This is a genomic window from Halorubrum marinum (assembly GCF_048381195.1).
Lineage (GTDB): Archaea > Halobacteriota > Halobacteria > Halobacteriales > Haloferacaceae > Halorubrum.
This window is the reverse complement of record NZ_JBLWMM010000001.1, coordinates 277,906-335,576: the sequence shown is the minus strand read 5'-3', so window position 1 is coordinate 335,576 and position 57,671 is coordinate 277,906. Positions and strand designations below refer to the sequence as shown.

Sequence of the window (57,671 nt, the reverse complement as noted above, 5' to 3'; positions counted from 1 at the left end):
CGGCCGAAAGTGCCGCGGCCGATACGGGATACGAGCCGCTCGTCCTCGCGGCCGGGGTCCGGGGCGAATCGCGCGAGGCGGCCGTCACCCACGCCGCGATCGCCGAGGAGTGCGTGGCGCGCGACGCGCCGGTCGAGCCGCCGGCCGTGCTGCTCTCGGGCGGCGAGACGACGGTGACGCTGGGCGAGGACCCGGGGAACGGCGGGCCGAACGCCGAGTTCGCGGCGAGCGCGGGGCTCGCGCTCGCGGAGGGGCCGCTCGACGCCGAGCAGCGGGGTCGAGTCGTCGTCGCGAGCGCCGACACCGACGGGATCGACGGCCCCACGGACGCCGCGGGCGCGGTCGTCGACGGCACGACGCTGGACCCGGAGGCCGCCCGTGACGCCCTCGATCGACACGACGCGTACCCGCTCCTCGACGACGCGGACGCGCTCCTGCGGACCGGTCCGACCGGGACGAACGTCAACGACCTACGGGTAATTGTCGTGGAGAGGCGGGACTGAGCGGAGGGAAGCACGCCGGTCGTTTATAAGGAACGGCGGTGCTGTGGCGTGCGCCGGTGAGCGGCCCTGCGGGCCGCGAACCGACCGCACGAGGGACGCGGCGACCGCAGGGAGCCGCGAGGCTGGGGAGGTATGAGGCTGTGCGGTGCTGTGCGGAGTGGGACTCAAAGGGGCAGTCGCGAGGACGGCGCAGGCGACGTAAGGACCGCAGGGAGCGAGTGAAACGAGCGACTGAGGACCGCAGCGAGCGTGCGCCGTCCTCGCGACTGGGGCTTTGGAGGTGTTCACCGACAGATACCAACTACCCGCGTATAGCCGAGCGACTGGGGCTTTGGAGGTGTTCACCGCAGAGCAGTCGATCGTTTATAAGCGGATTTCTGTAGGTTCAGTGGCGCTCACCGCAGATACGCCGGCGCTTGTTTATAGGTGTCCGACACCGGCCACACAGCGGCGATCTCGATCCGAGGCGGACGGACTTATGTCGCGGCCGCTCCGACTTCGATCTATGAGCGAGAACGGGGACGCGCTCGACGAGGACCTCCGGGTGCCGTCGTGCGAGCGCTGTCCGGCGCTGGTGGAGTCGCGGAGCCGGATCGTCGACGGCGTCGGGCCGACGGACGCCGATCTGGTGTTCGTCGGCGAGGGGCCGGGCGCCACCGAGGACGAGAAGGGCGAGCCCTTCGTGGGGCGCTCCGGCGACGTGCTCGACGACGCGCTCCGGGACGCCGGCCTCGCGCGGGCCGACGTTCGGATCACGAACTGCGTCCGCTGTCGGCCGCCCGACAACCGCGACCCGACGACCGAGGAGTTGGCGAACTGCCGCGGCCACCTCGACGCCGAGATCGATCGGCTCGATCCGACGCTGATCGTGACGCTCGGGAAGGTGCCGAGCGAACACCTGCTTTCCCGGTCCGTGGCGATCACGAGCGAGTCGGGCGACGTGGTCGACGCGCGGATCGGCGGGGCGGCGCGGCGCGTGCTGCTGTCCGTGCACCCGGCCGCGACGCTGTACGACCGGAGCCAGCGGGACGGCTTCTTCGAGACGATCGCCCGGGCGGGCGAGCTGTCGGGCGTCGGCGGAGTGGACGGCGCGGCGAACGGCGGCTCGGGACAGTCGCGGCTCGGCGAGTTCTGAGCCCGGAGCCGCCGCGGCGGCGCGGATCGCTGCGGGCCGAAATCGGCCGGGACACGCCCGCTCTCGGTACCTATATAGAAAACATAGAAAATGATTAGTTAGGTGAGTCGAATTTTTGCCTGTATGTCCGACAACAGGTGGTCGGCGAACCGGCGAAGATTCGTACAAGCAGCGGGCGCGGCTGGTATCGTCGGGCTCGCGGGCTGTTCCGACGACGGCGGCGAGACCGGAGACCAGTCGGGTGACGACGGCTCCTCCGACGACGGCTCCTCCGGCGACGGCGAGACGGCGGGCGAGGTCGACGACACCCCGGAAGTCAGCTGGGTGCTCAACCCGGCCGAGGCCGACGTCGACATCCTCGAACAGTACGCGCCGCTCTTCGAGTACATCGAGAGCGAGGTCGACGTCGAGCTCGACACGATCCGCGCGTCGAGCTACTCGGCGACCCTCCAAGAGATCCGCCGCGGAAGCGGCGACCTCGCGGACACCTCCCCGTCCGCCGCGGTCGCGGGACGCGACATCGCCGACGTGGTCGGGATCCGCGTCGCGTACGGCGCCGCGCAGTACTTCTCGCTCATCACCACGATGCCGGACAGCGAGATCGAGGACTTGTCCGACCTCGAAGGCGAGAACGTCGCGATGGGCGACACGCTCTCCGTCTCCGGCACGCTCGTCCCGATGACGATGCTGCAGGACGCCGGGCTCGACGTCGGCAGCGCGCCCGACGGCGACACCGTCGATTTCAACGCACAGTACTCCGATCACTCCACGGCACGCGACCAGCTGATCAACAACCCCGACGTCGCCGCCGCGACGACCGGCGCGTTCTCCACGGGCCCGCACGTTCCCCAAGAGCAGTTCGACGAGATGTCGCAGGACTTCGTCGACATCTCCGCGGAGTACGACGGGGCGGGCAGCGAGGAACCGGAACTCCAGCTGCTCGGCGTCTCCGACCCGATTCCGCGCGCACCGATCATGGCGCGGGCCGACTGGGAGGACCCGATCCGCGAGGAGATCGAAGAGGCGATCTTGAGCGTCGAGAGCGAGGACCTCCAGCACCCCGACGACTACGACGGCGAGGAACTCTGGTTCAGCGGCGTCATCCCGGGCACCCACGAGGACTTCGAGCCGATCCAGCAGGTGCTCGACGAGCTCGGCCTCGAGTTCGGCGACATCTCGTAACGCCGTTTCTCTCCCTCTCCTCCATCTCATGAGCGATATTCGAGTCGAGAACCTGACGAAACGATACGGTGAGACCGTCGCGTTGGACGACGTCTCCTTCGAGATCCCGAGCGGCGAGTTCGTCATCGTTCTCGGCGTCTCCGGATCGGGGAAGTCGACGCTTCTCCGCTGTCTCAACCACCTAACTGCACCGACCGAGGGCTCCGTGTACATCGACGACGTCGAGGTGACGGCCCCGCGCGACGACGTCGCGATGATCTTCCAGCAACACAACATCATCGGCCAGATGACCGCCTACTCGAACGCTCTCACGGGAACGCTCAACAGCTACAGTCTCGTGAAGAGCCTCCTCCAGCTACAGGACGACGCCGACAAGCGCCGCGCGCTCGAAGCGCTCGACACCGTCGGGCTGCTCGACAGCGCGCAGAGCCGCGCCCGCACGATGAGCGGTGGCCAACAGCAGCGCGTCGGGATCGCCCGTGCGCTCGTCCAAGAGCCGGAGGTGCTGCTCGCCGACGAGCCCGTGGCGAGCCTCGACCCCGGCAGTTCACAGGAAGTGATGCGGTTCCTGCTGGAAGCGGCGAACGAACGCGGCCTCACGGCGCTCGTCAGCCTGCATCAGGTGAACCTCGCGCGGAAGTTCGGTCACCGGTTCATCGGGCTTCGGGACGGGCGGAAGGTGTTCGACGGGTACCGCGACGAGCTGACTCTCGACGTGATCGACGAGATCTACGGGTCGATCGACACCGAGGGGATGTTCGCGGAGACCGACAGCGACAGGGGCGCCGGGGCGGCGGGTCCTGACGCCGGTGCCGACGCTGACGCGGATGCCGACACCGCGGATGCCGACACCGGCGTCGCCAACGCGGAGGGTGACGCCTGATGGCGTCGGATCGAATGGCCGCGATCAACGAGACGTACGAGAACATCAAACGGGCCCGACGCGTTCGGGCCATCGGCGGAACCGCCCTGGTTGCCGTCGTCTTCGGACTGTTCTTGCAGGCGCTGGCCGCGGCGAACATCTTCGAGGAGTCGTACCAGTGGGACTTCTTCGCGCAGTCGCTGCGCGATTTCTTCCCGATCACGACGTACTTCGGCTTCCTCCCGTTCATCGATTTCGGCCGGTACTACGCGTTCATCACCGAGCGGAACCTGCTGTTCCAACCGAGGGTCGGCGACGTGTTCTTCAGCGATCCGATCGCCTTCTTCGTCGACGAACTCGGGCTGTTCGCCATCTTCGGTGAGGCCGGTATCACGCTCGCAATGGGCTTTGCGGGTACCGTGATGGGGTTCCCGTTCGCACTGCTGTTCGGGATACTCGGGTCCGAGCGCGTGACCCCGTTCCCCTTCAACTTCATTTTCCGCGGCACGATGTCGGCGATCCGGGCCATCCCGGCGCTCGTGTGGGTCCTGATCTACGTTCCCCTCGCCGGGCTCGGTCCGGCCTCGGCGACGCTCGCTATCGCGACCGACACCGTCGGGAACCTCGGACGGCTGTTCGTCGACGAGCTCGAAGAGATCGAGGAGGGGCCGATCGAGGCGATGCGAACGACCGGCGCCAACCGACCGCAGACGATCACCTTCGGGATGCTCTCGCAGGTGACGACCTCCTTCATCGCGTGGACCCTGTACATCCTCGAGATCAACGTCCGGATCGCGGTCACCGTCGGCGTGTACGGCGCCGGCGGGCTCGGACAGGTGCTGGAAGTCCAGCAGGGGCTGTTCCAGTTCACGAACACGATGGCGACGCTGCTGTGTATCTTCCTGCTCATCATCTCGGTCGAGCTGTTCAGCCAGCGCGTCCGCGCCCGGCTCCGCGCCGACGAGGAGCCGATGGGGCTCGTCGAGCTGATCCGCGGGTTCCCGGAGCGGATGGCGCAGTCGATCTTCAAGTGAGTCGGTTCGGTCGACCGCGGCGTTTCCGCGGTCGGCCGTCGAATGTGACGATCGGCCATCGGCCTGCCACAAGGGAAACCGACTTTTCCGTCCCCCTCGGAGAAGACGTATGAGCACCTTCGAACCGCCCGCGGAGACGCTGGCGGACATCGTTCTCGTCGATTACGGCCTCGGGAACCTCCGATCAGCGACTCGCGGGCTCGAACGCGCGGGCGCGTCGGTCGAGATCACCGACGACCCCGAGGCGTTCGCCGCCGCCGACGGCGTCGTCCTTCCGGGCGTCGGCGCGTTCCGCGAGGGGATGGAGAACGCCGGTCCGCTCCGGGAGGCCTTGACCGACCACGCCGAGGCGGGCCGACCGCTGTTCGGAATCTGTCTCGGGATGCAGATGCTCCTCACCTCCAGCGAGGAGGCCGACCACGAGGGCGAGGGCGAGGTGACCGGGCTCGATCTGGTCCCCGGCACCAACGTCCGGTTCGACGTGGACCGGAAGGTCCCGCACATGGGCTGGAACGAGCTGGAGGTCACGCGCGACCACCCCATCGTCGAGGGCGTGGCGGGTGAGTACGCCTACTTCGTCCACTCGTACTACGCCGAGCCCGACGACCCCGACGCGGTCGTCGCCACCGCCGACTACGGCATCGACTTCCCGGCGGTCGTCGCCAACGACGCGGGCAACGTGTTCGGCACCCAGTTCCACCCCGAGAAGAGCGGGGAGACGGGGCTCCGGATCCTGCGGAACTTCGTCGAGTACTGCGCGGAGCGGTAGCTCCGGTCATGGTCGACGACAGCCGTCCGGTCCGTCTCGGCGTCGACGTCGGCGGCACGTTCACCGACGTGGCGCTCGTCGTCGGCGACGGTCTCACGACCGCGAAGGTTTCGACGACGACGCCGCAACACGATGGCGTCCTCGACGGGATCCGCGAGGCGTGCGACGCGGCCGACATCGACCCCGCCGCCGTCGACGTCTTCGCGCACGCGACGACGGCCTCCGTGAACGCCCTCCTCGAACGCGACGGCGCGCGGACCGCGCTCGTGACGACCGCCGGCTTCCGAGACGTCCTCGAGATCGGGCGACAGGACCGCCCCTCCTTGTACGATCTCGGAGCCGAAAAGCCGGCACCGCTCGTCCCGCGACGGCGGCGCTTTGAAATCGACGAGCGCGCGACCGTCGAGGGGATCGAGCGTCCGGTCGCGCCCGACGCGGTCCGCGAACTGGCGGACGAGATCGCGGCGACGGACGCCGAAAGCGTCGCCGTGTCGCTGCTGCACGCGTACGCGCACCCAGAGAACGAGACCGCGGTGGCCGACGCCCTCCGCGAGGAGATCGACGTGCCGGTCTCCGCCTCCAACGACGTGCTCGCCGAGTTCCGCGAGTTCGAGCGGACGGCGACGACCGTCGCCGACGCGTACCTGACGCCGGAGCTTGACGCGTACCTCGGTCGCGTGATCGAGGGCGCACGAGATATCGGGCTCCCGGAGCCGCGGGTGATGCGCTCGAACGGCGGCGTCGCCGACGCGGAGATCGTGCGAACGAGCGCGGTGACGACGGTGCTCTCGGGGCCGGCCGCGGGAGTCGTCGGGGCCGCGGCCGTCGCGAACGGGGCGACGCTCGGTGCGGCGAATCGGAGCAGAACCGACGACGACGAAGACAGCGAAGACAGCGGAGACACCGCCCCCGCCGCCGTCACCTTCGACATGGGCGGCACGTCGAGCGACGTGAGCCTCGTGCGCGACGGCAGCGTGGAGCGAACCGCGGAGACGACGGTTGCGGACGTGCCGCTCCGAACCCCAACCGTCGACGTCGAAACCGTCGGCGCGGGCGGCGGGTCGATCGCGTGGACCGACGCCGGCGGCGCGCTCCGCGTGGGTCCCGAGTCCGCCGGTGCCGACCCCGGACCGGCCTGCTACGGCGAGGGCGGCACCGAGGCCACGGTCACCGACGCGGACGTCCTTCTGGGCTACATCGGCCCCGACGCCGCGCTCGGCGGCGACCTCTCGCTCGACGTCGACGCCGCCCGCGACGCCCTCGATCGACTCGCGGGGGCGGCGGGGATGGTCGACAATGTCGGCGCGGCGGAGACGGCGGGCGATACCGACCTCGACCCTGCGACACGGGCCGCGAGCGGCGTGTTTCGCGTCGCCAACGCGACGATGGCGCGAGCGATCCGGTCGGTCACCGTGGAGCGGGGCCACGACCCGCGGGCGTTCGACCTCGTCGCCTTCGGCGGCGCGGGACCGATGCACGCCGCCGCGCTCGCCGACCGGCTGGGAATGGAGCGCGTCCTCGTTCCCGGACCGGCCGGCGTGCTCTCGGCGTACGGGCTGCTCGCGGCCGACGAGAGCCACGACGCGGCTCGCACGGTGCGACTCTCGCTGGCGGACGCGACCGCCGGAGACCTCGACGACGCCTTCGAGACGCTGACCGACCGCGTGCTCGGCGACGTCTCGGACGCCGAGGCCGCGCGCGTCGAGCGCGCGGCAGACTGTCGGTACGCCGGACAGCGGTTCGAGCTGACCGTCGACGCCGGCGGCGACGCGCGCGCGGACGACGAGCGCGGCGACGAGTCGGGAGCCGCCCCGGACGACCTCGCGGAGCGGTTCGCGGCGGCTCACGAGCGCACGTACGGCTACCGGCACGACGCGGCCGTCGAGGCCGTCACGCTCCGAGTCACGGCCACCGTCGACGTGGAGGCCCCCGTCGTCTCCGTGCCGGACGCGGGCGACGCGAAGCGCGGGGCCCGCGAGGTCGTCTTCCCGGAGACGGGTCGCGTCGAGGCGACCGTGTACGACCGAGACGCGCTCGGTCGGGGGGCGGCGCTCGACGGTCCGGCAGTGCTGGCGGGGACCGAGAGCACGACCGTCGTTCCGCCCGGGTGGGCGGGCCACGTGCGCCGTGACGGGACGCTCGTGTTGGAGCGCACCGCGGACGCGACGGCAGGTGAGACGGCGTGAGCGACCGGAGCGAGGAACCCGACCGCGACGATACAACGAACGCCCTCGACCCGGTGACCCTGGAGGTCCTCCGCAACCAGCTCGAAGGGGTCGCCGAGGAGATGGGGACGGTCCTGATCCGCGGGGCGTACTCGCCGAACATCACCGAGCGGCAGGACTGCTCGACCGCGCTGTTCGACGCGAACGGGCGGATGGTCGCGCAGGCGGAGCACATCCCCGTCCACCTCGGCGCGATGCCGGAGGCGGTCGCGGCGGTCCGCGATCGGGACCCGAACCCCGGCGACGCCTTCGTCCTCAACGACCCGTTTACGGGCGGCACTCACCTCCCCGACGTAACGCTCGTCTCGACGCTCGCGCTCGACGGCAATGTCGTCGGATACGCCGTCTCGCGGGCCCACCACGCTGATATCGGCGGGATGACGCCCGGGAGCATGCCAGCCGGCGCGAGGGAGATCTACCAGGAAGGACTCCGGATCCCGCCGGTCCGACTCGTCGCGGACGGCGAGCGCGTCGGCGACGTGTTCGACCTGCTGTTCGCGAACGTGCGGAATCCCGCCGAACGTCGCGCCGACGTGGCGGCGCAGATCGCCGCCAACGAGCGGGCCGGAGACCGGCTCCGCGAGTTGGCCGACGAACACGGACGCGACCGGCTCGAGGCCGCCTTCGACGCGGTGATCGACTACTCGCGCGAGCGGATGACCGCCGCGATCGCCGATCTCCCGAACGGGACGTACGAGGCCGCAGACGTCTTAGAGGGCGACGGCGTCACCGACGACGACATTCCGATCCGCGCCGCAGTCACCGTCGACGACGGGTCGCTCGCGGTCGATTTCGCGGGGACGGCCTCGCAGGTGGAAGGGAACTGTAACGCCCCGCTCGCGGTGGCGAAAAGCGCCGTGTACTTCGTCGTTCGCTGTGTTACCGACCCGGAGATCCCGCCGAACCACGGCTGTTACGAGCCCGTTACGGTGTCGGTTCCGGACGGCTCGCTGTTGAATCCGGACCCGCCGGCCGCGGTCGTCGGCGGGAACGTCGAGACCAGCCAGCGGGTCACTGACGTCGTGCTCGCGGCGCTCGGCGAGGCCGCGCCTGACCGGGTGACCGCGGGGAGTCAGGGAACGATGAACAACCTCACGATCGGGAGTCGCGGGGGCGGGCGCGAGGCCAGAGACGAGGGCGGAGGCGGGAAACGGGGGGCGTTCACCTACTACGAGACGATCGGTGGCGGATTCGGCGGCCGCCCGGACGCCGACGGGATGGACGGCGTGCAGGTCGGGATGACGAACACCCTCAACACGCCGGTCGAGGCGCTGGAGGCCGCGTACCCGCTCCGGATCGAGCGGTACGCGTTCCGCCCCGACAGCGGCGGCGCGGGGCGACACCGCGGCGGGCTCGGGCTGGAGCGAACGGTCAGAACAGAGGTCGACGCCACCGTCTCGCTGCTGACCGAGCGGCGGCGCTACCCGCCCGCGGGCCGGGAGGGCGGCGAACCCGGCGCGCTCGGCGAGAACCTGATAAACGGGGAGTCGATGCCGGCGAAGACGACGGTCGACGTGCCGGCCGGAACGACCGTGACCGTCCGGACCCCGGGCGGCGGCGGGTACGGCGATCCGAGCGGGCGAGCGGCGGCTGCGCGGGAGCGTGACTCGGCAGACGGGAAAGTGAGCGGAGACGAGGAGTGAGACCGCGTCGCCTCCCGAGCCGCTCTACAGCTCGGCGTACGGTCCGGGCTTGGCGGCGGTGAGTCGGTCGACCTGCTCGTCGGACAGGTCGATCGCCGCGGCCGCGAGGTTCTCTTCGAGCTGCTCGACGGTCCGCGCGCCGACGATGGGCGCGGTGACGCCGTCGCGGTGAGCCAGCCACGCGAGGGCGGTCTGGGCGGGCGAGGCGTCGACCTCCTCGGCGACCCGATCGAGCTCGTCGTGGACGTCGAAGTTCTCCGGCGTGAGATACGCCTCCTGGAAGCGACTGGACTCGGCGGCCTTCGACTCCTCGGGGAGATCCTCGTCGCGGTCGTACTTCCCGGTTAAAAAGCCCTGACCGAGCGGGCTCCACGGCGAGACGGCGAGGTTCTGCTGGCGCGCGAACTCCAGATAGTCGCCTTCGACCTCGCGGTCGACGAGGTTGTAGCGCGGCTGGAGCACGGTGAACGGCTCCCAGCCCTCGCTGCGGGCGATCGCGTTGGCGCGGGCGACCTTCCACGCGTTCGGGCGGAGCGTGGAGGCGCCGAGGTAGTGGACCGTGCCGGACTCGACGAGGCCGTTCAGCGTCTTCATCAGCTCGCGGGCGGGCGTCTCGTCGTCCCAGCGGTGGATGTAGAGGACGTCGATGTAGTCGGTGTCGAGCCGGTCGAGGAGGGCGTCGACGCGGTGGCGGACGTTCTTCCGGTTCGTCCCGCGGCTGTTCGGGTCGCCGTCGCGTATCTGCCAGTATACCTTCGAGGCGATCGTGTAGCGCTCGCGGTCGCGGTCGGCGAGCCAGTCGCCGATCCAGCGCTCGCAGTCGCCGCCGCCGTACACGTCGGCGGTGTCGATATACCGGCCGCCCGCGGTCTCGTAGGCGTCGAGCAGCTCGTGGGCGCGGCCCTCGTCGATCTCCACGTTCCCCGCTTCGGTCACGCGGCCGAACCGCCACGTGCCGAACTGGAGCTCGCTCGTTCGGAGTCCGGTTCGGCCGAGCGGGACCGTGTCGAGGTCGATCTCATCGAGTGTCGGCGTCATCGTCCGAGCGTTCTCGCCCTCGGCGCAAAAAGCCACAGCAACCGAATGCGACGCGTCAACTCGGGGCAGGCCCGCGGCGCGGCCGCCGCCGTTCGAAACGCACGTTTTTGAGCGCGTCCGCCGAACCCCTCGTCATGGAACGTCTTCGCGCCGTCGGCGGCGGGCTCGCGGTCGTCGCCGCGGTGTTCGGCGGGGTCGTCGTGTTGCGCGTGGTGAGTCGTTTTCTCCGGGCGGTCGTGTGGTTCGCCGAGACGGTCGCGACGCTCGCGTTCGCGCTGCTGCTCGGTTACCTCGCGTACCGGGTGCTGTGGGGAGAGAGCGACGATCCGCGGCGGCACTGAGCGGGCGTCGGTCCGGCTCGCCGGCGGGCGTCGACGCCCACCCGTCGCCGACGCCTCTTTTATCGGGGACTGTGTCGGTCGAAACATGCCCACCGTCAGCGACACGTACATCGAGAATCGCCAGCGCGTCCAGCCGACGCACACGAACAACTACGCGTCCGCACACGGAGGGAACGTCGTCAAGTGGATGGACGAGATCGGCGCGATGTCGGCGATGCGCGCCGCCGGTGAGACCTGCGTCACCGCCAAGATCGACGCGCTCGATTTCAAGCGACCGGTGCCGCAGGGCGATACCTGTGTCATCGAGTCGTACGTGTACGCGGTCGGTCGGACGAGCCTCCGCACGCGGATCCGCGCGTACCGCGAGTCGCCGCGAACGGGGGAGCGAGAGTTGACGACGGAGTCGTACTTCGTGTTCGTCGCCGTCGACGAGAACGGGTCGCCGACCCCGGTGCCGGAGCTGGGTATCGGTGGCGACCGGTGTCGGGAGCTTCGCGACGAGGCGCTCGACGCGGAGCCGGACGAGGAGCGGTGAGACCGAGGTCGCGCTCGGAGGCGTCTCAGTAGTCGCCCAACACGCCGAGCCGCCGCGCTCGGCGTGTCGCGTAATGGAACACCACGTAACCGCCGAGGAGATAACCGATCGCAACGGCGACGAGGAGTCCGAGTTCGCCGAGTCCGAACTCCCAGAGCCGGACGCCGTCGACCATCGCGCGCTGGAGCAGCGCGCTCCCGTGCGCCAGCGGCAGAAACCGAGTCCACGGCGCGTCTAGCACGGGCGCCGAGATCAGGACGACGAAGCCGAACTGCAGCAAGTTCAGCCAGTTGCCGATCCGCTTGTACAGCACCGTGATCCCGCCCGCCGCGAAGCCGAGACCGAGCACGGAGGTGATCGCCAGCCCCGCGACGGCGACGACGGTGATCGGGTCGAGGCTGAGTCGCGTCCCCGTCAGGAGGAGCATGACCGCGAGCACGACCGCCGAGGTGAGGAACGTCCGGATCACCTTCGCGACGCCCTTGAACAGCGCGACCGGCGCGAAGCCGAACGGCGTGGTGATGTGTCGCTCTAAGGTCCCCCACTGGACCTCGCTGCCGATGTCGTTGGACACCGACGAGTACGCGCCGACCGACAGCGTCCACAGGAAGTAGCCGACGATGATCCCCTCGAGCGAGTCCGTCAGCGCCTGTCCCGCCAACAGGCTTCCGCCGTAAAAGAGGACGCCGAAGAAGAACAGCGCGACGACGATCCCGCCGATCGCGTTCGCCGGATACCGGACGAATATCAGGTACTCGCGGTACAACACCGCCCGCGCGAGGTGGTAGTACGTGGCCGGTCGCGGCTCGTCGTCGGGCGTCGTCGTCGGGTCGCCGAGGCGAGTCACCGTGATCGGCCCCCATCGATACCGCGCTCGTCACCGGCCACGGTCTCGTCGCCAGATACCGTCTCGCCGTCGGCTACCGCCTCGCTTGCGACGGTCGGCTCGGTCGCTTCCATCCCGGTCACGTCGACGAACACCTCCTCCAGCGTCGGCCGAACCGTCTCGATCGACTCGATCGCGACGCCCGCTTCGCGGAGCGCGTCGAACAGGTCGTACAGCGCGTCGCCCGAAGCGACGACCTCGACCGAAGCGGGCGAGTCGTTTCCGGGCGCTTGCTGGGCCGTCTCCGCCGACGACCCCTGAGCCGTCTCCGACAGACCCCCGTCGCTCACGGCCGTCTCGCGCACCTCGAACCGATCGCGGAGGCTCGCGACGACCGCGTCGTCGATGTCGCGGCTGCCGATCCGAACCGCGTCGCGAGCGGCCCGCGACAGCAGCGCGTCGACCGAATCGTCGGCGACGATCCGACCGTTCGCCATCATCACGACGCGGTCACACACGTCTTCGATGACGGCCATGTCGTGGCTGCTGACGACGATCGTGAGCCCCTCCTCGCGGGCGAGCCGGCGAAGCTCCCGGCGGAGCGTCCGCGAGCTCTCGACGTCGAGTCCGAGGGTCGGCTCGTCGAGGAAGACGAGCTCCGCGCCCCCGGCGAGCACGCTCGCGAGCGACACCTTCTGTTTCATCCCGCGGGAGAGCTCCCGAACCGGGGTGTCCGCTTTCTCGGTCAGCCCGAGTCGGTCGAGGAGGCGGTCGTGGCGGCCCGCGACCGAGTCCGGGTCGACGCCGTGGATCGTCGCGAAGTATCGCAGGTTCTCGCGGACGGTGAGCCGCCAGTAGTCGTTGCGCGCGCCCTCCAACATCGCGTCGACGTCGGCGTACGCCGCGCGCCGGCCGTCGCCCACGTCGGTGCCGAACACCCGGACTGACCCCGAGTCTGGCAGGACGATCCCGAGCGCGCACTTGATGAGCGTCGTCTTACCGGCCCCGTTCGGGCCGAGCAGGCCGACGACCGAGCCGCGCTCGACGGTGAGGCTCACGTCGTCGACCGCGAGCACCGACCCCGCACCGCGCCCGAACCGCTTCGTGAGCCCGTCGATCGCGAGCGCCGGATCGGCCGGAGCCGCCGAGCCGTCGGCCGCGTCCGGGTCGGTCCGCTCGCGCTCGGTCGACGCCTGCCGTGTCATTAGCGTCGGTACGGGCCGAACGCGCATATATCCGCGTCCGGCGACCGCCGAGCCACGCATGGACCTCGACCGCTTCGCCGCGGACGCACCGGCCGACGACGCCCCGGGCGACGCGCCGGTCGAGAACGACGGGAACGGGGTCCGGGGGCGTGGTACTGCACGGTCGATGAGTTCCGTGAGGCGGCCACGCTCTCGGCACTTTCGGGGCGGACGGCGGTCGCGGCCGGGCGCGGAGGCGAACATCCGCCCGCCCATCCAGCCGCGCCGGACCGTCTCGAACCGACCGCCGGGCAGCGTCGGCAGGACCCGCCCGCCGGGGCCGAGCACCCGAGCGAACCCCGCGTACACCTCGGGGTGGCGCTCGCGCTCGACGTGAAACACGGCGTGATACGCGGTGACCGCGTCGGATCCGGTCGGATCTCGGCGGGCGGCGTACGTCTCGGACACGTCGTCCCACGCGCGACGCACCGCGTGTCGGCCATGATCGCTTTGAGCGCGCCAGCGGTTAGCATCTCTCGGCCGATCAGGAAGACAGAATATGTCGGTGATCGGGGGATTTATAATTATTGAACATGAGATAAGTCGCGTTGTATGAGGATGATAACACGTAACACGAGTCGTCCACGGAACTACGTGAGAACCATTACGCAGGTGACCGATCCATGACCGGAATCAACGTCGCACTCGCCGCGCTACCGCTGCTCCTCGCGGGGGTACTGCTCGTTGGATTCCTCTGGCCGGCGACGCGTGCGATGCCGCTGGCGTGGGTCGCTGCGATCGTGATCGGCTACACGGCGTGGAACATGCCGATCAACTGGCTTGCGGCGGCGTCCGGCGTCGGCGTGATGACTGCGATCGAGATCCTCTGGATCGTCTTCGGTGCGCTCGTGCTGTTGTACACCCTGATGGAGGCCGGGGCGTTCGACCGAATAAACCGGGGGTTCGCGACGGTCAGCGACGACCGACGCGTTCAGATCGTGTTGATCGCCTTCTTCATGGCGACGTTCATCGAGGGCGCCGCTGGCTTCGGGACGCCAGCCGCAGTCGTCGCACCGCTGCTCCTGGGGCTCGGCTTCCCGGCGCTCGCGGCGGTCGTCGCGGCGATCATCGGGCACATCATCGCCGTCACGTACGGCGCGGTGGGGACGCCGATCGTGGTCGGGATCCAGAGCCCGTTGGAGGACGTCGCGTTCACCCGCGAGGCGATCGAAGCTGGCGGAATGACTGTCCAGGCGTTCTCTCGCGAAGTGGCGGCGTGGGCGGCGACGTATCACGCCTTAGTCGGATTCGTGATGCCACTGTTCGCAGTCGGGATGGTCGTCTACTTCTTCGGTGATAAGGAGGATCGCTCGCTGGCGCCAGCCTGGGAGGTCGCGCCGCTCTGTCTGGCGTCTGGCATCGCCTTCGCCGTCCCGTACTGGATATCGGCGTGGTACCTCACGGCCGAGTTCCCGTCTCTCATCGGATCGATGGTCGGTGGGGCTATCATCCTGAGTATCCTGCGCGCGGGGTACCTCCTACCCGACGACGAGTGGGAGTTCCCGGAGCGGGAGCAGTGGGCCGACCACTGGGTCGGCTCGATCGAACCGGGGCAGTCGAACGGATCGAACGGTGACGCCGAGAGCCGTGGGGGCGTCTCGCCCGAGGCTAAGACGGCCGACCTCAGCAGCGGCGAGGACATGTCGCTGCTGAAGGCGTGGTCGCCGTACATCCTGCTCGTGTTCCTGCTGGTTGTGACCCGAGCAGTCGGACCGATCTCGGACTTCATCAACCGCGACATCTTCATCGTCAGTTGGGGAGATATCCTCGGGACCACGCTCAGCGGGAGCGTCGCGTGGATGAACGTGCCGGGGTTCTGGCTGCTCGTGAGCGCCGTGCTCGCGATCCCGATCTTCGGGATGTCCGGCAAGGAAGTAAGCGACGCGTGGAAAGAGGCCGGTCGGAAGATCGTCTCGCCGTTCATCGCGCTCGTCTTCGTCATTGCGATGGTGCAGGTGATGCTCCAGTCCGGGGCGCACCCGGGCGCACCCGAGGTCGGCAGCATGATCGTCTTACTCGCGCAGACGACCGCCAACGCGCTCGGCGTCGCCTATCCGGCCATCGCCGCGCTGATCGGCGCGCTGGGCGCCGCGATGGCCGGGTCGAACACCGTCTCGAACATCACCTTCGGCGCGTTCCAGTTCGAGGCGGCAACGCAGCTCGGGCTCCCGAGGACAATCATCGTCGGTGCGCAGGCGGTCGGCGGTGCCATCGGGAACCTCGTCGCGATCCACAACCTCGTCGCCGCGCTGGCAACGGTCGGCCTCCTCGGACAGGAAGGGCGGGTGATGCGACTGAACCTGATTCCGCTGTTGTACTACGCGACCGGCGTCGGGTTGCTGTGTCTGCTGTTCAGCTACGTGCTGTTCCCCAACGTGTTCTGAGCGCAAGGGGAGCACTGCGGTGCGATATTTTTATGCGCGATACCGGTACGACGGCCCGAGAGCGACGACCCCGACTCGAAAGGGCGGCGACACAGAGCGACGGTAATTAAAAAAAAGACGACGGCGGCGACGGCTCAGTCGTCTGCGGGCGACGCGTCGGCCGCGCCCGCAGCGGTCGCGTCCTCGACATCAACGGTGCCGGCGCCGGCCGCCGGTCCCGTCACCGCCTCGGCGACCTTCTCGATCGGGTGCGGCGGGTTCTCGGCACCGTCGCGGTCGCCGAGCTGGGAGCGACACGACGCGCCCGGCGCGGTCACGGTCTCGCCGGAGCTCTCGTCGACCTGATCGAAGAGGATCCGACCGATCGCCCGCGAGAGGTCGTAGTGTTCGGACTCGTAGCCGAACGAGCCGGCCATCCCGCAACACGAGGAGTCGAGCGGGTCCACGTCGTAGCCGGCGCGACGGAGCACGCCGACCGCGTGGTGGTCCTTGTTCGTCGCCTTCTGGTTACAGTGGCCGTGATACGTGAGCGACTCCGCGGGCGCGTCGAACGCCAGCCGCTCGTCGATCCGACCGGCGTCGAGGTACTCCAGCACGCCGAAGGCGGCCCCGGAGACGGCCTCCACGTCCGGGCCGTCGAGCAGGTCCAAGTACTCGTCTTGGAACATCACGGCGTCGGAGGGCTCGACGAAGACGATCGACCGCCCGTCGCGGACGCGGGGAGCGAGCGCCGCGACGTTCGTCTCGGCGCGCTCGCGGGCGTCGTCGAGGAACCCGGTGGAGAACGCCGCCCGTCCGGACGCCGCGAGGTCGTCGGGCACCTCGACGCGGACGCCGGCCGCCTCGAGCACCTCGACCGCGGCCTTTCCCGCGGCCGGATAGCTGTAGTTGGTGTACGTGTCCGGGAACAGCACGACCGTGTCGACCGCCTCGGCGGGGGCGATCTGAGAGCCGCCGCGGTCGCCGAACCACTCCTCGAAGCTCGTCGACCGGAACGTCGGTAGCTCGCGGTCCGGAGCGATCCCCGCGACCGCGTCCATCACCGTCCTCGCGCCGGGGATCTTCGTCGCCGCGTTCGACACCGGTGCGAGCGCGCTCCCGAGCGCGGAGAACCGGTCGATATCGCGGAAGACTCGTTCGCGGAGCCCCGCTCCCTCCTCCTCGTGGTGTTCGTGTTTCACCTCCGCTTTGAGCTTCGCGAGGTCGACGCCCGTCGGACAGTCGCTCTTACACCCCTTACAGCCGACACAGAGCCCGAGAACCTCCTCTTGGAACCGTTCGGAGTGGATCTCGTCGTCGTCCAACTCGCCGCTGATGGCGGCCCGGAGCATGTTCGCGCGGCCGCGAGTCGACTGAATCTCCTCGCCGGAGGCGCGGTAGGTCGGGCACATCACGCCGGAATCGGTCTCGCGACAGGTCCCGCAGCCGTTACACAGCTCGACGAGGTGCGAGAACCCGCCTTCGTCGTCGAAGTCGAGCGTCGTCTGCGGCTCGATCGACTGGTACGTCGGGCCGTACCGGAGGTTTTCGCGCATGTCCGTGTCGGCGGCGGTGTCGGGGTAGCCGCGCTCGGCGGCGGTGTCGCCGTCGACGTAGACGACCTTTCCGGGGTTCATCCGCCAGTCGGGATCGAACGTCGACTTCAGCTCCTGAAACGCGCCCCAGAGCGCCTCGCCGTACATCTTCGGGTTGAACTCGGTGCGCGCGAGCCCGTCGCCGTGCTCGCCGGAGAACGCGCCGTGGTGCTCCAACACGAGGTCGGTGACGTCCTCGGAGATGGAGTGCATCTTCTCGACGCCCTCCTCCTCTTTCAGCGAGAGGATCGGCCGGATGTGGAGGGTGCCGCTCCCGGCGTGCGCGAAGTACGCCGCGGAGGTGTCGTGGTTCTCCAGCACCTCCTCGAACTGCCCGACGTACTCCGCGAGCTCCTCCGGCGGCACCGTCGCGTCCTCGATGAACGGGTACGGCTTCGGGTCGCCCTGCATGCTCATGAGGAGGGGGATCGCCGCCTTCCGGAGCTTCCAGAGGTCCTCCTGATCAGTCTCGGTGTACGCTTCGAGGACGTCGAACGCGTCGCCCTCGTCGACGAAGTGGGCGTTCGTGTCGGCGATCGCCGCCTCGAAGTCGTCGACCAGCTCGGAGTCCCACTCTAACATGAGCGCCGCGGCGGCGCGGTCCGGGATCGGCTCGGCGTACTGCGCGAACTCCTGTGAGCCCGCCGCGAGCGAGAACACCTCGTCGTCCATCAGCTCGACCGCGCTCACCGGGAACTCCAACGCCTCCGGGACCGCCCGCATCGCGTCGACCAGCGAGTCGAACGTGTACAGCGCCAGCGCCGTCTCCTCGGGACGGCTGACGAGCGACACCTCGGCCTCGACGATCGTTCCGAGCGTCCCCTCCGCACCGACGAGCAGCTTCGAGAGGTTGATGACCGCCTCGCCGTCGTCGTTCTCGTAGATGGCTTTGTGGAGGTTGTACCCCGACACCGACCGTTTGAGGCTCGGGTACTTCTCGTCGATCTCGGCCTCGTGTTCCTCGACGAGCGCTCGCGTCGTCTCGTACAGCGCCGCCTCCCGGTCGTCCTTCGCGACGATCTCGTCGTACTCCGGCGAGTCGAGCACGACCTCGCGGGTGTGGATCAGCGAGCCGTCCGCGAGCACCACCTTCAGCTCCTCGGTGTACGCGTCGGTGATCCCGTACCGAACCGAGTGGGCCCCGGTGGAGTTGTTGCCGATCCCCCCGACGACGGTCGCGCGCGCCGAAGAGGCCGGGTCGGGTGCGAACTTCAGTCCGTCAGATTCCAAGCGGTCGTCGAGGTGGTCCTGCACGACGCCCGGCTGAACCACCGCGCGGCCGTCGTCCGGCCGGACCTCGACGATATCGTTCAGGTGCTTCGAGAAGTCGAGCACGACACAGCCCGGTCCGACCGTCTGTCCGGCCAGCGACGAGCCCGTTCCCCGGGGAATGACGGGCACGTCGTGGTCGGTCGCGACCCGCATCGTCGCCTGTACGTCGTCGACCGACGTCGGGAAGACGACGCCCGCGGGCCGCGCCTGATAGATGCTACCGTCCGTCGCGTACAGCACCTGCGCGTACTCGTCGAACTGCACCTCGCCCGTGACGCGCTCGCGGAGGTCCGACGCGAGCGCCCGATACGCAGGCTCGTCCGATCGGTCGTGGCCGAGCGCCGCCGCCGACACGTTCGCGTCCGGCAGCTCATCAGCCGACCATCCCGCGTTCGACCGACCCGCCTCCGGCGAGTCGCCGTCCGACGGATCCGTGCCCGACGTGTTACTCCCCTGCGTGGGCTCAGTTGCCATGGTATACAGGGGGACTGACACGTGAATAAAACCTTTGTTCATGATAATTTTGCAGGCAGACGCGACCCGGTCCGCAGCCGGGATTTATTACGCCACCGAGACACGTCGTCTCATGGAGATACTCCACACGTGTCTCAACGTGGCCGACGCCGACCGCACCGCCGACTGGTACGTCGAGCAGCTCGGGTTCGAGCGCTCCTGGGAGTTCACGACCGCCGACGGCGACACGCGGAACGTGTACGTCGCCGACGACGCCGGCGTCGAGTTCCAGCTGTCCGACACCGAGGGCGAAGAGCCGAGCGACGACGGCGACCGATACGACCACGTCGCCGTCGGCGTCGACGACATCGACGCGGCGTTCGAGTGGATCGACCACCACGGCGTCGTGAAAGAGCCGGGCGACCAACCGGAGGCCGGCGCGCGCACCGCCTTTATCAAGGACCCGGACGGGCACGTCGTCGAACTGATCGAGCCGTTGTAGCGAGAGGGAGCGTTTATACACGGACGGGTCCGCCAAAACCTTATTTTTGGACAGCTTTTCGTCGGAAAGAGCGGGTCGCTGAAGAGCGCCTATTACGTACTGAGATTTCTGCCAATTCAAGGATATGTTCTGATAGCCGTGCAAGATACAGTGCGCGTCTTCAGTACAACCACGTCGGTTGTTCCGGCGTGGTCGGTCAAACTGCTTTGTTGAAAGACACTATGAGTTACAATTTCAGCCAGTAATTCAACAGAGTGGACGCCGTCCCGAAGTGGCAGTTACTTTTATTTGCTTGGTAGGCTCGAAATAACCGATTCGGTGAGAGCAGGCTCCAGTCCAGTGTTCCGGTATCCAGCTGCGAGGTTGACATCGACAGCCCAATACTGGCCGTTGTCATCTTTAACCAAGTCAACCCCGACACCCCGAAGATCAAATCGTTCAACAAGTTCTCGCATCAACGCTGCAAGTGCTGGCCTGATCTCTATCTGGCCGATGAACTGTTTCTCCCCGTAGAGCTTCGAGGTAACGCGCCTCCCCGCGACGTGTATTTTTGACCCGTCGTTGACGGCATAATACTTGTAATCGACTGGTTCCGTCGGGATCAGTTCCTGATAGAAATCTCCCTCGCCGTTGAGTTCGGGTTCGTCGTTCCAGATGTAGTAGCCTTTAGCGACGTACTCGCCATCAGGTTTCTCAAAAGTGACTTCGGGTGTGAGAAATCCCATTTTCGAAAGCGCTCGAAGACCGACAAGCCGTGAACTGAACAAAATCAACGCCTGCAAGTTGTTCCACAGCACTGTCCCCGTCCGTCGAGCATGCCTGAGAGTTGGGAGTGCACTCGGGAGTGTCTTCTTATTAACAATCAACGAGAGGTCGGCGATCTGTTCTGGTGAGAGCGGTGATTGGGGATGGAAGAATCGAACCTGAAAGCCTGCATTCCGAAGACGCTCGGCTACGCCGCGGAACACCGGCTTGCTCTCTTGACACAGGATACCGATGCCTCGATTACTTACCATACGGCTCTACTGTGGTGTTCAAGCGCGAATTTGAATAGCATTCGGGTGTGTAGCGATTCAGTAACAGGCATGATGAATGGAGGATGGCCCAACAGGTGTGAAGACACCGTCCAGTCCTATCCACTCAATACGGCGGGCGAATTTTATCGGTGCAGGCTTGTACCATCTCCCGTATGCCTGAAGAAGTTCTGTTCAAATCAGAGAGCGACCAGAGCCGAGAAGAGATTGCATCGTACCTTCGGAAAGTCGCAGACAATCTCGACAGCGGTAACGCTATCAAGCTGAAAGCAGGCTCCGAATCTGTGACGCTGAATCCCCCTGCCCGACCGACATTCGAACTCAAAGCTGAACGCGAAGGCCCGGCTGGCAACATGACTGAACGAAGCATCGAGTTCAAACTCGAATGGGACGAGAATGAGGGTGAGGAGGGTGGCGGAAGTCGTCAGTTAGAAATCGAGTAGTCACTCCGCACGCGCGCTGAGCAGGTGATTCAGGGGAACAGATCTTGAACAAATGTATCCTCTGTGCTGACTTCATCCTCTGCATCTCGTATGCCATTCTTGACAGGTGTCGAGTAATTCACGGGATCGGTTAATACACGTGTCCCCTGTATTGACCACGAACGGGTCAAAACAGATCACTTGCGGAGGATTTCAACAAAGCCAGCGCCGGCTGAACCGGTATACGCGAACTGAGCCGACATAAAAGGGACGAACGGGTGAACCGCGACCGGCCGACTACAGGAGGCCGGCCGCCTCGGCCGTTTCGACGATGTCCTGTGCCATCTTGTTGGTCGCCTCGTCGACCATCTGCCCGTCGACGCTCACGGCCCCTTTGCCTTCTTCCATCGCCTCGGCGTAGGCGTCGACGATGCGTTTCGCGCGGTCCGCGGTCTCTTGGTCCGGCGCGAACACCTCGTTTCCGATCTCGATCTGCGACGGGTGGATCGCCCACTTGCCGTCACAGCCGATCATGTTGGCGTTCTCGGCGGACTCGCGGAACCCGTCGGCGTCCTCGATGTCCGCGTACGGGCCGTCGAGACACGGGAGACCGGCCGACTTCGCCGCGGCGTTACACTCGGAGAGCGCGTGATGCCAGTAGTGACCGGGATACTCGGGGAACTGGCCGATGTCGAGTCCGGGCGTCCCCATCGCCGCGGAGTAGTCGCCCGGCCCGAAGATGATCGAGGAGAGCCGGTCGGAGGCGTGGGCGATCTCGTGGACGTTGTGCATCCCCTCGCCGTCCTCGATCTGCGGTTCGAGGCCGATCGCGCCGACCTCCAGGTCGTTGTTCACCTCGACCTGTTCGAGCAGGTTCTCGACGGTGTGGATGTCGCTCGCGGACTTGACTTTCGGAACGATGACGTCGTCGATGTGCTCGCCCGCCTCGCCGACGACGGTGATGAGATCGTCGTACCACCACTTGGTGTCGATCCCGTTCATCCGGAAGCTGAGGATCTTGTCGCTCCAGTCCTCCTCGCGAGCCGCCTTGATAAGCGGCTCTCGGGCGGCCGGTTTCGCGTTCGGTGCGACCGAATCCTCCAGGTCGAGGAACACCTCGTCGGCGTCGCTATCGGCCGCCGAGTGCATCATCTTCTCGTCGCTCGCGGGCGTCGCCAACTGCGTTCGACGAAGGGTAACGTCACTCATGTGTAGCGGATCTATCACGCTCGTCCATGAAAATAAAGCTACCTCACGCGGGGGTTTTTTCTACGAGTCGGAACCGAGTGAATTTGTTGCGAGCGGACAAAAAGCAGCCGCCGATTGGCTGGCTACCTATCCGCGCGTCGGACCACCGCGACGATACCCAGCGCGATCAGGAGCGCGATCACGACGGCGACGAGCGTCGGCGTCGAGAATAACCCGGGCTCTTCGACCGGGGTAGGCGTACTGTCGCCGGTCGAAGCCACAGTCATCGTGTCGGTTGTCGTGTCGGTCTCACCCGCGTCGTTCGTCACCGTGAGTGTCACGTCATACTCGCCCGGTGTCGCGAACGACGCACCTGTCGTACTCCCGGTCGCCGTCTCACCGGCGATATCCCACTCGTAGGCGACAATTTCGCCGTGCTCGTCGGTGGACTGGAGTCCGGAGAGCGTGACCGACTGGTCGACATCGATCGGGTCGGCCCCAGCAGTGATAGCCGCCTCGGGCTCACTGACGGCCGAGAGCGCAAACATCGAGAATCCCGGAGTCTCCGCCTCGATCACGACGCGATCACTGTCGCGGTCGATGACCGTCGTCTCTAGTCCCTGCCACTCGCCGTCCGCGTAACGAGAGAGCCGAAGGTCGGCGTCGTCAATGCCAGCCTCGTCGAGGTGTTCCGCGTCGACTCCGGTCCGGATTGTCGCTGGCGTGTCGCGTGCCGTGTCGGGAACAGTTATCTCCACAATCGAGACTGACGCGCCGGGTGCCGGGCCGGTTATTGCGGATGCCGCGTCGAGCTCAGTAACGTCCACATCGCCCTCGACAGCGCCACCGAACTCAATTCCGTCGACAGAGGTTTCCCCGTCGAAGGCGACCGAGCTCGTCTGTCCGTCCTCGCTGACCACGGTCGACGCGGTCTCGAGGCCAAGTGCCTCGGTACCGTCTGGCAGGTCGACGACATCATCTGCAGGCTGATCGCCCGCCGATGTGTCGTCCGTCGACGGCGATCCGCCCGCGCCGCTGGAGCCGCCGGTATCACCGGGAGCATCGCTGACATCGTCATCGCCGCCGGGGACGGAGCCGTCGTCGCTCGGATCCGTTTCGTCACCGGGTCCGGTTTCATCGCCTGGGTCCGAGCCGTCGTCCGGATCGCTCGGCACCTCGCCGATTGCGAGTGAGACCTCCTCATTCGCACCAGACTCCCATTCAGTGGTGCCAGCCACCGCACCGCCGATCCGGAAGGTTACGGTCGCACCAGACACCCCTTCAACGGTGAGCTTTTCGTCGAACGCGCCCACTCCGCCGAACGAGCCGTCGGTGTCGGTCTCGATCGTGTCGCGGACCTCTCCGTCGACGACCGCCTCAACGGTCAGGCCAGCGGGGACGTCACCGTCATCGACCGTCACCTGCCCGTAGTAGGCTGCGGGGGTGGACGGCGGGCCATCGCCCTGTGCCGCGACGCCGCCGACCGCCGCACCGCCGGTGACGAGGCCCACGAGGGCAACAATCAGTGCGATCAGACCGAGCGCGCGTGTGGCGTTCATTGGCTTAGTTGCCCGTCAGGGCGCCCTCTTCGGTCTCCTGTGTCGGGTCGACCGGGACGGTCGCGCCGAGTTTGCCATCGTCGGTCACGAACACCCAGTAGCCCTGGAACGGGCTGACCGTGCTCGGGTTTGCCACCTGGCCGGAGCCGGTGAGGCCGTAGGGCATGGTCTGTGGGTCCGGACCGCCGAGCGCGTCGACGACCGTGGTGACGTCGGCGGTCGCGGGCGCGAACGCCTCGCTCGCCTCGCCGCCGTTCGGCGCACCGACGAAGTTCCAGCCGGTGTCGAGATCTGCGGTCGTCATGGACGGGATGTCCGAGTCACCGTCTGCGTACTCGAAGGTGATCCGGAGGTCGTCTCCGCTCTCGTCGACGGATACCGCAAACGCGTCGAGCGCGCCGATTTCCTCGTCGGCTATCGTCTCACCAGTCACCCAGTCGTCGCCGTCGTACGCGTAGACCGTCCCGTCGAAATCGTCGAATACTTCGCTGACAGTCCCTTCGACCGGTGCCGGGAAAGCGACGGAGTGAACGCCGCCGTCGGCGGGGACGACGAGGTCGTGGCCGAAGGCGGTTCGCTCACTCGGTGGGGTGAAGTCGTTCGGATCGGGGGTGGATGTTAGGAACGGATCGTAGACGAGTTCGCCGCCATCTTCGACAGAACTGTCGAAGCTTTCGGTGAGGAAGGAGACATTATCCACGTCTTCCCACTCGTTCATGGTGATATCAAGGGCGCCGTTGTCGGCCTTATGTTGGATCGAGTCGACATCACCGAACGTGTTGTCTTTGACGATCTGCGAATCCGCGTTGACCTGTGCTTCTTCGGTGCTCTCGATACCGTATCCGACGCCGGGGTAGGCGTCGGCGGTCGCATCGATGTCGTTGTACATGACGATGGACTCAGGCGTCTCGTCAACGTTGTCTCCACCGCTCGCACGCGTTACGACGCCGAAGGAGTAGCCCTCGCTATCGACGTCGATCGAGTTGTTGTAGACCACGGTCTCCGTTGTTTCGGCCTGATCGCTCACACCCACGACTCCGGCGACATCGTAGCCGGTCGCGGTTCCGGTAATATCGTTGTCGACGATCTGAACGCCGGTTATCGGCTCGCCACCGAACACCTGGATCGCGTTCACTTCTTCAAAGTCACCGTTTGCGTCGAGTGAGACGTCGACGGTACTGTCGTACACGCCAGCGTCCGAGGCGGTGATCAGGATGGCTTGTCTCTCAGTCGGTGGAATTCGGTCACCGTCCGGCCGATGGAATGGATCCGGTTTAACGGCGACATTTACAAGTGACGACTGTTCCGCGTCGATCTGCACGAGCCCGTTGATGACGGTCTCATCACCGACACCGATGAGAGTGATGTTCCGCGTCGAGACAGTCACGTCTTCGGTGAATGAACCACTAGATGCGAAGACGACGCCGTGCTTTTCAATCGACGTAAGCGAATCGTCAATAGTGCTGAAAACCGTTACTGGTTCATTTTGAGCGTTATCGACGATCGTTCCACCGGCGAACTCATTATTCCAGAGTACGCTTTGCTCAAGTGTTTGTCCGGCATCCCTTATGTAGAATGCACCGCTGTCGAGTTCTTCGGTAACGAATCGGTTGTCTCGGACAACTGCGTTCTCTCCGAAGAGCTCCACTTGGCCGAACTCACTGGATACTGCAAACGTGTTGTGTGAGACTTCACTGTCGTCAGCCTCGTGACCGAGAGCCAGTCCATCGCCGAGATCTTCGCCGACAAACGTGTTGTTGACGAAATCGACGCCAGTGGATGAAGTACCCACGCTGGTATCACCGTTTACGTAGGCGAGTATCGGGTTCCCACTCGCATCTTGTTGATTCTCAAATGTGTTTGAGTCGACGAGGTGGCCTGCTTGGCCGCCTTCAAACAGAAGCGCGTGACGATTGTCACCTGCTCCTTTTCGAAGATGACTGTCTGTCAAGCTAAATGCCATCGTATCCTGCGAGACTCGTACTGCGGGCCTGTCTGTTCCCTCGATCTCAAGCCTATCGATTGCGACGCCGTCAGCGTCAACGATGACCCCACCCTCGATTACGGGGAGTTGCTCGTCTGTGCCGCGGATCGCTACGTCAGCAGTATTAATTTCGATCGGTCCGGGATACACTCCGGCTTCGACCTCGACGACAGCACCAGACTCGGCGCTGTCAGTCGCCTGCTGAACGGTCGCATACGCCGTGTTATTAATCGTTACCGATCCGTCGTACAGGTGGCTCGAGTCATAGAATTCGACAGAATCGACACCAGACTCGGCAAGGACGGTGTTCGCGACCGAAATCTCATTCCCTGAGTCGTCGTCATTGACCGTTGGAACCTCGTCGTTGTAGAACCGGATATCCACGGCGCTCGAGTCGCTGCTGATCGTATTTTCTTCGAGAGTGTGGTCACTTTTCACAACGCCGATACCCTCAGCAGGGTACTCTCCGGCAGTTTCGATGCCGGAGATGGTGTTTCGCAGGACGGTCGACCCATCTGCTTGGAGACTGATACCGACGACCGCATTGGAGACGTCATTATCGACTATGTTTGCGTTTGTCGCGGTCTCTCCGGTCTGAATCCCTGTCAATACGTTACTAACAGTCACCCCCGAAACGACGCTCCCGTCGGTACTCTTGTCGTTCCCTAGGCGAACGCCGACGCCGACTCCCCGTTCGGGGCCTTCAACCCGGATATCGGAGAATTCAACCTCCTCAGCATTTATGTCGACAATGCGACTCGAGGCAGAGAAGTCGTCTGCAGATGCCCGTATTACCGGTGACGAACCCTCCTCGGCAGTAATAGTCAACTCATTTGTCTCGACCCGGTCAAACGGGTCGTACGTCCCGTCTCGAACAGCGATCGTATCTCCCGGATGCGCATCGTCGATCGCTCCTTGGATCGTATCGTACTCGGCGTCGTCTCCGACGACCAACGTTTGTGTTTCATCCGCGGCTGCGCCGCCAGCGAACACCGCCCCCATCGCGACCATCGATAGGACCATGATCGCGGCGAGGAAAACCGCGCGAGCCTGCCCGTGCGTCATCGATCGATCACCGTTCGGTTCGCGACTTCCGTCTGTGCGTCGTATAGCATGTGCATAATCGCCGTACTCCGTCGTGGAGATACCGATCGAAAGAGCCGTTCGGGGGTAGTAATTCGCCGGCAGAAAACCGTCTGCTCCACCCAGAATATATTCAGGATGGACCTGAAATGCCTGTTAGCCCGCTCGCGACGGCGATCCCGTCACAGCCGCTATCCCGGCAGTTTTCGTATAAAATCGTCGGGGTTTGAGGCGAACTCGGTCTCGACCGCGTCAGTCGTCGGCCGGGGTCCGCGGTTCGGCCGGCGGCTCCGCGTCGTCCGCCGGCTCCTCCTCGACCTCGACGTGGGGGGACTCGTCGAGCCGTTCGTCCGCCTCGCCGGACCGGTGACGCTCTCGGATCTCCTCGATCGAACGCGTCTCGACATTGTGATGACACATGACAACAAGTATCACGAACTGTGTAGTGATAAGGATTACGTCGGTAAGGCGGGTAGGGCGGTTGAAACCGGCGTTTCTACGGTTTAACCAGCACCTTGATCGCCTCCCGCTCGTCCATCATGCGGTACCCCTCGTCGACCGCCTCCAAGCCGACCGTCTCGGTGAAGATCGGCGCGGGGTCGAGGGTGCCCTGCAACACGTCGGCCATCAGCTCCTCGGCGTACGCGCGGACGGGGGCGACGCCGCCCGCGAGCGTGACGTTGTCACCGAACATCCCGAACACGTCCAGTCCCTCCTCGTCGACGCCGTAGGGAACGCCGACGTAGCCGATCGTGCCGCCGGGGCGGATCGCGTCGATGGCGGCGTTCATCGCGCTCGCAGCGCCGACGCACTCCATGACGTGATTCGGCCCGCCGTACGTGAGCTCGCGAATTCGCTCGACAGCGGCCTCGCCCCGCTCCGAGACGGTCTCGGTAGCTCCGAACTCCTCGGCGAGTTCGAGCCGGTCCTCGTGGTGGCCGACCGCGATGATCCGCTCGGCGCCGAGCCGCCGGGCCGCGAGCACGCCGCAGAGCCCCACCGCGCCGTCGCCGATCACCGCGACCGTCGAACCCGCCTCGACGCCCGCGCTGACGGCCGCGTGGTGACCGGTGCCCATCACGTCGGTCAGCGGGAGCAGCGAGCGGAGCGTGTCCTCGTCGGCGGCGTACCGGTCCGGCACCCGGACGAGGGTGCCGTCGGCGTGCGTCGACCGGACGTACTCGCCCTGGCCGCCCCCGTTGTCACCGCCCCACGAGTCGCCGTTCGCGCAGGAGGTGTGGAGGCCCTTACGACAGAACTCGCACTCGCCGCAGGAGATGGCGAAGGGCGCGAGCACGCGGTCCCCCGGGTCGACCGAGGTCACGTCGTCGCCGACTTCCTCGACGATCCCCATCGGCTCGTGACCGACCGGGGATCCGGGATCGCGGTCGCTGTCGCCGCGGTAGAACCAGAGGTCGGAGCCGCAGACCGCGGTGTGGGTCACGCGGACGATCGCGTCGGTCGGGGCCTCGATCTCGGGCCGCGGTCGCTCCTCGACGCCGATCTCGCCGGGCTCGTTGAAGACGGCTGCGCGCATAGGTATGCTTCCGGCGGGCGTACGAAAAGCGCCCGGGTCGAACCACCGCCTCGATCCGCGCCGACCGCCGCCTCAGTCCGCGCTTACGGCCGACTCGTACTCGGAGATAGGCTCGCCGTCCTGATAGGTGAAGTACGTCGCCAGCGCCGGGCCGCTCACGTTGTGCCAGACGCTGAACAGCGCCGGGATCAGCGCCGCGATCGGGTCGAAAAAGGCGACCGCGAGCGCGACGGCGAGCCCGCTGTTCTGAAGCCCGACCTCGAACGCGCACGCGCGAGCGCGGTCCTCGGCCATCCCGGTCAGCTTGCCGACTCCGTAGCCGGCACCGAGCCCAAGTCCGTTGTGAAGGAGGACCGCGACGACCACGAGCGCGCTCGCGGTGAGGATCTCCTCGACGTTGAGTCCGACGACCGCGGCGACGATGGCGACGATAGCGACGACGCTGATCGCCGGGAACACGGAGAGCCCCGCCTTCGCCGCCGTCGGCGCGTACCGATCGAGCAGAAGTCGCAGGACGAGTCCGGCGATGACCGGGATCAGGACGATGAGAACGATCGTCTCGGCCATCTCCGCAAACGTCACCGTGATCTGCTCGCCAGCGAGGAGCACGACCCATGCCGGCATCACGAGCGGTGCGGCGACCGTCGTCACCGTCGTGATCGTCACCGAGAGGGCGACATCGCCGCGGCCCAGATACGTCATCACGTTCGAGGCCGTTCCCCCGGGTGCTGCGCCGACGAGGATCAGTCCGACGCCGACCTCCCACGGGAGACCGAGGGCGACGACGAGCACGTACGCGAGCGTTGGCATCACGAGCCACTGCGCCGCTGCGCCGATAAACACGTCACGTGGTCGCTCGACGATACGCTTGAAGTCGTCAGGCGTGAGCGTTAGCCCCATGCCAAGCATGATGAGCCCGAGCAACGGCGTGATGTACGCGGCGATCGGCGTGAACGAGTCGGGCACATAGAGCGCAGCGCCGGAGGCGAGGAGCACCCAGACGACGAAGTACTTGCTCGTGAACGTACCCACCTGCTCTAATCGGTCCATGGCGGTCATCTCGTCGTGATTCGGATCAGCAATAAAAAGACACACCCGATCGTGCAACACTTTCGAAATAATAGATGACCGAATATTTCGGGCTACATTCGGCTCTCGTTGCAACGTTTCGAAACAACAGCTATCTGAGAAGAGAACGATTAAAACGCGGCAACGGTCAGCGAGGAGTGAACAGACGATGACGGGGGGCTACGTTGCAGTGAGACAGGGAAATCGATCGACGAGTCGGGGGGGCAAGCCGTGAGCGACGGGCCGACGCTCCGGATCGTCGACGAGGCGGACGACGGTCCGAGCGGCACGGTCCCCGCCCCCGTTCCGCCGGACGACCCGGAGGCGTGGTACGCGACGGACGTGCGCGCGCAGTACGAGTCGGCCCCCGGCGTGGTCGCGACGGTCCGCGAGCGCGACGGCGGTCGATTCGGGTACGACGTCCGCGAGCCGCCGCTGTCGACCGACGACGAACGTGCGCTCGACCGCGTCCGCGAGCACTTCTCCGCCGTTCGTCACCGCCGACCGCTCACCCGCGTCGGGGTCGTCGATCGCGCGGCGGCCGGATTCGAGCCGAAGTACGCCCAGGCGCTCGACCGGCTGCTCGACGCGAGCGCCGCCGCCCGCCGCCGGATCGACTACCACGCGCTGCGCGACCTCCGGCTGCTCGGCGACGTGACGCCGCTCGCCTTGGACGACCGAATCGAGGTGGCCGACGTGGGCGACGAGCGCGAGCTGGTCGTCCACACCGAGACGTTCGCACCGCTGGAGACGGGGATCGACGTCGACGCCGGGTACGTCGAACGGGTCGCCGCCGAGCGGCTCGCGCAGTACGCCGTCGGGTTCGCCGGGCTCTCGGTCGACGTGGTCGTCTACCGCGAGCGCCTGCTCGGCTCGGACGCGTTCGAGACGAAGTACGCCGTGCTCGAACCCGATCTCCTCCCCGGCGACGAGGCGCTGATCGACGAGTGTAAGGAGCGCATCTGGGAGACGACCGTCAACGGCGTCGTCGACGACCGCGAGGCGTTCGTCGCGGCCCACGCCCGACGCTTCCTCTCGCGCCGACTCACCGCGCGCAACACCCGCGCGTGGGTCGATGCGGCGACCCACCGCCTCCGGTCTGCGCTCGCCGAGCGCGGCCTCGCCGTCCCGCCGGTCGACTCGCGGTACGCCCACGACCGGCTCGACGACCTCGCGTACTACGTCCTCCGCGACTTCGTCGGCGAGGGGATCCTCACGGTGCCGATCCGCGATCCGAACCTCGAAGACGTGGAGGCCAACCGCGTGGGCGAGCGGGTGAAGGTGATCCCGCGAGCGTCGGTCCTCCGCGCGTCGGGATCCGACGAGGGCGGAGCTGGACACCCCCTCGCCGGGACGGGAACCCGCGTTCCGACGAACCTCGCGTTCGACGACGAGACGACGTTCGTCAACGTCGTCACCGGGCTGGCGGCCCGCGACGGCACGGAGCTCAACGCCTCCTCCCCCTCGGCGAAGGTGAACCTCGACCTCGACGGCGTCGACGAGACCGTCCGGTGTGCGGTGGCGCTCCCGGTCATCTCCGAGGGCGGTCCGCACGTCTCGATCCGCAAACAGAGCGCCGACGCGCTGACGCCCGTCGACCTCGTCGACCGCGGGAGCCTCTCGACGGAGCTCGTCACCCTGCTGTGGCTGTTGTACGAACACCGCGGGGTCGTCCTCTTCGCCGGCCCGACGGGCGTGGGGAAGACGACGTTGCTCAACGCGCACACGCCGTTCATCCCGTTCGACGATCGACCGGTCTCGATCGACGAGGGGTCACGGGAGGTCCACCTCCCGCACGAGACCGGCGTCTCGCTCACGACCCGCGACCACGAGGAGGCGTACAAGGCCGTGAGCATGGCGGAGCTGATGACGGAGGCTAACTACCTGAACCCCGACGTGGAGGTGATCGCGGAGATCAACACCCCCGCGAGCTTCGACACCTTCGCCGAGACGCTGAACACCGGACACGGCGTGATCGGCACCACTCACGCCGAGGACGTCGAAGCGCTCGCCAATCGGGTGATAGAACGGGGGCTGCCGCCGTACCTCCTCCGGGAGATCGATCTGGTCGTCTTTCCGCAGCAGATCGACGGCGAGCGGTACGTCTCGCGGGCGGTCGAGCTGCTCTCGGCCGACGAGTACGCGGCGCTCGATCCGGAGGCGAAGCGGAGCGCCACGGGGAACTCGAAACACGGCGGCGCCGGCGTCGTCGACAAGGGCGGCGAGACGGTGCACTACAACACCCTCGCGTGGCGCGACTCCGAGGGGGCGTTTCGATTCCCGGGCGCACCGGGAGCCGACGACTCGGAGTCGCTCCGGCGCGACGGCGACCCGCGCCACCACGCGTTCGATCGGATCGCGGACCGCACCGACCGCGAGGTCGACGCGGTCGAGACGGAGTTCGCCGCCAAACACCGCTACGTGGAGTATCTCGTCCGCGATGGAGTCGACGACTTCGACGACCTGTTCGAGTTCCTCGCGGATCTCCGGACCGACGAGGCGGCGACCGTCGAGCGCGCGGCCCGAACGGCTGACCGAGGGGGGCGACCGTGAGCGGAGAGCCGCTGTCCGACGCGGCTCGAAACGCGAGCGGCGGGTCGACCGCGCTCGACGCGGCCGAGACCGACGGCTTCCTACGGTCCGGTCGGTTCTCCGTCGTCGACCGCGTGCTCTACGCGCTGTTCGCGCGCCACGCGAGCGACCGGCGACACGACGCCGACCGGAAGCGGTACCGCGGAACCGCCCTCGACACGGGGTTCGAGACGTACCTCGCCCGGGTGTACGGGCTCTCGTGGGTCGTCTCCGTGGGGGTTATGGTTCCGACCCTGCTGGTCGCGGCCGGAAGTGCGCCCGCCCTGCTCGCCGCGGTCGACGCTCGACTCGGCGGCGTCCCGCCGGTGGCCGCTGCGTCGCGCTCGCCCGATGCAGTCGCCGTCGCCGTCGCCGCGATCGCTGGCATCGTCGCGAAGCGAACGACGGTCCGGCTCGGCGGGCTCCACCTCCGGTGGCTCACGGCGACGCGCCGGACGGACATCGAGCGGACGCTCCCGGCCGCGGTCCGGTACCTCGAACTGCTCGCCTCCGGGAGCGACGGTCCCCGTAAGATGGTCGAGAAGACCGCCGCGAGCGACGCGTACGGCGGCACCGCGACCTCGCTGCGAAAGGCGCTCAACGCCGCACACCTCGCCGGGAGCCTCGACGAGGGGCTTCGTCGAGTCGCGCGCGACACGCCCTCGCGAGAGCTGCTCGCACCCTTCCTGCTGAAGTTCCGCAAGCACGCGGCGACCGGTGACGCGGCGCTCGCGGAGTACCTCCGAACGGAGAGCCGGATGCTCGCGCACCGCCAGGACCGGGCGCGCAAGCGAGCGCGGCGGTTCCTCGAGCTGCTCACCGAACTGTTCGTCGCCGTGTTGGTGTTGCCGGCGCTGCTCGTCATCGCGGCGACCGCGCTGACGGTCGTGATTCCGGAGTTCCTCCCGCCGGTGGACACCCCCGTCGGGGTGGTGCCGACGCGGGCGGTCGTCCTCTACGGCTCCGTGCTCTTTCTCGTCGCGCTCGGACTCGGCGGCGCAGTCGCCGTGGGAACGCTCCGGCCGCCGAACCAGCGTGCCAGCTACGACCTGCCGGGATCCCCCCGCGAAATCGTCGTCTCCCTCGGATCCAATCCGGCGAGCGCCGCGGTGATCGTCGCGCCGCCGGCGTTCCTCCTCGCGGTCGGACTCGCGCTCGCGGAGTACACCCTCGTCAACGTCGTGCTACTCGCGTACGCCGCGTTCGCAGTTCCCGTCGGGATCGTAGCCGGGAGGCGAACGCGGATCGACGACGCGAAGGACCGCGAACTGGCCGACTTCGTCCACGCCGTCTCGGGCCACGTCGCGCACGGCCGACCGTTCCCGGACGCGGTGGCCGCCGTCGCCCGCGAGGTGGACCTCGGGGTGCTCGACGACGACGTGGCCGCGCTCGCGTTCGCGCTCCGGTCGACGACCGCGACGGGGGCTCCGGGACGTGGCGACGGCGGCTATGGCGGCGACCGCGGCGAGGACGCGCCGACCGACGTCCGCGCGGCCGCCATCGACCGGTTCGTCGACCGCGTCGGGACGCCGCTGGCCGAGGGGACGCTCGGGCTCGTCACCGGCGCGCTACACGCCGGAAGCGACGCCGAGGCCGTCTTCGAGACGCTCCGGATCGAGGTGGGACAGCTGTACAGCGAGCAGCGGGCGCTGCGCTCGTCGATGCATCCGTACGTCGCGGTCGGGTGGGCGGCGGCCGCGCTGGTCGCCGCCGTCGTCGCCGTCGTCAACACGCAGGTGATAGACGCCGCGCGACTGGCCGACCTCGCCGCGACCGCCGAGTTCGTCGTCGAGCCGGAGACGGTCCACCCCGAGTTGGAGCGCTTCCGGCTGTACGTCGTCACGCAGGCGACGATGCTCGCGTCGGGATGGTTCGCCGGCACCGCCTCTCGCGGGCGGTACGCGGCGCTGCTCCACTCGGGACTCCTCGTGACGCTCTGTTACGCGGTGTTCACGCTGGGCGGGTTGGTGTGAGCGGCCGCTCGGGGAGCGGGGTCGACAATCAGATTTTTGGTATTTTGGCCCGTTGAAATTCTCAGTAGTTGATAGAGATCCTCTGATGAATACAGCGGGTGAGCCTTGTTCACATGCTCCTGAAAGCTGCGGTTAGTGGCTATAGCGAGTGAACAGAACCAGTTCGTGGGTGGTTCTTGACCGGTCTCGTTGTCTGGATAATGCTTGTAGAGGACAGTCTGAATCGCGTCTAAACAGGGCCCAGCGGGTGAGTTCAGCAGAAGCCGGTGTTCGTTTCAGGTGATAGAGCGTGAACTACGCCGTTACGACGAGTGAGATCTAGCCGGCTTGAGAGGTTATCAGCCCCAGAATCGACCTTCGAGATACTCGCTTCGGTCGGGCGAAACCGACAGGCGACACGCGGAGTCAGCGGTGTTCGGAGACGCGAATGGGCGCCTCGGGTGTTTCGATCCCTTCGCTGACGAAGGCGGCCATCGAGCGCTCTGTCACGTCCGAGGCGAACGCGAACTCGTCGCGCAGGTCGGCCACATAAGCCTTGCCGCGAATCGTCCGATAGTAGGACTCGTCCTCGACCAGGACCGTGAACGGATGGTCCTCGTCGACGTAGACGTACTTCGAGGTCACCATGGCTTCCTTGACGATCGCACTCGCTCGCTCGACGTCGGCAGAGGCGGTGACCGCGAGTTCGACGACGACCATCATCTCCGGCTGGCCGTCGTTGGCGTTCGAGACGTTCCCAGTGAACATCGTTGCGTTCGGGATACTTACGGCGCTGTCGTCGGGCGTCCTCAGCGTCGTCGCCCGGAGGTTGATGTCGGTTACCTCGCCGTAGTCGCCGTCGATGGTGACCTTGTCACCGACTTGGTAGGGACGCTCGGTGACGAGCACCAGCCCACCGATTATCGCCGCGAAGAGGTCCTTTAGGCCGAACCCTAAAGCCGCCCCGAACAGCCCCGACACTGCGAGCAACTGTGCGGTCGATAGTTGGAGCAACGGTCCCAGGACCAGATACGCCGCGGTTCCGAAGATGAGAACCCGCGCGATTGGAATGAAGATCTTGATGCTGATCTGCCAGCGGAGAATGCGCTCGGCGACCGCCGTGAGTACGTACCCGACGACCCAGGTGGCCAGGTACGCGGCTACGAGTACGCCCACTATTCTCATGAGCGTCTCCTGGGCGATCCCCAGGTCTACCAGCGTCTGGAGCGCGGTCACAGTATCCGCCTCCGTTCGGTCGCCGTCGCGGCGGCCGGCACTGCCGCCGGTACCAGTTCCACGATATCGCCCTCGACCGTAACGAGGCCGTCGCGCGCGAGACGCCCGAGAACCCGGTCGAGTCCGTCAACAATTCCCGCGAGCTGTTCCCGGTTGACTCGCTCTTTCGCGAGTACGATCCGCAGGCAGAACGCCTCCTCGCGGTCCAGGTCCCGGTCGGACGCGGGGACGCTCACGTCGCTCGGGCGCACCTCTGGCCCCTGCCGGGCCTCCCAGATGGCCGTGGCGACGCCGAGGTTCCCGTTCGAAACCGCAGCGAGCCGGCCGAACGTTACGTCCTTTGGACCCATATTTCCATCCGAAAACAGGTCCTTGACGGCAACTGGGCTCAACGTAGGGACCGGCACCGATACCGACCAGTCCCGCCAGTCAATCTCGTGGCGCGTCGTGACGACCAAGCCGCCCCGGTCGGGGTCGTCTGCGACGAACGTCGGCATCACGTCGTACCGATCTAGCACGAGTTCCGCGATCCGTTCTGCGGGAAGGGGCTGGATCTCGACGGTCACGGGAAATTCCCGGTCGAGGGCCTGCACCGCCGCGAGGTACGCCCACGCGTACCGGTTCCAGCCGGTCACCACTGTCGCATCGACGCTCGCCAGGTCGTCGAGAAACGCAGACAACGCCTCGAATCCCCCGATGCAACGCTCGTACAGGTGCTGACAGCCCTCTATCACAACTGGCCCTCCGTTGATCCCCGCCCGGGTTTGGGCAATCCCGTCGCCCGGGTCAAGGCTAACCCGGGTTGCGTCCAGATCCCGGACAGCACGGTCGAGGACGGACCCACGTCCGGAGAAGGGATCGCCCACGACGGCAACCGGCCCGGCCTCCTCGCCCGAGAGGACCGCGTTGAACGCCTCGTGGTCGTCACCGAGGAGCGTGGGGACATCGACGTCCGGTCCCCGACGTCTCCTTTCGACGGCACTATCCGTCATTATATCTCACAGTTACGTCCAGCTGGTTATAAATCAACGATAGCGATGCTGGTCGAAGTTATAAGGCCGCGACGGACTCCGGGCCAGCCTCGGATCCCGAGCGATTAAAGTCAACTTGTGATAACCAACCGCTAGTGGTTATCATCGAGCGAGCGACCGACGGACGGCGGCGACCCGCTGGCAGGCACGCCCGAAGTGGAGTCGGCGAGCGGCGGCGACCGCGCGGATTATCCGGAGGTGCGCCGTGAAGAACGTGACCCTCGCGGTCGTCGCCGGAACGACTGAAACCGCCGCGATCGACGGGATTAGCGCCGCGGGAGCCGACCCAGCGCTCCGGAAACACACGCCGAGCGCCGACCTCGAGATCGTCGCCGACGGTCGCCCCGCACCCGACTCTCCCGTCCCGGTCAGCCCGTCGGGCTGTCCGACGCCGGCGGTCGTGACGCGGGCCGTCCGCGAGCTGGCCGGCGTCGAGGTCGTCGGCGTCGACGCCGGGCTCGCAGTGCCGACAGAGGCGTCGTTGCGGGTGTACGAGACGGACGCGAGCCCCGGCGGTGACGTTCGCGACGCGAATCCGGTGCCCGACGCCGAGACGATTTTCGAGCGGGCGCGCGAGACGGTGCCGGACGTGATCGCCGGACTAGAGGGCGACGCCCCCGACGAGCTGTTCGTCGCCGAGACGATTCCGGGGGGGACGACGACCGCGTTCGGCGTGCTGACCGCGCTCGGGGAGCGGCCGAGCGTCTCCTCGTCGCTAGCGACGAACCCGCTCGCGCGAAAGCGCCGAGTCGTCGAAGCGGGGCTGGCCGCGAGCGGGCTCGGTCCGGGCGATTGCGCCGGGGCTCCTGTCGACGCCATCCGGCTGATGGGGGATCCGGTGCTCGCCGCGGCCGCGGGCCTCGTGGTCGGCGCGACCGAGCGGGGAATCGACGTGACCCTCGCCGGCGGCACCCAGATGGCGACGGTCGCGGCGCTGGCGCGACACGCCGGCGTCGACGGCGAACTCACGTTGTCGACGACCGCGTTCGTCGCCGACGATCCGACCGCGGACGTGACGGGGCTCGCGGACGACCTCGATCTGGCGGTGACCGCGACCGACCCCGCGTTCGACGAGAGCGACCACCCGGCGATGCGAGCGTACGCCCGCGGCGAGGCGAAGGAGGGCGTCGGCATGGGCGGGGCGCTGGCGCTGGCCGACCGTACCGACGTCCCCGCGAGCGACGTGCGCGAGCGCGTCGCGGCGATCACCGACCGGCTGCTCGCCGAGCGGGAGGGAACGGTATGAAGGGGTTCGTCCTCGGCGGCGTCAGTTCCGGCGTCGGTAAGACGGTGGCGACGCTCGCGACGGTCCGCGCGCTGGGGAACGCCGGGCTCGACGTCCAGCCCGCGAAGGCCGGTCCGGACTTCATCGACCCGAGTCACCACGCTCGCGTCGCCGGACGCCCGTCGCGGACGCTCGATCTGTGGCTTCAGGGCGAATCGGGGCTCCGACGGAACTACGCCCGCGGAGAGGGAGATATCTGCGTCGTCGAGGGCGTGATGGGGCTGTACGACGGCGACGGGTCGAGTACCGCCGCGGTCGCCGAGGCGCTCGACCTCCCGGTCGTCCTCGTCGTCGACGCGAGCGCCGGCATGGAGAGCGTCGCCGCGACCGCGCTGGGGTTCCAAGCGTACGCCGAACGCGCCGGCCGCGACATAGACGTGGCCGGGGTCGTCGCCCAGCGCGCACACGGGGGCCGACACGAGCGAGGGATTCGCGAGGCGCTGCCGGACGACATCGCGTACCTCGGTCGGGTCGGACCGGACGACGCCTTGACGGTTCCAGAGCGCCACCTCGGGCTCCACATGGGCGACGAGTCGCCGATCGACGACGACGCGCTCGACGCGGCCGCGGAGGGGCTCCGGACGGACCGACTGGTCGACGTCGCGCGGGAGCCGGCGGGCGCGACGGGAGCAACCGAGTCAGCCGATCCGACCGAGTCGACCGACGACGCCCCCCGCGTCGCCGTCGCCCGCGACGACGCCTTCCGGTTCGTCTACCCGGCGACGATCGAGCGGCTGCGCGAGCGGGCGACCGTCGGGACGTTCGCGCCGACCGCCGGCGACCCCCTCCCGCCCTGCGACGGCGTCTACCTCCCCGGCGGCTACCCCGAACTTCACGCCGCGTCGCTCGCCGAGAGCCCGGCGCTCGACGACGTCGCGGACGCGGCCGCGGACGGCGTCCCGGTCCTCGGCGAATGCGGCGGGCTGATGGCGCTCGCCGAGTCGCTCACGACCGTCGAGGGCGACACGCACGCGATGGCCGGGGTGTTGCCGGCCGCGGTCGAGATGCGAGAGCGGTATCAGGCGCTCGACCACGTCGAACTGCGCGCGACCCGGGACGGCCCGACGGCCGCGACCGGGACGACCCTGCGCGGCCACGAGTTCCACTACTCCTCGGCGACGGTCGACGACGACGCTCGGTTCGCGTTCGACGTGGAGCGCGGCGAGGGGATCGACGGCGACCGCGACGGGCTGATCGAACACCGAACGCTCGGAACGTACGCGCACGTCCACGCCGAGAGAGGGGCGTTCGACGCGTTCTGTGACCGGTTGTGACGATGCTCGCTGCCGCCGCGTCTCCCGGCACGCTCGCGCCCCCTGTGCTCGACGCCGTGGCGCTCACGCTCCCCGCCCTCGCCGCGGTGGGAATCGCCGTCGCCCTCGACCTGGCGATCGCGGAGCCCCCGACCCGGATACACCCGGTCGCGTGGTTCGGCTCGATCGTCGGTCGCACCGATCGGCCGTGGGCCCGGCCCCGGCTCGTCGGCGTCGCGGTCGCCGGTGTGCTCCCTATCGCCGCCGCGGCGCTCGCGGGCGGGCTCGTGGCGGTCGCGGCGGGTATCGGCTCGCTCTTCGCCGCCCTCGTCGCCGGCGTCGCGCTGTTCTCGACGGTAAGCCTCCGAATGCTACTCGACGAGACCGCGAGGGTCGTCGAGCTGACGCAGACGAGTCCCGACGCGGCCCGCGAGTCGATTCGCGCGCTGGTCGGGCGAGACACCGCCGACCTCTCACCGGCCGCCCTCCGGAGCGCCGCGGTCGAGAGCGCGGCGGAGAACCTCGCCGACGGGTTCGTCGCCCCTCTCGGCGGGTTCCTCGTCGGGGCGACCGTCGGACTGGGACTCGCGGTCGGCGGTGCGGAAGCTGGGGTCCCGGCCGACGCGGGGGCAGCCCTCTCACTCGGCGTCGCCGGGGCGGTCTGGGTGAAGGCGGTCAACACGCTCGACTCGATGCTCGGCTACCGCACGAAACCGGTCGGGTGGGCGAGCGCCCGCCTCGACGACGGGGTCATGTTCCTCCCGGCCAGAGCGACCGCGGTCTGTCTGGCCGTCGCGGCCGGGTCGCTCGGGGCGCTCCGAGCCGCCGGGAGGTGGGCGCGCGTCCCCGCCTCCCCGAACTCCGGCTGGCCGATGGCGACCGCGGCGGCCGCGCTCGACGTCCGACTGGAGAAGCCGAGGGCGTACGTCCTCGCGCCGGACGCCGCCCCGCCGACCGTCGCCGACGCGGAGCGAGCGGTTCGGCTCGTCGGGGTCGCGGGCGGCGTCGCGGTCGCCGGGGCGGCGGGGTGGCTGGTGACGCTCGCGGGGGTGATCGCGTGGGCCTGACGGGAGCGGTCGCCGCGCTCCGGGGCGCGCTCGGGTTCCTCTCGCGGATTCCCGTCGGCGCCACCGACGACGGCTGGGAGGCGTTCCGGCGCACGCCCGCGGCCATGCCGGCGGTCGGCTACGCGCTCGGCCCCCTCGTCGCGCTCCCGGTCGCCGCCGCGGCGCTGGCGCCGGTCCGAGTGCCGTCGCTCACGGTCGCGGCGGCGTTCGTCGCGTGGCTGTACCTCGTCACCGGAATCACCCACCTCGACGGCGTCGCGGACCTCGGGGACGCGGCGGTCGTCCACGGCGACGCCGACCGCCGGCGCGAGGTCCTGAAGGACTCCGCGCTCGGCGTCGGGGGGACCCTCGCGCTCGCGCTGGTGGTCCTCGGACTCGCGACCGCGGCGACGGTGATCGCGGACCTGGCCCGCCTCTCCCTCGTCGACGCGGTCGTCCTCGTCGTCGCCGCGGAGGTGGGCGCGAAGGCCGCGACGGCGGCGCTCGTCTGCGTCGGCGACGCCCCGCACGAGGGGCTCGGCTCCGCGCTGACCGAGGAGTCCGGCCCGCGCTCCCTCGTCGGCGTCGCGCTCGTGACGGCCCCGGCGACGCTGCTCGGCTGGCCGCGGGTCCTTCCGGGCGTCGTCGCCCTCGGGGCCGCGCTGGCGACGGGGGCGCTCCTCGCCCGATGGGCGACCCGGCGGCTCGGCGGGGTCTCCGGGGACGTGCTCGGCGCGACGAACGAGCTCGCACGGGTCGCAGCGCTGCACGCGGGGGTGATCGCGTGGACGCTCTCGTGATGTGCGGCGGGCGCGGGACCCGCCTCGGCGGGGCGACCGAGAAGCCCCTCACTCCGATCCACGGCCGACCGATGATCGACCGCGTGCTGGACGCGCTGGCCGCGAGTCGGGTCGCGACGGTCCACGCCGTCGTCTCTCCGCAGGCTCCCGAGACGCGAGCACACCTCGCCGATCGAGTCCGCCTCGCCGGTCGAGCACGCCTCGCCGAGCGGGCCGCGGACCACCCCGCCCTACGGCTCGTCGACGCGCCCGGCGACGGGTACGTCGCCGACCTGCGGTACGCGGCGGAGTCGATCGAATCGAGCGAGGCAGCCGGGCCGGACGGCGTGCCGGCGCTGACGGTCGCCGCCGATCTCCCGCTGTTGGACGGGGAGGCGGTGAACGTCGTCCTCGACGCGGCGCGGGACGCGGAGGTCGACTCGCTCACCGTCTGCGTGCCGACGGCGCGGAAACGCGAACTGGGCGTCAGCGCCGACGCGGCGACCGAGATCGACGGGACGGCGCTCGTTCCCGCCGGGATCAACGTCGTCGGCGGGATTGGCGGGAGCAGCGAGGATAGGGATAGGGATGAGAACAGTGCAGAGAGCGACAAGAACGACGACTCCGACGCGGGCGACGCGTCCGCGATCTACCGCACCACCGACCGGCGGCTCGCCGTCAACGTCAACTACCCGTCCGACGTGGAGATCGCAGAGCGACTCCTCGCCGAGGACGACGGTAGCGACGAATCCGGAGACGAAGTGAGCAACCCATGACACTCGACGACGCACTCGACCTCGACCGCGCGCCGCACGGGAGCAGCGACGACCCCGATCTGCTGGACTTCTCGGCGAACACGAACCCCGTCGTGCCCGAGGGCGTCGAGCGGGTCTACCGCGAGGCGTTCGCCGAGTCGCGGTCGTACCCGGCGGAACCGCCGACCGCGTTCCGCGAGGCCGCCGCCGACTACGTCGGCTGTGACCCGTCGGCCGTGATCCCGACCCCCGGCGGGCTCGCCGCGATCCGCGCGACGGTCGGGCTCGCCGTGGAACCCGGCGACACCGCCTTAGTGCCCCGCCCGAGCTTCGGGGAATACGCCCGCGAGGTCCGGCTACGGGGCGGCGAGCCGGCGTTCGTCGCCGCGGAGTCGGTACTCGACGCCGACCCGACCGGCCACGCGCTCGCGGTCGTCTGTCACCCGAACAACCCGACCGGGACCGCGTACGACCGCGAGGCGCTGGAGCGCTTCGCGGCGCGGTGCCGGGCGGTCGACACGCCCCTGCTCGTCGACGAGGCGTTCCTCGGATTCACCGACCGACCGTCGCTGGCGGGGACCGAGGGGGTCGTCGTCGCCCGGTCGCTCACGAAGCTGTTCGGGCTCCCGGGGATCCGAACCGGCTTCGCGGTCTCGACCGGTCGGTTCGGGGAGGGACTGCAGAGCACCCGCCGCCCGTGGAACCTGAGCGCGCCGGCGATCGCGACCGGGACGTACTGTATGCGTCAGACCGAGTTCGTCCGCGAGACTCGCGAACGCGTGCGGACGGAGCGGGAGCGCGTGCGAGCGGCGCTCGCCGAGCGCTACGCGGTGTCTCCCTCGGACGCCCCGTTCCTGCTCGTCGACGTCGGCGGTTCGGGGCGGGCGGTCGCGGACGTCGTCAAAGACGCGCGCGACAGGGGCGTCGCGGTCCGGGACGCGACCACCTTCCGCGGGCTCGACTCGCACGTCCGGGTCGCGGTGCGGCGGCCCGCGGAGAACGACCGACTGCTCGCCGCGCTGGGCGTCGGCGCGGCGCGCGGAGCGCGGGAGAACGACACGCGGGAGGACGAGCGATGACGGAGTCGTCGGCGTTCGAGGCGACCGCCCGCGAGGGAGTGCTCCGAGTCCGTCACCCCGGGGCGCGCTGGCTCTCGACCGGGTGGAGCGGCGGGCGATCGCGGGGCGACGCCGCGTACAACGTCTCGGTTCCGGAGGGGTTCGACCGGACTGACCTCGACGCGTACCGCGACGAGCGGCTGACGCGGTCGGGGTTCGAGAGCCGCGGGGAGACGGACGAAGACGCGACCCCGCCGACCCTCTTCACCGGCGTCTCGATGCGCCACGCTCGCGGCGCGCGGCACGGTTCGGTCGTCGCGTACGCGACCGCGGGGCTGTCGAACCCGGCGATGCTCCCGATGGAGCCGGAGGGAGACGGCGAGGGAGCGCGGAGCGCGACCGACAGCGGTGCGACGCCCGACAACGCATTCCCCGACAGCGAGCCTCCGGCCCGCCCCGGCACGGTTAATCTGATCGTCGGGACGACGCGCCGTCTGGCGGACGGCGCCGCCGCGAACCTCGTCGCCGTCGCCGCGGAGGCGAAGGCGACGACGCTGCTGAAGACGGCGGGCGTGCCGGGGACGACGAGCGACGCGGTCGTCGTCGCCGACGACCCCGCCGGAGAGTTGGCCGCCTTCTCGGGGAGCGCGACCCCGGTCGGGGCGGCGGCTCGCGTCTGCGTCCGGGACGCGCTCCGCGCGAGCCTGCGGTCGCGGTATCCGGACGGCGAGTTCCCGGGCCCGACGAGCGACGCCGAGCACGGCGTCGTCGCCGACGACGGCGCGGAGGTTTTCGAACTATGACATCAGACACCAACGACATCGACGACGACACGGACCGATCGACTGACGAGGACCAAACGAGCGACGACGACCGGACGAGCGACGACGGCCGAACGAGCGACGACGCCCCCGCCGCCCGGACGCCCGGCGGCGGCGCGGCACCGAAACCGGAGCCGATCGAGCCCGGCGCGCCCGCGGAGTTCGGGCTCGTACAGGCGTGGTGGGGCGACGGGAAGGGGAAGTCGACGGCGGCGCTGGGGATGGGGTTCCGGGCGGCCGGGCACGGCTACCGCGTCCACATGCTCCAGTTCATGAAGGGCGGCGCGGACAGCGTCGAGGGCGTGCGCGGCGAGTACAACGCGATCGCCGCGGTGCCGGGGTTCACCTACGAGAACGCCGGCCACTACGGCTGGCACGGCCTGCTCGACGGCTCCGCGGACGACGAGCACGCGGCCAAAGCCACGGCCGCCTTCGAGCGCGCGGAGGCGCTCGTCGCGGGCGCGGCGGCCGCCGACCTCACCGAGCCGGTCCCGCTCGACGGCGACGCCGACGACGGGGTGCACATGCTGATCCTCGACGAACTGCTGTACGCCGCCGACCGCGGGCTCGTGGAGCCCGACGACGTCGTCGCGCTCGTCGAGTCGAAGCCGGAGGATCTCGAACTCGTGCTCACCGGGAGCCACGCGGAGCCGGAGTACCTCGACGGGGTCGCGGACCTGATCACGAACGTCCGGAAAGTGGCGCACCCGTTCGACGCGGGCCACCGCGCCCGCCGGGGGACGGAGTACTGAGCGGTGAGCGAGATGGCCGTGAACGAGACGGCGGACACCGTCCTGATCGCCGGGACCGCGAGCCACGCCGGGAAGAGCACGCTGGCGGCCGGGATCTGCCGGCTGCTCGCCGACCGCAGCGTATCGGTCGCGCCTTTTAAGGCACAGAACATGAGCAACAACGCCCGCGTCGCGCTCGGGCCCGACGGCGACTGGGGAGAGATCGGCGTCTCACAGCACGTGCAGGCCCGGGCGGCGCGGGTGCCGGCGACGACGGACATGAACCCCGTCCTCCTCAAACCCCGCGGCGACGGCGAGAGCCAGCTGGTGGTCGACGGGAAGGCGGTCGCGAACGCCTCCGCGGGCGACTACTACGAGTCGCACTGGGAGCGGGCTCGCGACGCGGCCGTCGCGGCGCACCGCCGGCTCGCTAGCGATCACGACGTGATCGTCGCGGAGGGCGCGGGGAGCATCGCCGAGATCAACCTCCACGACCGCGACCTCGCGAATATCGAGTGCGCCCGCTTCGCCGACGCCCGGGTTCTCGTCGCCGTCGACATCGAGCGCGGCGGCGCGTTCGCCAGCCTCTACGGGACGCTCGAACTGCTTCCCGAAGACGTCCGCGAACGCGTCGCCGGCGCGGTCATCACGAAGTTCCGCGGCGACGCCTCGCTGCTGGAACCGGGGATCGAGGAGATCGAGGCGCGGACGGGCGTCCCGATCGTCGGCGTCGTCCCCCACGACGACCCGGGGCTCCCGGCGGAGGACAGCCTCTCGCTACCCGATCTGGCGGCCGGGAACGGGGCCGCGGCCGCCGAGGGTGACTCAGCGGCGACGGCCGCCCTCGGCGCGGACGACGGCGTTCCCGACGCCGACGCGGTCCGGATCGCGGTCCCGCGGCTTCCGCGCATCTCGAATTTCACCGACTTGGAACCGTTGGCGCGCGAACCCGGTGTCCGGGTGGCGTACGTGCCGCTCGACGCGGGTTCCGACGACACCGACACGGCCCTCGACGACGCCGACGCGGTCGTGCTTCCGGGGTCGAAAAACACCGTCGACGACCTGCTCGCCCTGCGCGACGCCGGGTTCGACGAGGCGCTTCGTCGGTTCGACGGGCCGATCGTCGGGCTCTGCGGCGGCTATCAGATCCTCGGCGAGCGGCTCACCGGCGCGGACGTCGAGGGGACCGGTTCGGCGTCGACGGTCGACGGCGTCGGCGTGCTGCCGGTCGAGACGCACTTCACGCCCGACAAGCGCGTGGAACGCGTGACGCGAACGGTCGAGGGAGCGGGCCCCGTCGCGGGCGCGAGCGGGACGGCGACGGGCTACGAGATCCACATGGGCCGGTCGTCGCCGACGGCGCCGGTGGACCGACCGCTCGGCCCCGAGAGCGCGGCGACCGACCGCGTGCTCGGCACGTACCTTCACGGGCTGTTCGAGAACGAGTCCGTTCGAGAGGCGTTCGTCGAGACGGCGTTCGCGGCGGCGGAGACGTCGCGTCCGACGGATACCGGGACGACGGTGGGGGCTGAGACGGAGGCGACTGGACCGGGCGAGGGCGCCGACAGCGACCCGTACGACCGAGCCGCGACCCTCGTCGCGGACAACGTCGATCTCGGGGCGCTCGGCCTCGACTCCTCCATTTAATATTGTCGTGTGACATGACACGAGTATGTTCGGAACCAGCGGCGTGCGCGGACCGGTCGGCGAGACGGTGACGGCGGGGCTCGCGCTCGAAATCTCGCGGGCGGTCGCCGTCGACGCGGACCGAATCGTCGTCGGGCGGGACGCCCGCGACTCGGGTCGGGCGCTCGTCGACGCGGTCGCGGCGGGCGCGGTCGAGTGCGGCGCCGACGTGATCGATCTCGGCGTGGCCGCGACGCCGACCGTCGCGCGAGCGATCGCGGCCCGCGACGCCGGCGCCGGTATCGTCGTCACCGCCTCGCACAACCCGCCCGAAGACAACGGGATCAAGCTCTGGACGCCCTCCGGGCAGGCGTTTGACACGGCACAGCAGGACGAGATCGAGCGACGGATCGAGGACGGCGAGGTCCCGTACGCGGCGTGGGACGAGCACGGAACGCGAACCGCGTGGGACGGCGGGAAGGCCGCCCACTGCGACGCCCTCGTCGACGCGGGTCGGCGGTGGGCGGGGACAGACGACGCTGGCGGCGGCGACGCCAGCGACACCCCCGACGCCGCGGCCGAGGACGCTCCGCTGGAGGGGCTCTCGATCGCCGTCGACGTCGGAAACGGAACCGGTGCCGTGACCGCCGACGCGCTCTACGACCTCGGTGCAGCCGTGACGACGCTGAACGCCCAGCCGGACGGTCGGTTCCCCGCTCGGCCGAGCGAGCCGACCGCGGAGACCTGCCGCGGGCTGGTCGCGCACGTCGCCGGTACCGACGCCGACCTCGGGATCGCCCACGACGGCGACGCGGATCGGATGATGGCCGTGACGGGCGAGGCGTCGTTCGTCTCCGGCGACGAGCTGTTGGCCGTGTTCGGTGCGGAGGCCGCCGCCGAGGGCGAGCGTATCGCCGCACCGGTCGACACCAGCCTCGCGGTCGACGACGCGCTGGCCGAGCGGGGCGCGAGCGTGGTCCGCACGCGGGTCGGCGACGTGTACGTCGCCGAGCGAACCCGCGATTCGGGCGTCGTCTTCGGCGGCGAGCCCTCCGGCGCGTGGATCTTCCCGAACGAGACCCGATGTCCGGACGGTCCCCTCGCGGCGGTCGTGCTGGCCGCGCTCGCCGCGGACCGGCCGCTCGCCGACCGCGTCACCGACGTGCCGGACTACCCGATCCGACGGGAGACGATCGAGACGGACGAGAAGGCGACCGCGATGGCGGCGGTTACGGACCGGGTTCGCGCGTCGTACGACGACGTCAGCGACATCGACGGCGTCCGCGTCGGGCTCGACGACGGCTGGTTCCTCGTCCGCGCCTCGGGCACGCAGCCGCTGATCCGTCTGACCGCGGAGGCTCGCGACCCGGATCGGGCGGACGAGATCCTCGCCGACGTCCGCGAGATCGTCGAGGACGCGCTCGGGGCGATCTGACTCCGCAGGCGCTCTGGCACCCTCGCGACGCTCACCGGTTCCCGGCGGTCCGTCACCTCGCCGTCCGGAACCGATTTCACGCTTGCCGTGGACGTGTCGTCCATGCAAACAGTCGTGCTCGCGGCCGGTCGCGGAACGCGCATGCGCCCGCTCACTGACGAGACGCCCAAGCCGATGCTCCCCGTGGCGGGGCGACCGTTGGTCGAACGGGTCGTTCGGTCCGCGATCGCGGCCGGAGCCAGCCGGATCCACCTCGTCGTCGGCTACGAGGCCGACGCCGTGAGGGAGCACTTCGACGCGCTCGACCTCGGCGTTCCCGTCGAGTTCGCGGTCCAAGCGGAGCAGCGCGGCACCGCCGACGCCGTCCGCGCCGCCGCGGACGACCTCGACGACGCCCCCTTCGTCGTGCTCAACGGCGACGTGTTGTACGACCGCGAGTCGCTCGGCGCGCTGTACGCCGAGGCGCCCGCGGTCGGCTCGTACCGCGTCGACAACCCGTCGTCGTACGGCGTGTTGGAGCTCGACGACGACGGCTCCGTGGCCGGCGTCGTCGAGAAGCCCGCCGATCCGCCCTCCGACGTGATCAACACCGGCGCGTACGCGTTCCCCGCCGCGGCGCTCGACTGGCTCGACGTGGCCGACAGCGAGCGCGGCGAGGCCGAGCTGACGGACGTGCTCCAGCGCGCCTGCGAGTCGTTCTCGGTGGCCGCGGTGCCGTTCGAGCGCTGGCTCGACGTGGGCCGTCCGTGGGAGCTGCTCGAAGCCAACGAGTGGGCGCTCGGCGAGATCGACCGCCGGATCGACGGCGACGTGAGCCCGGACGCCACCCTCGACGGCCCCGTCGTCGTCGAGGCGGGAGCGACCGTGAAGTCCGGCGTCGTCATCGAGGGACCGGCATACGTCGACGCGGGGGCGACCGTCGGGCCGAACGCGTACGTCCGCGGGGCGACGTACCTCGGACCGGGCGCGAAGGTCGGTCACGCCGTCGAAGTGAAGAACGCCGTCCTGCGAGCGGGCGCGACGGTCGGCCACCTCTCGTACGTCGGCGACAGCGTTCTCGGACGAGACGTGAACTTCGGGGCCGGAACGACGGTGGCGAACCTGCGTCACGACGGCGAATCGGTCCGAGCGACGGTGAAAGGCGAGCGCGTGGACACCGGTCGGCGGAAGCTCGGCGTGATCTGCGGCGACGAGGTCAAGACCGCGATCGACACCGCGCTGAACGCCGGGGTCATGCTTTCCTCGGGAGCGACGACGACGCCCAGTGAGTCGGTGACGCGGGACCGGTGACGCGCGATCGGTGCTGCGGGACCGGTAAGGCCGGGCCCGGGTCTGAATCAGTGACGCGAGACCGGTAAGGCCGGGCCCGGGTCTGAATCAGTGGCGAGGACGGCCGGTCACGCAACCCCTAAGGTCGGAGCGACCGCACTGATCGTATGAAGATCGCGATACTCGGCGGCACCGGCGACATCGGCGAGGGGCTCGCGCTCCGGCTCGCGGCGGACACGCCACACCGGATCCGGATCGGCTCGCGAGACGCCGAAAAAGCGGAGAACAAGGCCGAAGAGTACACCACGGAGCTCGAGAGCCGGGGGATCGACGCCGCGGTCGAGGGGTTCGAGAACGCGAACGCGGCCGCCGAGGCCAAAGTCGTCGTGCTCGCGGTGCCGCCGTATCACGTCGGTGACACCGTCGAGGCGGTCGCCGACGTGCTGGAGCCGGGCGACGTGCTCGTCTCGCCCGCGACGGGGATGAAACGCGACGACGAGGGGTTCCACTACCACAAGCCCGGCGCCGGATCGGTAACCCGGATCGTCGCGGACGCGGCCCCCGAGGGCGTCGACGTCGTCGGCGCGTTCCACAACCTCGCGGCCGCCCGGCTCGCGAACCTCGACGCTGGCCTCGGGATCGACACGCTCGTGATCGGCGACGACGAGGACGCCAAGCGAACGGTCACGGACGTCGCCGAGGGGATCGAGGGGCTTCGCGCGCTCGACGCCGGGGGGATCGCCAACGCACCCGAAATAGAGGGGCTCACGCCGCTGCTCATCAACGTCGCGAGCAACAACAGCGGGCTCCACGACCTGGGAATCGAATTTAAGTGAGACGGCCGGGACCGCCGTTCCGTTAGGCCTTTGCGCGGCGGGACCCTCCGGTCGGTAGATGGAGTACCTGGAGCGCCGGGTCGCGCTGGTCGAGGAGCGGCTCGAAGCCGTCATCGACGAGGTCGAACCCGACGAGCTGTCCGAGGAGGTCGGCCACGTCGTCCTCGCCGGCGGGAAACGCGTGCGTCCCGCGGTGACGATCCTCGCCTGTGAAGCGTTCGACGGCGACCCCGCCGACGCCGTCGACTTCGCGGCGGGAATCGAGTTCGTCCACAACGCCTCGCTCGTGATCGACGATATCATCGACCGATCCGAAGTCCGTCGCGGCACGCCCTCCGCGTGGGCGGAATTCGGCTACGGCCCGGCGATCGTCGCCAGCGACGGCCTCCTCGGCGAGGCGTTCGCCCTCTTCTCTTCGGAACCGCGCGCGATGCGGACCGTCGCCGAAGCGATGGTCGAACTCGGCGAGGGCGAGGCCACGGAGCTTTCCGCCCGCCCCACCACCGAGGCGGAGTACATGGAACTCGCCCGTCGGAAGACCGGCGCGCTGTTCCGAGCGGCCGCCGAACTCGGCGCGGTCGCCGGCGGGGCCGATCCGCACGCGGTCGACTCGTTCGGCGAGTACGCGGAGCGCGTCGGGGTCGCCTTCCAGATGCGCGACGACGTGCTCGACGCGACCGCCGACGCCGACGACCTCGGGAAGCCGACCGGACAGGACGCGGAGATGGATCGCCCCTCCGTCCTGCAGGTCACCTCGCTGTCGCCCGACGAGATCGACGAACGGGCCCGCGAGCAGTCGGAGCTTGCCCTTGCCGCGCTCGACGACGCCGACCCGCCGGAGACGGCGGCGATCGAGTACCTCCGCGACTTGGCGGAGTTCGTCGTCGTGCGGAAGCGGTAGCGGGTCGGTGGCTCCGCGGGGCGACCGTAGGGGCTCGACGAGGGGGAAAACCACTGCGGTTCGAAGTCGTGTAGAGCCCGACAGAGATGTACAGTGGTGCACGTCCGTGCAGTCCGATGTTCACGGAGATACCGAGATCGGCCGACGCATGATCGGTTAGTGTTCTGATACCAGTAGATATATATGAGCTATCTCCGATTGGTGGTACTATGTCGCAAAGGACACAGTTCGAATTGAACCGACGAAATTTCATGAAGACGAGCGGTCTCGCTGGGGTTGCGATGACCGGGCTTTCCGGATGTCTCGGCGGTGAAGAGGCCGGGGACGAACTCACGATCACGTTGACGCAGTTCCCTGACACGATCGATCCCCTCGATCACATTACGGGAGATTACTTCGACGTATTAGACCACATCTATGAGCCACTCTTCGACTTCGAACCGGGCGAGGGTATTTTCCCGCGCGTGGTTGAGGAGACGGAGATTCTCGATGGCGGTGCGACCGATCTCCGGCTCAGAGACGACGTGGTGTTCCACAACGGTGACCAACTGACCGCGACCGACGTGGCCTGGACGATCAACCGGACCGTCGACAACGATATCGGCGTCGCGAGCGACATCGGGGCGTTCGGACTCGGATCCATCACCGGTGCCGAGGCGATCGACGACACGACGGTCGAAGTGATGTACAGCGGTGCACCCGGCCTCGCGGAGTTCGAGTTCGGGAACTACGCTCGCGCGATGAACCGCGAGTGGTCGATAGAGAACCACAATGCCGACCAAGAGGGAGAGTCGGTCTCGGGCGCTGACCCGGAGGACTTCAACGGAACGGGTCCCTACGAGGTCGTCGACTTCACCTCCGGCGAGGAGATCGTCTTGGAACGGTTCGACGACTACTGGGGAGAAGAGCCGCCGTTCGAGCGCGTTATCTTCAACGCAGACGGAGAGTCCAGCGGTCGAGTCAGTTCGCTGGAGACCGGCGAGACCGACCTGACGATCAACATTCTTCCTGAAGACGTCGCAACGGTTCAAAACGCCGACAACGCCGAGATCCGTCGGGTGACGAGCTTCCGGAATATCTTCCTGCCGATGAAGAACACGGTGGAGCCGTTCGACAGCCAGGAGTTCCGGCAGGCCATGAACTACGCGGTCGACAACGCCGGAATCGTCGACTCCGTGCTCAGCGGGTTCGGTGAAGCCCGCGGCCAGCCGGTCGCACCGGGAATCAACGGCTTCAACTCCGACATCGAGCCGTACGAGCAGGATATCGGTATGGCCGAGAGCCTCGTCGAGGACAGCGGGTACGGGGGGATCGAGATCGAGCTCGTCGTCCCGCAGGGTCGATATCTCAACGACGCCGCAGTCGGCGAGACCGCGGCCGACCAGATCAACCAGCTCAGCAACGTCGACTGCGACGTGAGCATCGTCGACTTCGGTGTCGTCTCTGACGCGAACTCCGCGGGGATCGATCCCGACTCCTTCGAGATTCCCTTCTACATGATCGGCTGGGGAACGATCACGGGCGACACCGACTACGGCGTGCAGGGCTTCTTCAGTCAAGAGGCGGAAACGCGGACGTTCGACGACGAAGAGCTCAGCGACGCGATCTTAGAGAGCCAGCAGATCCAAGACCCGGACGAGCGTCGCGAACAGCTCGAAGAGGTGAATCGGCTCGCTCACGAGAAGGCGCCGTTCGTGTTCCTGCACACCCAAGAGAGCATCTACGGAGTCAGAGAGGACATCCAGTGGCAGCCGCGCGAGGACGAGACCGTGTACGTCTGGGGAATGGAATAGGCAGGCGTCTGAACACCTCCGCGTTCGGTGACTCATCACGAGTGACCGGAAGCCCGACAGACGACGAACAGACGATCTCGACACGCAGACCGACTGTGAGTGACCACGCGGTCAGCGGTGACCTCGCGAACCACTCGGTCGGCACTGGCTGCGGTGAATCGTGTCGAAAGGATAATTATCGCCGCACGAAGTTCAAAAACGTATCTCGATGTCAATAGCAAAGTTCCTCATCCGACGGACGCTGCAAGCGGTGTTCGTCATTTGGGGAGTAGTGACGATCATGTTCGGGCTCAGAGCGGTCTCGCCGGGCGACCCGGCGACGCTGATGCTCGGGGAGGGAGCGACCGCCGAGACGATCGCACGGGTCAGGGAACAGGAAGGGCTCGATCAACCCATCTACGTCCAGTACTTCGATTACGTACAGGGGCTACTCGTCGGGGATTTCGGGTACTCGTGGCGGTCGAACCGCGAGGTCGAGCTGATGGTGATAGAGCGGATACCGGCGACGCTCGAACTGGCCATCGCGGCGACCGTCGTCGCGTTGATCATCGCGATTCCGCTCGGTGTCGTGTCGGCGACCCGACGGAACGAGCCCTCGGACTACGGCGCGACGCTGTTCTCGCTGCTGGGAATCTCGACGCCGAACTTCTGGCTCGGACTGATGTTGATCCTGCTTTTCGGCGTCTGGATCGGAATCCTCCCGACTGGACGCCGCCCGGTCGGACTCACAGAAGCAGTCGTGACCCTCGTCACGATCGGGTCGGCAAACGACCTGTTGACCTGGATTCGGCACATCACGTTACCGGCGCTCACGCTCGGGACGTACTTCACCGCGCTCATCACCCGGCTCACTCGCAGTGGGATGGTCGACGAGCTCGGGAAGCCGTACGTCACGGCGACGAGAGCGAAGGGCGTCCCGGCGGTGCTCGTCCGATACAAGCACGTGCTCCGAAACACGATGATTCCGATTATCACCGTGTTAGGCCTGCAGATGGGGACGCTGATGGGTGGTGCGGTGATCACCGAGACCGTGTTCAACTGGCCCGGTCTCGGCCTGCGGCTGATCGACGCGCTGGACGCGCGCGACTGGCCGCTCATGCAGGGAGTGATCGTGTTCATCGCAGTGGCGTTCGTGACGATAAACATCCTCGTCGACGGGCTGTATGCGTCTCTCGATCCGCGGGTGAGCGACGAATGATATCCGATAGAATCAGTTCCAATCTCCGACAGACGTTCCGCGAGAGCCTCCTCCCGAAGATCGGGATGCTGCTCTTGGTAAGTATCGTGTTAATGGCCGTGTTCGCGCCGCTGTTGGCGACCCACGATCCGACGCGGACGGGGTACTACGACGAGGGCGGAAACGCCTACCCGCCGGTCGGGTTCGACTACACGACGCAGGTCGCCGTCGACGGCGAGATAACCGAGATCCAAGTCGAGGCCAACTCGGACCACGTCCTCGGCACCAACAACGTCGGACAGGACTCCTACTCTCGGTTCGTCTACGGCGCCCGGATCTCACTGCTCGTCGGCTTTTCAGCCACGCTGATAGCCATGCTCGTCGGTGTGCCTATCGGGTTAGTCGCCGGGTACTACGGCGGGCGCGTCGACGACGCGCTGATGCGAGTCGCAGACACGATGCTCGCGTTTCCGGCGCTCGTTCTCGCGCTCGCGCTGATCGGCGTGTTCGGTGAGAGCCCGGTGTTCGTGCCCGATCCGATCGTCGTGCTCGGTCTCGCCGACGGGATGCCCGAGCAGATACCCATACCGGGGACCGTCACGATCGTCGCGGCGCTCGTCATCTGGGTGTGGTTCGCTCGGGTCGCCCGGGGCGAGGCGCTGTCGCTACGCGGCGAGGAGTACGTGAAAGCGGCCAAGAGCTTCGGCACGAGCGACCGTGACGTCCTACTCGGACACATCCTCCCGAACAGCATGACGCCGATTATCGTGTTAGCGACGATCCAGGTCGCGGTGATAATCCTGCTCGAAGCGTCCCTTGCGTACCTCGGCTTCTCGGGAACGACGCTGTCGTGGGGATATGAGATCGAACGGGGACAAGACATCCTTCGGACGCGACCGTGGGTGTCGATGCTCCCGGGGATCGGGATCGTGTTAACCGTCATCGCCGTGAACCTGCTCGGCGATTGGTTCCGGGATGCGCTGGACCCGAACCTGGACGAGGGACAGCGGGGTGCCTAAGATGAGCGAAGATATCCTCCGAGTCGACGGACTCTCGACACGCTTTTTCACCGGAGAGGGACAGGTCAACGCGGTCGAAGACGTCTCGTTCACCGTTCGCGAGGGAGAGGTGTTCGGGATCGTCGGCGAGTCGGGATCCGGGAAGTCCGTGACCGGGCTCTCGCTCGTCGACCTCGTCGAGTCACCGGGCGAAGTGACCGACGGTAACCTGTGGTACCGCGACGAGGAACTCGCCGACGAACTCGCCGACCAACACCCGGACGCGGTCGACGGCGACTTCGTCGACCTCCGATCGGTGCCGGAGCGCGTGCGGACGTCGCTCCGAGGGACGAGCTTCAGCATGATCTTCCAAGACCCGGAGAGCAGCTTCAATCCGTCACTCACCGTCGGCGAGCAGATCGCTGAGGCCGTCGAGGTCCAACGGCGGGCGAGCGCACGCCCCCGGTCCGGCCGAGCACGGACTGACGGAGACAGCTACTCGCTCGGCTCGCTGTTGCTGTCGTTCGCGCTTCCGTCACAGCGATACGTCAGCGACGAGAGCCGAGAGCGCGCGGTCGAGCTGCTCGAACAGGTCGGCATCCCCGATCCGGTCGAGCGCGCCGAGGAGTATCCGCACGAATACTCCGGAGGAATGCTCCAGCGGGCGATGATCGCCCAAGCGCTCGCGGGAGAGCCTGACGTACTTGTCGCCGACGAGCCGACGACCGCGCTCGACGTCACCATCCAGGCACAGATCCTCGACCTGCTCTCGGAGCTACAAGCGGAGACGGGAATGACCGTTCTCCTCATCACGCACAACCTCGGCGTCATCGCCCGGATGTGCGACCGTGTCGGCGTGATGTACGCCGGAGAGATCGTCGAGCGAGGGACGCTCGAAGACGTGTTCCGGGACAACATCCATCCCTACACCGCCGGATTGTTGGGCTCCGTTCCGGATCTCGAAAGCGTCGGTGGAACGCTCGATCCGGTCCCTGGAAACGTACCGAGTCTGCTCGACGAGGAGATGGGTGACCGCTGTTACTTCGCCGATCGCTGCCCGAAGGCGATGGAGGCGTGTCTCGAGCGTCCGGCGGCAGTTCGCGTCAACGAAGACGGTGACCACGTCGTCAAGTGCGTCCTCTCGGAGATGAAGCACGGTGACAGCCCACCGCTGTCACCGGACCACTTCGAAGACACGCCGACGGACGACGAGGAGGGAACTCCGCAGACGGACGCCACCGCGTCGACCGACGGAGGTGTCTCCCGATGAGCGAACCGGTGTTGCGCGTCGACGGGCTGAAGAAGTACTTCTGGGAGCGGGACTCGCTCATCGACCGACTGATGGGGAACGATCCGGTGGCCGTGCGTGCGGTCGACGGACTCTCGTTCGAGGTCCGCACGGGAGAGACGCTCGGGTTGGTCGGCGAGTCCGGCTGTGGCAAGTCGACCACCGGCGAAACCGTGATGGGACTGCAGGAGCCGACCGAGGGGCGCGTCGAGTTCGACGGCCGCAACGTGTTCGATCTCGACGGCGAGGCGCTCCGCGAGTTCCATCGAGAGGCGCAGATCGTCTTCCAGGACCCGTTCTCCAGTCTCGATCCGCGAAAAACGATCGGCGCATCGATCCGCCAGCCGCTCGATGTACACGAGGTCGGGACGCCAGCCGAGCGAGATAGCCGCGTTCGCGACCTCTTGGAGCGAGTCGGCCTCTCGGGAGCGCAGTACGACCGGTACCCGCACGAGTTCTCGGGCGGCCAGCGCCAGCGGGTGTGTATCGCGCGAGCGCTCGCCTTGGAACCCGAGTTCGTCGTCCTCGACGAGCCGACGAGCGCGCTGGACGTGAGTGTACAGGCACAGATACTCAACCTGCTGAGCGAGCTGCAGGCCGAACTCGATCTGACGTACCTGCTTATTTCACACGACCTCTCGGTGATCCGGCACATCTGCGACCGCGTCGCCGTGATGTACCTCGGCGAAATCGTCGAGGTCAGCGAAACGACGGCGCTGTTCGAATCGCCGCGGCACCCGTACACGAAGGCGCTGTTGGAGTCGGTTCCGCGCGCCTCGCTCGACGAGCAGGATCGAACGGTAGAGACGCTTTCGGGGGACGTGCCGTCGCCGCGAGACCCCCCGAGCGGCTGTCGATTCCGCACGCGCTGTCCGTCCGTGATACCGCCCGATACCGTCGACCTCCCGCAAGATCGGTATCGCGAGGTGATGGACGTCCGAGGACTGCTGGAGCGGCGCGACCTCAGCGTCGCGAAGGTGTGGAGCCACGCGGGGTACGAGTCTCCGCCGAACGACCCCGACGACGCCGCAGTCGACGCGTTCGTCGCTGCCGCGACCGAGCGGCTACTGGGCCACGCGCTTCCCGACGAGTACCAGCGGCCCGTCGACGACGCCTTCGCTTCGGTCGCCCGCGGTGACTGGGACACCGACGGTCTGCGTGATTCCTTCGAGAGCGTCTGTGAGTCGACGAATCCGGAGCTGGGTTCTGAGGCTCACCCCTCGGCGTGTCACCTCGAACGATAACATATCAGGCGTCGACGAGGCCGCACGGTACGCCGAACCCCCTCAACGGGGCGGTCGTCGTCGCCGCTATCGGCACGCCCGCTACCGCGTTGCGTCCGCGTCGAGCGACCGCGCGTTCTCCTCGATCGGCTCGCTGTCCCAGTACGCGTGGTCCGCGTCGTTCCGGAAGCACTTCGCCCGGCGCCGGTCGTCGACGGCGTGGTCGGACGGCGCCGACTCCCGACAGGCCGCACGGGCCTCCGGACAGCGCGTGTGGAACCGACAGCCCGTGGGCGGGTCCCGCGGCGACGGCACGTCGCCGTGGAGCGTCGCGAACTCTCCCTCGCGCGCCTCCGTGCTCACCCGAGGGACGCTCGCCAGCAGCGCCTTCGTGTAGGGGTGTGCCGGATCGGCGAAGATCTCGTCGACCGGTCCGGTCTCGACGATTTCGCCGAGGTACATCACGGCGACGCGGTCGCAGATGTGTCGGACGACGCTGAGGTTGTGCGCGATGAAGAGGTACGTGAGTCCGAACTCCTCTTGGAGATCGTCGAGCAGGTTGAGTATCTGCGCCTGCACGCTCACGTCGAGCGCCGAGACCGGCTCGTCGAGGACGACGAACTCGGGGTCGAGCGCGAGCGCCCGAGCGATCCCGATCCGCTGGCGCTGGCCGCCCGAGAACTCGTGCGGGTACCGGTCGATCTGGTCGGCCGAGAGCCCGACGCGCTCGAGGAGGTCCAGAGCGGTCTCCCGGCGCTCGGCCTTCGTGGCGACGTCGTGGATTCGAAGTCCCTCCGTGATTATGTCTCCAGCGGTCATCCGCGGGTCGAGACTGGAGAACGGGTCCTGAAAGACGATCTGTGCGCGCTTTCGGAACGTCTTCAGGTCGGCGTCCGACATCTCGAGAATGTCCTCGCCGTCGAAGGTGATCTGTCCCTCGGTGGCCTCGCGCAGCCGGAGGACCGTCTCGCCGGTGGTCGACTTGCCGCAGCCGGACTCGCCGACGACGCCGAGCGTCTCACCCTCGGCGACCTCGAACGAGACGCCGTCGACGGCCTTCACGCTCTCCGGCTCGTGGCCGAACAGCCGATCGACGATCGACTGCTCGTCGGCGTAGTACTTCTTGAGCCCCTCGACCGAGACGAGCGGAGCGACGTCGGTCATGCGGAATCACCGCCGAAGTGGTCGGCGGCGAGCGCCTCGTCCGGAT

48 protein-coding genes (2 of these 48 only partly in view) are annotated in these 57,671 nt (G+C 68.0%); 33 read left to right on the top strand and 15 right to left on the bottom strand.

Translation table 11 applies throughout. The features are described from left to right. The 8 genes from ACNSN4_RS01665 to ACNSN4_RS01630 form a co-directional block, all read left to right on the top strand. Positions 1 to 503, top strand: the 3' portion of a protein-coding gene (locus ACNSN4_RS01665; RefSeq protein ID WP_418284027.1) for a glycerate kinase type-2 family protein. 913 nt of this gene lie to the left of the window's left edge; the window shows 503 of its 1,416 coding nt (coding positions 914-1,416); the start codon falls outside the window, past its left edge; its stop codon occupies positions 501 to 503. 505 nt (positions 504 to 1,008) lie between these two features. Next, positions 1,009 to 1,638: a uracil-DNA glycosylase gene (locus ACNSN4_RS01660; RefSeq protein ID WP_418284026.1), complete on the top strand. Its 630-nt coding sequence runs from the start codon at positions 1,009 to 1,011 to the stop codon at positions 1,636 to 1,638. A 123-nt stretch (positions 1,639 to 1,761) separates the two neighbouring features. Then, entirely contained in the window at positions 1,762 to 2,820 is a 1,059-nt protein-coding gene (locus tag ACNSN4_RS01655) for a phosphate/phosphite/phosphonate ABC transporter substrate-binding protein (protein WP_418284025.1), read from the top strand. Between the two features lie 28 nt (positions 2,821 to 2,848). Further along, entirely contained in the window at positions 2,849 to 3,703 is an 855-nt protein-coding gene (phnC, locus tag ACNSN4_RS01650; RefSeq protein WP_418284024.1) for a phosphonate ABC transporter ATP-binding protein, read from the top strand. Beyond that, complete coding sequence (gene phnE / locus ACNSN4_RS01645) at positions 3,703 to 4,716, top strand: phosphonate ABC transporter, permease protein PhnE (RefSeq protein WP_418284023.1); 1,014 nt, start codon at positions 3,703 to 3,705, stop codon at positions 4,714 to 4,716. The genes phnC and phnE overlap by 1 nt, the downstream gene beginning before the upstream one ends. A 109-nt stretch (positions 4,717 to 4,825) precedes the next feature. Continuing rightward, positions 4,826 to 5,485 (top strand): imidazole glycerol phosphate synthase subunit HisH, encoded by a 660-nt coding sequence (gene hisH / locus ACNSN4_RS01640; protein WP_418284022.1) that lies wholly within the window; start codon positions 4,826 to 4,828, stop codon positions 5,483 to 5,485. An 8-nt stretch (positions 5,486 to 5,493) separates the two neighbouring features. Beyond that, complete coding sequence (locus ACNSN4_RS01635; protein WP_418284021.1) at positions 5,494 to 7,671, top strand: hydantoinase/oxoprolinase family protein; 2,178 nt, start codon at positions 5,494 to 5,496, stop codon at positions 7,669 to 7,671. Further along, positions 7,668 to 9,353, top strand: coding sequence for a hydantoinase B/oxoprolinase family protein (locus tag ACNSN4_RS01630; protein ID WP_418284020.1), 1,686 nt, complete (start codon positions 7,668 to 7,670; stop codon positions 9,351 to 9,353). Before ACNSN4_RS01635 ends, ACNSN4_RS01630 begins: the two co-directional genes overlap by 4 nt. Positions 9,354 to 9,377: 24 nt before the next feature. Here ACNSN4_RS01630 and ACNSN4_RS01625 read toward each other — a convergent pair whose 3' ends face one another. Continuing rightward, on the bottom strand, positions 9,378 to 10,391 hold the full coding sequence (locus ACNSN4_RS01625) for an aldo/keto reductase (protein WP_418284019.1): 1,014 nt from the start codon (positions 10,389 to 10,391) through the stop codon (positions 9,378 to 9,380). Positions 10,392 to 10,525: 134 nt separating this feature from the next. Here ACNSN4_RS01625 and ACNSN4_RS01620 point away from each other — a divergent pair, with 134 nt between their 5' ends. Together ACNSN4_RS01620 and ACNSN4_RS01615 are read left to right on the top strand one after the other, a co-directional pair. Beyond that, positions 10,526 to 10,732, top strand: coding sequence for a hypothetical protein (locus tag ACNSN4_RS01620; protein ID WP_418284018.1), 207 nt, complete (start codon positions 10,526 to 10,528; stop codon positions 10,730 to 10,732). An 85-nt stretch (positions 10,733 to 10,817) separates the two neighbouring features. Then, complete coding sequence (locus tag ACNSN4_RS01615; protein ID WP_418284017.1) at positions 10,818 to 11,267, top strand: acyl-CoA thioesterase; 450 nt, start codon at positions 10,818 to 10,820, stop codon at positions 11,265 to 11,267. A 25-nt stretch (positions 11,268 to 11,292) separates the two neighbouring features. Here the strand turns inward: ACNSN4_RS01615 and ACNSN4_RS01610 are convergent, their stop codons facing one another. Together ACNSN4_RS01610 and ACNSN4_RS01605 are read right to left on the bottom strand one after the other, a co-directional pair. Next, positions 11,293 to 12,114: an ABC transporter permease gene (locus ACNSN4_RS01610; RefSeq protein WP_418284016.1), complete on the bottom strand. Its 822-nt coding sequence runs from the start codon at positions 12,112 to 12,114 to the stop codon at positions 11,293 to 11,295. Beyond that, positions 12,111 to 13,298 (bottom strand): ABC transporter ATP-binding protein, encoded by a 1,188-nt coding sequence (locus ACNSN4_RS01605; RefSeq protein ID WP_418284351.1) that lies wholly within the window; start codon positions 13,296 to 13,298, stop codon positions 12,111 to 12,113. Before ACNSN4_RS01605 ends, ACNSN4_RS01610 begins: the two co-directional genes overlap by 4 nt. A 662-nt stretch (positions 13,299 to 13,960) precedes the next feature. Between ACNSN4_RS01605 and ACNSN4_RS01600 the strand changes: the two genes are divergently transcribed. Beyond that, positions 13,961 to 15,721, top strand: coding sequence for an L-lactate permease (locus ACNSN4_RS01600; RefSeq protein ID WP_418284015.1), 1,761 nt, complete (start codon positions 13,961 to 13,963; stop codon positions 15,719 to 15,721). A gap of 134 nt (positions 15,722 to 15,855) precedes the next feature. Here ACNSN4_RS01600 and ACNSN4_RS01595 read toward each other — a convergent pair whose 3' ends face one another. Next, positions 15,856 to 19,041, bottom strand: a complete 3,186-nt coding sequence (locus ACNSN4_RS01595; RefSeq protein ID WP_418284014.1) for an FAD-binding and (Fe-S)-binding domain-containing protein — start codon at positions 19,039 to 19,041, stop codon at positions 15,856 to 15,858. A gap of 112 nt (positions 19,042 to 19,153) precedes the next feature. On the opposite strand from ACNSN4_RS01595, the gene ACNSN4_RS01590 reads away from it, so the two are divergent. Continuing rightward, positions 19,154 to 19,522, top strand: coding sequence for a VOC family protein (locus ACNSN4_RS01590; RefSeq protein WP_418284013.1), 369 nt, complete (start codon positions 19,154 to 19,156; stop codon positions 19,520 to 19,522). 284 nt (positions 19,523 to 19,806) lie between these two features. Here ACNSN4_RS01590 and ACNSN4_RS01585 read toward each other — a convergent pair whose 3' ends face one another. Continuing rightward, entirely contained in the window at positions 19,807 to 20,538 is a 732-nt protein-coding gene (locus ACNSN4_RS01585; RefSeq protein WP_418284012.1) for an ATP-grasp domain-containing protein, read from the bottom strand. 173 nt (positions 20,539 to 20,711) lie between these two features. On the opposite strand from ACNSN4_RS01585, the gene ACNSN4_RS01580 reads away from it, so the two are divergent. Then, positions 20,712 to 20,999 (top strand): amphi-Trp domain-containing protein, encoded by a 288-nt coding sequence (locus tag ACNSN4_RS01580; protein WP_418284011.1) that lies wholly within the window; start codon positions 20,712 to 20,714, stop codon positions 20,997 to 20,999. Positions 21,000 to 21,275: 276 nt separating this feature from the next. Here the strand turns inward: ACNSN4_RS01580 and ACNSN4_RS01575 are convergent, their stop codons facing one another. The 6 genes from ACNSN4_RS01575 to ACNSN4_RS01550 form a co-directional block, all read right to left on the bottom strand. Then, positions 21,276 to 22,187 (bottom strand): HpcH/HpaI aldolase/citrate lyase family protein, encoded by a 912-nt coding sequence (locus tag ACNSN4_RS01575; RefSeq protein ID WP_418284010.1) that lies wholly within the window; start codon positions 22,185 to 22,187, stop codon positions 21,276 to 21,278. A gap of 122 nt (positions 22,188 to 22,309) precedes the next feature. Continuing rightward, on the bottom strand, positions 22,310 to 23,725 hold the full coding sequence (locus ACNSN4_RS01570) for a PGF-pre-PGF domain-containing protein (RefSeq protein ID WP_418284009.1): 1,416 nt from the start codon (positions 23,723 to 23,725) through the stop codon (positions 22,310 to 22,312). A 4-nt stretch (positions 23,726 to 23,729) separates the two neighbouring features. Further along, positions 23,730 to 26,774 carry a surface glycoprotein gene (locus ACNSN4_RS01565; RefSeq protein WP_418284008.1) on the bottom strand — a complete coding sequence of 1,015 codons (3,045 nt, stop codon included), beginning with the start codon at positions 26,772 to 26,774 and terminating at the stop codon, positions 23,730 to 23,732. 270 nt (positions 26,775 to 27,044) lie between these two features. Continuing rightward, the gene (locus tag ACNSN4_RS01560; RefSeq protein ID WP_418284007.1) at positions 27,045 to 27,212 is read right to left on the bottom strand and encodes a hypothetical protein; all 168 of its coding nucleotides are present in this window, start codon (positions 27,210 to 27,212) and stop codon (positions 27,045 to 27,047) included. 76 nt (positions 27,213 to 27,288) lie between these two features. Then, entirely contained in the window at positions 27,289 to 28,329 is a 1,041-nt protein-coding gene (locus ACNSN4_RS01555) for a zinc-dependent alcohol dehydrogenase family protein (RefSeq protein ID WP_418284006.1), read from the bottom strand. A gap of 72 nt (positions 28,330 to 28,401) precedes the next feature. Further along, complete coding sequence (locus ACNSN4_RS01550) at positions 28,402 to 29,388, bottom strand: bile acid:sodium symporter family protein (RefSeq protein WP_418284005.1); 987 nt, start codon at positions 29,386 to 29,388, stop codon at positions 28,402 to 28,404. Positions 29,389 to 29,628: 240 nt separating this feature from the next. Here ACNSN4_RS01550 and ACNSN4_RS01545 point away from each other — a divergent pair, with 240 nt between their 5' ends. Both ACNSN4_RS01545 and ACNSN4_RS01540 read left to right on the top strand, forming a co-directional pair. Further along, positions 29,629 to 31,950, top strand: coding sequence for a type II/IV secretion system ATPase subunit (locus tag ACNSN4_RS01545; protein ID WP_418284004.1), 2,322 nt, complete (start codon positions 29,629 to 29,631; stop codon positions 31,948 to 31,950). Beyond that, the gene (locus ACNSN4_RS01540) at positions 31,947 to 33,941 is read left to right on the top strand and encodes a type II secretion system F family protein (protein ID WP_418284003.1); all 1,995 of its coding nucleotides are present in this window, start codon (positions 31,947 to 31,949) and stop codon (positions 33,939 to 33,941) included. Before ACNSN4_RS01545 ends, ACNSN4_RS01540 begins: the two co-directional genes overlap by 4 nt. A 405-nt stretch (positions 33,942 to 34,346) precedes the next feature. On the opposite strand, the gene ACNSN4_RS01535 is transcribed toward ACNSN4_RS01540, so the two are convergent. Together ACNSN4_RS01535 and ACNSN4_RS01530 are read right to left on the bottom strand one after the other, a co-directional pair. After that, positions 34,347 to 35,156, bottom strand: coding sequence for a mechanosensitive ion channel family protein (locus ACNSN4_RS01535; protein WP_418284002.1), 810 nt, complete (start codon positions 35,154 to 35,156; stop codon positions 34,347 to 34,349). After that, positions 35,153 to 36,148, bottom strand: a complete 996-nt coding sequence (locus tag ACNSN4_RS01530; RefSeq protein ID WP_418284001.1) for a hypothetical protein — start codon at positions 36,146 to 36,148, stop codon at positions 35,153 to 35,155. The genes ACNSN4_RS01535 and ACNSN4_RS01530 overlap by 4 nt, the downstream gene beginning before the upstream one ends. Before the next feature lie 229 nt (positions 36,149 to 36,377). Between ACNSN4_RS01530 and ACNSN4_RS01525 the strand changes: the two genes are divergently transcribed. The 18 genes from ACNSN4_RS01525 (at position 36,378) to ACNSN4_RS01440 (ending at position 56,482) form a co-directional block, all read left to right on the top strand. Beyond that, on the top strand, positions 36,378 to 37,433 hold the full coding sequence (locus tag ACNSN4_RS01525) for a nicotinate-nucleotide--dimethylbenzimidazole phosphoribosyltransferase (protein WP_418284350.1): 1,056 nt from the start codon (positions 36,378 to 36,380) through the stop codon (positions 37,431 to 37,433). Further along, positions 37,430 to 38,746 (top strand): cobyrinic acid a,c-diamide synthase, encoded by a 1,317-nt coding sequence (locus ACNSN4_RS01520; RefSeq protein WP_418284000.1) that lies wholly within the window; start codon positions 37,430 to 37,432, stop codon positions 38,744 to 38,746. The genes ACNSN4_RS01525 and ACNSN4_RS01520 overlap by 4 nt, the downstream gene beginning before the upstream one ends. Before the next feature lie 2 nt (positions 38,747 to 38,748). Beyond that, entirely contained in the window at positions 38,749 to 39,792 is a 1,044-nt protein-coding gene (locus ACNSN4_RS01515; RefSeq protein WP_418283999.1) for a CobD/CbiB family cobalamin biosynthesis protein, read from the top strand. After that, positions 39,783 to 40,571, top strand: a complete 789-nt coding sequence (cobS, locus tag ACNSN4_RS01510) for an adenosylcobinamide-GDP ribazoletransferase (RefSeq protein WP_418283998.1) — start codon at positions 39,783 to 39,785, stop codon at positions 40,569 to 40,571. Before ACNSN4_RS01515 ends, cobS begins: the two co-directional genes overlap by 10 nt. Next, entirely contained in the window at positions 40,571 to 41,326 is a 756-nt protein-coding gene (locus ACNSN4_RS01505) for an NTP transferase domain-containing protein (RefSeq protein WP_418284349.1), read from the top strand. The genes cobS and ACNSN4_RS01505 overlap by 1 nt, the downstream gene beginning before the upstream one ends. After that, positions 41,323 to 42,384, top strand: coding sequence for an aminotransferase class I/II-fold pyridoxal phosphate-dependent enzyme (locus ACNSN4_RS01500; protein WP_418283997.1), 1,062 nt, complete (start codon positions 41,323 to 41,325; stop codon positions 42,382 to 42,384). Before ACNSN4_RS01505 ends, ACNSN4_RS01500 begins: the two co-directional genes overlap by 4 nt. Further along, entirely contained in the window at positions 42,381 to 43,166 is a 786-nt protein-coding gene (locus ACNSN4_RS01495) for an adenosylcobinamide amidohydrolase (protein ID WP_418283996.1), read from the top strand. The genes ACNSN4_RS01500 and ACNSN4_RS01495 overlap by 4 nt, the downstream gene beginning before the upstream one ends. Next, positions 43,163 to 43,936 (top strand): cob(I)yrinic acid a,c-diamide adenosyltransferase, encoded by a 774-nt coding sequence (locus tag ACNSN4_RS01490; RefSeq protein ID WP_418283995.1) that lies wholly within the window; start codon positions 43,163 to 43,165, stop codon positions 43,934 to 43,936. Before ACNSN4_RS01495 ends, ACNSN4_RS01490 begins: the two co-directional genes overlap by 4 nt. Before the next feature lie 12 nt (positions 43,937 to 43,948). Beyond that, positions 43,949 to 45,562 (top strand): cobyric acid synthase, encoded by a 1,614-nt coding sequence (locus tag ACNSN4_RS01485; protein WP_418284348.1) that lies wholly within the window; start codon positions 43,949 to 43,951, stop codon positions 45,560 to 45,562. Between the two features lie 25 nt (positions 45,563 to 45,587). Beyond that, complete coding sequence (locus tag ACNSN4_RS01480; protein ID WP_418283994.1) at positions 45,588 to 46,976, top strand: phosphopentomutase/phosphoglucosamine mutase; 1,389 nt, start codon at positions 45,588 to 45,590, stop codon at positions 46,974 to 46,976. A 102-nt stretch (positions 46,977 to 47,078) separates the two neighbouring features. After that, positions 47,079 to 48,266 carry a bifunctional sugar-1-phosphate nucleotidylyltransferase/acetyltransferase gene (glmU, locus tag ACNSN4_RS01475; protein WP_418283993.1) on the top strand — a complete coding sequence of 396 codons (1,188 nt, stop codon included), beginning with the start codon at positions 47,079 to 47,081 and terminating at the stop codon, positions 48,264 to 48,266. 146 nt (positions 48,267 to 48,412) lie between these two features. Next, on the top strand, positions 48,413 to 49,081 hold the full coding sequence (gene npdG / locus ACNSN4_RS01470; RefSeq protein WP_418283992.1) for an NADPH-dependent F420 reductase: 669 nt from the start codon (positions 48,413 to 48,415) through the stop codon (positions 49,079 to 49,081). A gap of 58 nt (positions 49,082 to 49,139) precedes the next feature. Further along, positions 49,140 to 49,982: a polyprenyl synthetase family protein gene (locus ACNSN4_RS01465; RefSeq protein ID WP_418283991.1), complete on the top strand. Its 843-nt coding sequence runs from the start codon at positions 49,140 to 49,142 to the stop codon at positions 49,980 to 49,982. Between the two features lie 209 nt (positions 49,983 to 50,191). Beyond that, complete coding sequence (locus ACNSN4_RS01460) at positions 50,192 to 51,775, top strand: ABC transporter substrate-binding protein (protein WP_418283990.1); 1,584 nt, start codon at positions 50,192 to 50,194, stop codon at positions 51,773 to 51,775. Positions 51,776 to 51,983: 208 nt separating this feature from the next. After that, entirely contained in the window at positions 51,984 to 52,973 is a 990-nt protein-coding gene (locus ACNSN4_RS01455) for an ABC transporter permease (protein WP_418283989.1), read from the top strand. Beyond that, a complete protein-coding gene (locus tag ACNSN4_RS01450) occupies positions 52,970 to 53,971 on the top strand; it encodes an ABC transporter permease (protein WP_418283988.1) in 1,002 nt (333 codons plus the stop codon). The genes ACNSN4_RS01455 and ACNSN4_RS01450 overlap by 4 nt, the downstream gene beginning before the upstream one ends. A 1-nt stretch (position 53,972) precedes the next feature. Continuing rightward, positions 53,973 to 55,220 carry an ABC transporter ATP-binding protein gene (locus tag ACNSN4_RS01445; protein ID WP_418283987.1) on the top strand — a complete coding sequence of 416 codons (1,248 nt, stop codon included), beginning with the start codon at positions 53,973 to 53,975 and terminating at the stop codon, positions 55,218 to 55,220. Next, positions 55,217 to 56,482 (top strand): ABC transporter ATP-binding protein, encoded by a 1,266-nt coding sequence (locus ACNSN4_RS01440; RefSeq protein ID WP_418283986.1) that lies wholly within the window; start codon positions 55,217 to 55,219, stop codon positions 56,480 to 56,482. The genes ACNSN4_RS01445 and ACNSN4_RS01440 overlap by 4 nt, the downstream gene beginning before the upstream one ends. Positions 56,483 to 56,563: 81 nt before the next feature. Here the strand turns inward: ACNSN4_RS01440 and ACNSN4_RS01435 are convergent, their stop codons facing one another. Together ACNSN4_RS01435 and ACNSN4_RS01430 are read right to left on the bottom strand one after the other, a co-directional pair. Then, positions 56,564 to 57,625: an ABC transporter ATP-binding protein gene (locus tag ACNSN4_RS01435; protein WP_418283985.1), complete on the bottom strand. Its 1,062-nt coding sequence runs from the start codon at positions 57,623 to 57,625 to the stop codon at positions 56,564 to 56,566. Further along, on the bottom strand, positions 57,622 to 57,671 hold the 3' portion of the coding sequence (locus ACNSN4_RS01430) for an ABC transporter ATP-binding protein (RefSeq protein ID WP_418283984.1). It continues 1,174 nt past the right edge of the window; the window shows 50 of its 1,224 coding nt (coding positions 1,175-1,224); its start codon lies off the right edge, out of view; it ends in the stop codon at positions 57,622 to 57,624. The genes ACNSN4_RS01435 and ACNSN4_RS01430 overlap by 4 nt, the downstream gene beginning before the upstream one ends.

Excerpts from the sequence above, each read along its gene's own strand:
- ACNSN4_RS01620 (WP_418284018.1), top strand. The coding sequence starts at position 10,526 with ATGGAACGTCTTCGCGCCGTCGGCGGCGGGCTCGCGGTCGTCGCCGCG.
- ACNSN4_RS01465 (WP_418283991.1), top strand. The coding sequence starts at position 49,140 with ATGGAGTACCTGGAGCGCCGGGTCGCGCTGGTCGAGGAGCGGCTCGAA.
- ACNSN4_RS01575 (WP_418284010.1), bottom strand. The coding sequence starts at position 22,187 with ATGAGTGACGTTACCCTTCGTCGAACGCAGTTGGCGACGCCCGCGAGC.
- ACNSN4_RS01655 (WP_418284025.1), top strand. The coding sequence starts at position 1,762 with ATGTCCGACAACAGGTGGTCGGCGAACCGGCGAAGATTCGTACAAGCA.
- ACNSN4_RS01585 (WP_418284012.1), bottom strand. The coding sequence starts at position 20,538 with ATGGTAAGTAATCGAGGCATCGGTATCCTGTGTCAAGAGAGCAAGCCG.
- phnC (WP_418284024.1), top strand. The coding sequence starts at position 2,849 with ATGAGCGATATTCGAGTCGAGAACCTGACGAAACGATACGGTGAGACC.
- ACNSN4_RS01460 (WP_418283990.1), top strand. The coding sequence starts at position 50,192 with ATGTCGCAAAGGACACAGTTCGAATTGAACCGACGAAATTTCATGAAG.
- ACNSN4_RS01455 (WP_418283989.1), top strand. The coding sequence starts at position 51,984 with ATGTCAATAGCAAAGTTCCTCATCCGACGGACGCTGCAAGCGGTGTTC.
- ACNSN4_RS01490 (WP_418283995.1), top strand. The coding sequence starts at position 43,163 with ATGACATCAGACACCAACGACATCGACGACGACACGGACCGATCGACT.
- ACNSN4_RS01500 (WP_418283997.1), top strand. The coding sequence starts at position 41,323 with ATGACACTCGACGACGCACTCGACCTCGACCGCGCGCCGCACGGGAGC.
- ACNSN4_RS01505 (WP_418284349.1), top strand. The coding sequence starts at position 40,571 with ATGTGCGGCGGGCGCGGGACCCGCCTCGGCGGGGCGACCGAGAAGCCC.
- ACNSN4_RS01625 (WP_418284019.1), bottom strand. The coding sequence starts at position 10,391 with ATGACGCCGACACTCGATGAGATCGACCTCGACACGGTCCCGCTCGGC.
- ACNSN4_RS01520 (WP_418284000.1), top strand. The coding sequence starts at position 37,430 with ATGAAGGGGTTCGTCCTCGGCGGCGTCAGTTCCGGCGTCGGTAAGACG.
- ACNSN4_RS01570 (WP_418284009.1), bottom strand. The coding sequence starts at position 23,725 with ATGAACGCCACACGCGCGCTCGGTCTGATCGCACTGATTGTTGCCCTC.
- ACNSN4_RS01515 (WP_418283999.1), top strand. The coding sequence starts at position 38,749 with ATGCTCGCTGCCGCCGCGTCTCCCGGCACGCTCGCGCCCCCTGTGCTC.
- ACNSN4_RS01580 (WP_418284011.1), top strand. The coding sequence starts at position 20,712 with ATGCCTGAAGAAGTTCTGTTCAAATCAGAGAGCGACCAGAGCCGAGAA.
- ACNSN4_RS01550 (WP_418284005.1), bottom strand. The coding sequence starts at position 29,388 with ATGACCGCCATGGACCGATTAGAGCAGGTGGGTACGTTCACGAGCAAG.
- ACNSN4_RS01445 (WP_418283987.1), top strand. The coding sequence starts at position 53,973 with ATGAGCGAAGATATCCTCCGAGTCGACGGACTCTCGACACGCTTTTTC.
- ACNSN4_RS01605 (WP_418284351.1), bottom strand. The coding sequence starts at position 13,298 with ATGACACGGCAGGCGTCGACCGAGCGCGAGCGGACCGACCCGGACGCG.
- phnE (WP_418284023.1), top strand. The coding sequence starts at position 3,703 with ATGGCGTCGGATCGAATGGCCGCGATCAACGAGACGTACGAGAACATC.
- ACNSN4_RS01530 (WP_418284001.1), bottom strand. The coding sequence starts at position 36,148 with ATGACGGATAGTGCCGTCGAAAGGAGACGTCGGGGACCGGACGTCGAT.
- ACNSN4_RS01480 (WP_418283994.1), top strand. The coding sequence starts at position 45,588 with ATGTTCGGAACCAGCGGCGTGCGCGGACCGGTCGGCGAGACGGTGACG.
- ACNSN4_RS01450 (WP_418283988.1), top strand. The coding sequence starts at position 52,970 with ATGATATCCGATAGAATCAGTTCCAATCTCCGACAGACGTTCCGCGAG.
- ACNSN4_RS01635 (WP_418284021.1), top strand. The coding sequence starts at position 5,494 with ATGGTCGACGACAGCCGTCCGGTCCGTCTCGGCGTCGACGTCGGCGGC.
- ACNSN4_RS01590 (WP_418284013.1), top strand. The coding sequence starts at position 19,154 with ATGGAGATACTCCACACGTGTCTCAACGTGGCCGACGCCGACCGCACC.
- ACNSN4_RS01595 (WP_418284014.1), bottom strand. The coding sequence starts at position 19,041 with ATGGCAACTGAGCCCACGCAGGGGAGTAACACGTCGGGCACGGATCCG.
- ACNSN4_RS01600 (WP_418284015.1), top strand. The coding sequence starts at position 13,961 with ATGACCGGAATCAACGTCGCACTCGCCGCGCTACCGCTGCTCCTCGCG.
- ACNSN4_RS01565 (WP_418284008.1), bottom strand. The coding sequence starts at position 26,774 with ATGACGCACGGGCAGGCTCGCGCGGTTTTCCTCGCCGCGATCATGGTC.
- hisH (WP_418284022.1), top strand. The coding sequence starts at position 4,826 with ATGAGCACCTTCGAACCGCCCGCGGAGACGCTGGCGGACATCGTTCTC.
- ACNSN4_RS01495 (WP_418283996.1), top strand. The coding sequence starts at position 42,381 with ATGACGGAGTCGTCGGCGTTCGAGGCGACCGCCCGCGAGGGAGTGCTC.
- ACNSN4_RS01615 (WP_418284017.1), top strand. The coding sequence starts at position 10,818 with ATGCCCACCGTCAGCGACACGTACATCGAGAATCGCCAGCGCGTCCAG.
- ACNSN4_RS01555 (WP_418284006.1), bottom strand. The coding sequence starts at position 28,329 with ATGCGCGCAGCCGTCTTCAACGAGCCCGGCGAGATCGGCGTCGAGGAG.
- ACNSN4_RS01560 (WP_418284007.1), bottom strand. The coding sequence starts at position 27,212 with ATGTGTCATCACAATGTCGAGACGCGTTCGATCGAGGAGATCCGAGAG.
- ACNSN4_RS01435 (WP_418283985.1), bottom strand. The coding sequence starts at position 57,625 with ATGACCGACGTCGCTCCGCTCGTCTCGGTCGAGGGGCTCAAGAAGTAC.
- ACNSN4_RS01660 (WP_418284026.1), top strand. The coding sequence starts at position 1,009 with ATGAGCGAGAACGGGGACGCGCTCGACGAGGACCTCCGGGTGCCGTCG.
- npdG (WP_418283992.1), top strand. The coding sequence starts at position 48,413 with ATGAAGATCGCGATACTCGGCGGCACCGGCGACATCGGCGAGGGGCTC.
- glmU (WP_418283993.1), top strand. The coding sequence starts at position 47,079 with ATGCAAACAGTCGTGCTCGCGGCCGGTCGCGGAACGCGCATGCGCCCG.
- ACNSN4_RS01440 (WP_418283986.1), top strand. The coding sequence starts at position 55,217 with ATGAGCGAACCGGTGTTGCGCGTCGACGGGCTGAAGAAGTACTTCTGG.
- ACNSN4_RS01485 (WP_418284348.1), top strand. The coding sequence starts at position 43,949 with ATGGCCGTGAACGAGACGGCGGACACCGTCCTGATCGCCGGGACCGCG.